The organism is Peribacillus sp. RS7 (genome assembly GCF_041956845.1).
Lineage (GTDB): Bacteria > Bacillota > Bacilli > Bacillales > DSM-1321 > Peribacillus.
In genome coordinates, this window is record NZ_CP168135.1 from 2,825,350 (window position 1) to 2,882,768 (window position 57,419).

Consider the following 57,419-nt stretch of genomic DNA (forward strand, 5'->3'; position numbering starts at 1 on the left):
ATACTCTCTAACAACTCTACCAACTAAATCTTCATGTTTCTTTTCGATTCCACTATCTAGTATTGCTACTTTAACCATCTGTTTATCTTCTACATTTTCAACTTCTAATTTTAAGCTTTCTCTTCCCCACGAATTTAATTGTCCATCCTTTTTACTTAACCATTCAAGGTCAGCTTTGCTATGATTTTCGTAGGATTTTTGATTGTCACCATAAAATAAATAAATTGAAATACCGATAATTATAACGATGACAAAAATTCCAAAAAAATATTTTTTATAAAACCACCCCATAAATGTAAAAATGATACAAAAAGTAAGTATATAGTAACTAAATATAATTGTAATTATAGTAAATTTTTATTTTGATATATTTTTAGATTATGGGAGAATAGTAATTCAAATTAATTACCCTTACTCATTTTGTGTATGCTTAAAAAAAAAACCAAATGAATAAATACAATATTAGTGAGCTACATTAATTGGCATTCCTGTTACTAAAGTCTTTCTCTAAAGGAGAGGGCTTTATTTTTATTTGCAAAATCAAATGATAAGGGAGCATTGTATTGATAATACAATGCTGCTAACCTTTAAATCCCTCGCTTTAATTTTCTTTCTCCGGTATAAGCGCTCTGCAGTAACAAAAGGTAGCTCATTAATCACTATCTATAAAACAGCAAGACCTAAATCAAGGTGGAAGTAGGCAAAAAAATGAAATCTAGGATTAGATATTGATGAAGGTGGTAGGATAGTAGGGATAGAGTTGTCTAAAATAGCTGGAAGTAGGAAAATTTATAGTGAAAATGGAGAGGAATTTTCATTCCGCTTAACGGAAAATGATATAAAAAGTAAGTTTAGTTTTAAAGGAATTGAATTTTGTTTCTCGGACTATGGTTATTTAGAATTTGTGGGATTTGATGTAGTTGATATAAAGAAGTACTATGAGGAATCTTTGAATTTCATTACAGAGTAATTCTAAAAGACAATAAATATTGAGGCTTAATAAAATTAATTCCACATGAAACTCTGATAAAATAGGTTCTTCTTTTATTTGAAAGGGGCTATTTTCATTTTTAAGGTAAATCAAATTATAGGCAAACTATCTTAACTAACACCGTAATATCAATTATTTTGAAATTGATATTACGTAATTGCAACAGCCCTATCTGGTCTTCTTATCTGAACTACTGACATATGAAAATTAAACGCTTATCTTCTTTATTTTCAACATTACTTCAAGTATTCTTAATTTGAATAGTAACTACTGTAAATGAGGGATAAGCCGTGAAGGAAATATATAGTGATGTCATACAATTTCGGGGTACACATTATGAGTTTGGATACATGCAAGGGGAGGAATTAAAAGATTCACTAACGGTAAAAAATCGTGAAGATCAGTGGAAGATCCGGCAGCCTCGGTTTACGGTTGAAGAGGAAGAGGTCAAGAAGGCGATTACACAATTCGCCCCTGGAGTTTGGGAGGAATTACTGGGGTTGCAAGATGCGCTTAAATGGCCAATTGAACGCGTGTTGCAGGAGTTCGGGGGATACCGTTTGGATTATGTTCGGTCGGGGTGCTCCATCATGACAGGCGATGATTATCTGATTCGCAATTATGATTACCATCCAAAGACATATGAAGGGCGCTATGTCTTATTCCAGCCAAGCGATCGAGGGTATTCAAGCATCGGCCCGAGTCAGCGAGGGACTGGCCGGATGGATGGAATGAACGAAAAAGGTTTGGTGATAGGCTATAACTTCATGAATCGCAAGAACCCTGGTGATGGGTTCATTTGTTGCATGATTGGCAGGCTGATTGTTGAATCTTGTGCGAACGTTCAGGAAGCGGTCGCGATGTTGAAGGAAATCCCGCATCGTCATTCTTTCACTTACGTCGTCTATGATAAAAGCGGAAGTACCTATATTGTGGAAACCTCTCCGAGAAATGTAGAGGTGCGCACGTCAAATGCCTGTACCAATCATTTTGAAATCATGAAACATGAAAATCGTAACCATCTTATCGATTCGAAACGCCGATTGGAAATTATACAAGATCATGAAGGGAACCTTTCATCTGCCTACGATGCTTATAGGTTGTTTAATGATACCAATCAAGGCGTCTTCTCGGATTTATATAGCAGCTGGGCGGGAACGATTCATACATCCGCTTATTTACCTAAGGAGATGAAAGCCTGGATCGCTTTGGGTGGGAACCAGGAGCCGACTTCAATAGATTTTGCGAAATGGCTCGAAGGGGAAGATGTTGAGTTAGAACGAATCAAAGGTGTAATTGATACGGATATTCCCTTCGTGCACATGGATGAGGGAGCGAATTGGTTTCGGAATTGAACGTCTTTAAGTAAAGTTGAACCCCTTACGTTGTTAACAGGCCCAATCCTTGGATTGGGCTTTTGCAAGTTTAATTTTAGGAAACGGTTCCTGGTACTATTTATTAGTGGATCTTCCAGTAATATAATATGATAGAGTAACATATTTTGGATTGGGGACAAGAAGCTGGAAGTCTGTTTGTGTGTCGTTCTTGTACAATGAATAAGGGGATGAGCGAATGTTTTCGACAGCTATTGGTTGGTTTCGGTTTATTACAATAATTGAGGGGATTTCATATGTTCTATTGCTTGCCATTGGTATGCCCATTAAGTACATATTGGATATTGGGGAAGCAACACTCATTTTGGGCAGCATCCATGGTTTCTTATTTGTCGTGTTTGGGCTTTTACTGCTCTATGTGAGCATTATATCAAAATGGTCCTTTTTAAAAATGGCGTTGATCTTCATCGTTTCATTCATCCCGTTTGGGAATTTTGTAATCGATCGCAGGCTATTGAAGCAAAGTTAAATGATAAGGGGCATACTCTAATATCGTAATTATTAAGTCCTTTGATGGTGTTTGAAAAATTCATAATGAAAAAACGTCTTCTTTTCAAAAGAAGGCGTTTTTTTTATGGATTTAAGCTTGCTGTAAGGTTGGCATAACCATGCTGTAAGGATGGGCATGTAAAGTATAAGTATCAACAAAATTAAGAGGTGAAACAAATGGAACCATTATTAAAAGTGGATAATATAAAAAAAACTTATGGTAAATCAAGTGCTGCCTACACAGCGTTGGAAAATATATCTTTTGATATTCATGCAGGAGAGTTTGTAGGGATCATGGGACCTTCTGGGGCAGGGAAATCGACGTTGCTTAATATGTTAGCAACTATTGACTCGCCAACTGAAGGGGAAATTTATATGAATGATACGAGCATTCACGATATGAAGGGAGCTGACTTAACAGATTTCAGACGTGATAATCTCGGTTTCATCTTCCAGGATTACAATTTGCTCGACTCTTTGACTGTGAAGGAAAATATATTATTACCACTGGCGATTGCGAAAATTCCAGCGAAAGAAATTACTATCTTAGTGAATCGCATTGCAACAGTATTTGGGATTGAGGATTTATTAGCTAAATATCCATACCAAATTTCCGGTGGCCAGAAGCAAAGAACAGCTGCAGCCAGAGCACTGGTGACAGAGCCGGCACTGATCCTGGCAGATGAGCCAACAGGTGCACTTGACTCAAAATCTGCGACAGGTCTGCTCGAAAGTTTAAGTGAACTGAATGAAAATAATAATTCTACCATTATGATGGTGACGCATGATGCTTATGCCGCAAGCTTCTGCAGGCGCATTATTTTCATCAAGGATGGTACGCTTTCAACAGAAATTTACCGTCGTGGCAAAACACGTAAAGCTTTCTTCCAAGAGATTTTGGATGTCCTTGCAACAATTGGAGGTGAGGTAGATGACGTTATTTAGTCTAGCGAGAAAAAATATTGCACGAAACCTCTCCCAATATTTTTTATATATCGCATCGATGGTTTTTAGCATTATCATCTACTTCACATTTGTAACATTAAAATATAGCGACACAGTTGCAGAACAAACGGCTTCATCACAAAAATTAGGTTCATTAATGAGTGGTGCGGCAGTCATCCTGATTTTCTTCGTTGCCATTTTCATTGCCTATTCAAATTCATTCTTTATGAAAAAACGTAAAAAAGAAGTGGCATTATATGCATTGCTTGGCGTACGTAATCGTCAAATTGGTTTTATGCTCTTCTTTGAAAACCTATTGCTTGGTTTGGTTTCATTAGTTGTCGGGATTTTCCTTGGATTCCTTTGTTCAAAAGGATTCATGACGATTTTGATTTATTTAATGGGCTATGATGTCATAGCACCATTTACTTTTTCGGGATCTGCAGCATTGAACACCTCAATCGTATTTCTTATTATTTTCTTGGTGACATCATTCCAGGGTTATCGTTTAATTTATCAATTTAAACTAATTGATCTCTTCCATGCATCGAAAAAAGGGGAAGCAGCCCCGAAGCCATCAATGATTGTAGCCATTCTGGGAATTTTCCTGATTGTCATGGGTTATTGGTTGGCGATGCAAGATCTTTTTACTTCTAAAGTATGGGAAAAGGTCGGGTTTTTAATGACAGCACTCATTATATTGACAACAGTTATTGTCGGTACGTTTCTCTTGTTTCATAGCGTGACAGGCTTTGTGTTAGCCGTGATTAAGAAAAATGAAAAATGGCTATGGAAAGGCCTTCATTTAATGACGATCTCGCAACTGCTGTATCGCATTCGGGGTAATGCACGTACATTGACCGTAATTGCGGTGTTAAGTGCTACAACGGTAACGGCCGGCGGTGCGGTTTATGGTCTTTATTACAATGCAAATGACCAAGTTATGACCGTTGATCCGAATACCTTCATGTATCAGCTATCGGATGCAAAAAGCGATCAACAAGTGAGCGCTGTATTGTCAGATACAAAGTATGATGAAAATATTGAAGCGCTATCTGTCACATTTAATACGAAAGAATTAAACATGCCATCAGCATTCGATAGCTCTGATAAAAGTATTTACACGGTTATCGACGAAAAAACATATAACAAATTAGCGGAAGTTCAAGGCAAGGAAGCACTACTTGTGAATAATGACAATGCAGTCATTTTGGATATTGGATATGACAAAAGGTTCTCACCTATATATAAGGACAAGACCATCACGACAGAAAACAACACGGCAATCACATTCCAAAGTTTTAAGACACAAACAGTTTTAAATGCCGGAACAGCAGGCATTGCAGTGGTAGTATCGAATGATCAATTTAAATCATTGCAAAAAGAAGGGGAATCCCTAAAATATCGTGTTATCGGTGTTGAACAAGCTTCCAAGGATTTATCAGAAAAAATTGCAACACAATTACCTGAAGAAGCGCTATTTTCCAGTGCCCCTCAAGATTTCCAAACAAGTATCGAGGGTGTGGGCTCATTGCTCTTTATCGGAAGTTTTCTTGGTCTGGTTTTTTTAGCTGCAACAGGCAGTATCATTTACTTTAAAGTTCTAACTGAAGCAGAGGAAGATAAATCGCAATACAATATGCTTCATAAAATGGGCGTTAATGCAAAAGAAATGCGGAAATCCATTGCATCACAAGTATTCGTAATCTTTTTCGTACCACTGACAGTGGGGTTATTACACAGTGCAGTTGCTTTAAAAGCCTTCTCGGGCTTATTGATGATGGACCTGGCAAAACCTGTGTTGATCTGGATGATTGCTTATACGGTTATCTACGGTCTGTATTATTTCTTAACAGTAGCTTCCTACAATCGTATTATCACACAAAATAATAAAACAGAAGGATGATCGAGATGAAGAAATTTCTTATGGTAGTTGGCATTTTGTTTATACTGGGAGCGGCAGGAGTCTTCGCGCTTACTAAAATAGACTTTAACCGTATGAATGCCGATAATTATTATTTGCAAATTATAGAGGATGGGGTAAAACATGAAACCAAACTTGATGATGGTTCAGTGATGACCTACTATTCTTATAAACTGGACGCAAAGAATGCAGATGGTGAAACAATACCACTTGAATTCACGGCACAAAAAAATCTTCGGAAAGATGCTTACTTGAAGATGTACGTGAAAAATGGGGATGAAGTTTCGTCATATGATGAAGTGAAATTTGAGGAAATTCCAAAAAAGGCACAAACAAAATAAATAGGGAAGTAGGGCTGTCTCCAATAAGTAAGAGGAGTACAGCCCTTTTCCTGTTAAGTAAAATGTGCATTATAAAAGGATAGTAATGGTGGTTCCCTTATTTTCAACGCTAGTCAAATCAAGTTTTCCATTATGAGCCAGAATGATGTCTCTTGCAATGGCCATACCTAGTCCAGTCCCATGTGTACTGGCAGTATTCGTACCTCGATAATAGCGTTCAAAAACCTGTTCTAAATCTTCGGAGGGAATACCGCGGCCATTATCGGTAATTGTAATTTTGGTATGAAGTTCCGATTCTAGACGAATATCATCAATTTGTATTTGCACAATGACATTTTCCTCATTGTGCACGAGTGCGTTGTAGATAAAGTTAAAAATCGCCCGCTTCAGTAATTTTTTATCCACTTTATGTTTTGCCATGTCCACATTTGCCTCAAATTCAACCTGTCGATCACCAAGTTGTGAATCATTTAAAAGCTCGATTGTCATTTCCCGTATAAACCCCACGATTTCTACATCTTCAAATTGCAAGGGGAGTCTTTGATTCCGCAAACGCATCGTTAAATTTAGGTCATCTAACAAATCTTTCATATAAGTGGACTGTCTATTAATAATGGATGAAAACTCATACAATTCCTGTGGTGTTAAATCTGTGGCGTTGTCTTTCATCAATTCTGTATACCCATGGATGGAAGCAAGTGGTGTCTTCATGTCATGTGAAACATTGCTAATCCATTCCTCACGCATTTTGTCGAGAAGATCACGTTCTTTCTCATACTGATCTAGCTTTACAGACAGTTCATTCATATTGTGAAATACATCTTCATAAACGCCTTTTGGTATGCTCATCTTTTTAAAACGTCTTTCACGAAGCTGCTGAATTCCTTCTATTAAAGTGTTAAGTGGTGTCGTTAATCTTTTACCAAATAATAGTCCAATGACTAGGGCAATAATGATATCCACGGTTAAAAACAGTAAAAGTATGATGTTGATGTAATTTAAAATGTGAACATAATTATAGGACAGTACATATCGGCCTATTCCTCGATCTTTAACCCCTACAAAATAGCTGAAATCATGAGCTTCGCCGGCAAAAACAGTCGTCTCTGCATCAATTTCTTTATACTTATACATTTGGACGATTTCAACAGGGGAATATACGGTTGGCAATTTTTGAGGTGTGTAATAGGCTGCGACTTGTTCACCCTTATCATTCAAAAATTGTATCCAGGCGTTTGTGTTCCGCAGTTTTTCCAGTCCTTCTTCATTTACCATTGGTTTGCCATCTATTAGCTCTACATATTGTGAAAAAGATCGGCTAAAGTTTTCCGCAGATTCCTCTTCCGTGTCGAAATGAACAAAGAGTAAGCTTAAGAGTAAAATTGTATTTACAATCCCTACGATTACAACTATTGTCACAACGGATCCTAAAAAGCGCCGTGTCAATTTCCACTTCATCTTGTTTCACCCCTTGGTTTGTAATTTATAACCAAGCCCTTTAACGGTTATTAAAAACAAAGGCTTTGAAGGATCCACCTCGATTTTTTCGCGTAAACGGCGAATATGTACCATCACTGTATTATCAGAGCCAAAGAAATCATCACCCCACACATGTTCAAACAAAGTCTCCTTGCTCAAGATCTGATTCGGGTGATGCATAAAACAGCTCATCAGCCCGATTTCTTTAGCTGTGAGCTCGATTGTGTTGCCATCCTTTATCACTTCATTTTCATTGGCACTAAGCTCAAAAGGACCAACTTGTAATTTTTTCGGAGCCGCTTTGTCCTCTGAAAAGCCAGCACGTCTCAGCTGTGCCTTTACTCGATAGGCAACTTCTTTCGGACTGAAAGGTTTGGTAATATAATCATCCCCGCCTATTGCCAATCCTAAAAGCTTATCAATTTCCTCATCCTTTGCGGACAAAAATAAAATCGGAACATTGGACACTTCACGAATTTGCTTGCATAAATCATATCCTTCACCATCTGGAAGCATAATATCTAGCAAGACTAGTGCAGGATTGAATTCCTGAAACTTTGCCCATCCATCGGCAATCGTCCCTGCCGTAATAATATTTGGAATACCTTCCTTATGTAAAACTGTCTCCATGAGACGTGCTAAATCTTCTTCATCGTCAATAATTAAAATACACTGACCATTTGACATTCTTCTACCTCCCAAACATCAATCATACCCTACAGTATAGAGTACCCTTCAGCAAAAAATAAGGGAAAGTGAAAGATATTTCTTATAAGTTATGAATTTTGGCATCCATTCCATAAGTTTCACGAAACACGTAAATGAAAATGTACTGTAAGGATCAGGGACCCCGATGCCTAATCTCTATTTAGTTTAGGAGGTTTCTTTTCATTTGGGGAGAAAGAAGATGGCGCTTCATACTGATTTGGTAAAGGTTGTATGATAAACTGTTTAAAGTATTGCTAGGCAGTTCATGCTAAGTATTATGATTCAGGACGTCGTTCCTGTACTTTAAAACAAAAACTTTCTAAAAAATGTACTCAACGAATGTGGAAGAATAAAAGGAGAAAAAAATAATGGAAACAAAAAAGGTGTTACCCGTTCTTTTTTTAGTGATGTTTTTAGTCATGGTCGGATTTGGGATCATCATTCCCGTCATTCCGTTCCTCGCTGAAAAGGTTGGCGGCAGTCCTACTGAGCTTGGTCTTTTAATGGCTGTTTATTCGTTAATGCAATTATTTTTTGCCCCGATGTGGGGACGTATATCTGATCGGATAGGACGTAAGCCTGTCATGATAATCGGGATTGCTGGATTGGCCCTTTCATTTTTCATCATGGCCTCGGCAGATTCTTTATGGCTATTATTTGTAGCCAGGATCGTTGGCGGGATTTTGTCATCGGCAAACATGCCAACAGCAATGGCGTATGTGGCTGATATCACGACGCCGGAAGATCGGGGAAAAGGGATGGGAATCATCGGTGCTGCTACAGGGCTAGGGTTCATCTTTGGTCCGGCGATTGGTGGGATATTCTCCAAATCAAGTTTGAATTTACCTTTTTACATTGCTGGAATTTCCTCTTTGATCACACTAATCTTAGTGATTGCGATACTGAAGGAATCACATACGGTTGAAAAGAGGGCCCAACAGTCTAAAAATAAAGAGTCCATGTGGACAGCCTTTAAAGGGCCACTTACCTCCATGTTCATCCTACAATTGATCGTCACGCTTTCAATGGCGGGACTCGAAACGACTTTTGCCTATTTTGCAGCAAAAAAAGCTGATATCACTCTTGTTCAATTAGGCTATATCTTTATGATCATGGGGTTTGGCAGTGCGATTGTTCAAGGTGGATTAGTGGGTAGGATGACTAAGAAATACGGGGAAGGCGCGGTTATCCGAGTAGGAATCATCGTATCGGCAGTTGGTTTCATTCTCATCCTGTTTTCTACCGGTTTCTGGACATCTGCGGTCTTCCTAACGATTTTCGGAGTGGGTAATGGGTTCATCCGACCTGCAATTTCGGCCTTGCTGACCAAAAGTTCCATGTCGGGGCATGGAAGTGTCACTGGACTGCTTTCTTCCTTCGACTCGTTCGGCAGGATTGCAGGCCCTCCGATAGGCGGTTGGTTATTTTCGATTTCAATAGATTTGCCATTTATATCTGGAGCGATCCTTTCCGTTTTTGCTTTGATTCTTTTTCAGCTTTACCATGCACGGACAAGGACTAAACAGGTCCAAGCCTCTCATTAATCTAATGAAGAAAAACCCCCCATTTTCCAAAAAAAATGGGGGGCAGGGACGGTGCTTGAAAAAGCATCGTTTTTTTTATTGAATCATATTGAGGAACTTGCGTGTACGTGCTTCTTTAGGGTTTGTGAAAATTTGTTCGGGTGTTCCCCGTTCCATTATTTTTCCTTCATCCATGAAAATGACTTCGTCGGCGACCTCACGGGCGAAACGCATTTCATGGGTTACTACGATCATTGTCATGCCTTCTTCTTTCGCCAGGTCTTTCATCACCTGTAACACGTCTCCAACTAGTTCAGGATCTAGAGCGGAAGTGGGTTCATCGAATAGCATGACCTTAGGTTCCATGGCCAGCGCCCTTGCAATGCCGACTCGTTGCTGCTGTCCGCCGGACAATTGAAAAGGATAAAAATCGATTTTTTCACCTAAGCCCACTTTTGTAAGCAGGGCAGCAGCCGTTTCTTTCGCTTCATGTTTGGCTATATTTTTTACGATGATGGGGCCTTCCATTACATTTTCCACAGCTGTCTTGTGGGGGAAGAGATTATAGCTTTGGAAAACCATCCCTGTCAAGCCGCGAAAAGATGTAATCGATTTTTTTCTAACGGTTTTTTTGAAGTCCATTACGGTTTGATCGATTTCAATCGTCCCGTCCGTTGGCACCTCAAGGAGATTCAAACACCGAAGAAAGGTTGTTTTACCTGAACCCGAAGGACCGATCAATACAATGACTTTACCTTGCTCCACTTCCAAATCGATGCCCTTTAAAACTTCAAGGTCACCAAACGATTTATGAAGATTCTTAATGTTGATCATTTTAAAATCCCCTTTAACTACTGCGGTTCTTATTTTGCTACATAACGATTGAGTCTGTCTTCTAAACTTCCTTGAATGAAGGATAAAATGGTACACAAAATCCAATATAAAGCAGCCGCTTCCATGTAAAGTAGTAGAAATTCATAGTTTTTTGCAGCGATCTCCTGAGCTTTACGGAATAATTCCGTTACAAGAATGAGTGATGCAAGCGATGTATCTTTTAAAAGGCTAATGAACGTGTTTGATAATGGGGGAACGGATACACGCGCTGCTTGCGGCAAGACGATCCGCTTTAAAGCTTGGGTATATGACATCCCGATCGAATAGCCCGCTTCCCATTGTCCTTTAGGTATGGATAAAATGGCCGCTCTTATAATTTCAGAAGCGTATGCTCCAACACTTAATGAGAATCCGATAATAGCCGATATAAAAGGACTGATGGTTACACCTAAATTTGGAAGTCCATAGAAAATGATAAATAATTGCACAAGTAATGGTGTCCCGCGGATGATTGACACATATACTCGCGCAATTATTTGAAAGATCCTAATGGAAGATAATCTAGCTAATGCTGTGAGTACAGCGAGAATAAGGCCGAGAACAAATGAAATTAGCGTTAGTGGAATTGTATATTGAATAGCTCCCTCTATCATCGGATAGAGGGAGGTTTGAGCGATGGAAACAAGCTGGTCCATACGCTCGGGGTCGGTGAAAATATTACTTAGGAGAAACATCTTCACCAAACCATTTATCCGAGATTTTTGCGTACGTGCCGTCGTCTTTCATTGCTTTTAATGCTTTGTTTACTTCTTCCACTAATTTGCCGCTGTCTTTTCTGAACATTAAACCACTGGCGACTCCGCTTTCTTCCTCATCAGCGACTTTTATAGGTGCATCAGGGTGTTGCTTTTTATAATCAAGGTACGACAATTTGTCATTGATCGTCGCATCTACACGTTTAGAACCAATAAGCTGTACAGATTGAGAAAATCCTTCAATACCGGTAACTTCAGCACCATGTGATTTGGCTAGATCATTGTAGTTACTCGTTAAAGATTGTGCAGAGGTCTTACCTTTCAAATCATCAAAGGATTTAATATCCGAATTGTCTTTGTGTACAAGCAATACGGCTCCGGATTGAATATATGGGTCAGAGAAATCATATTTTTTTTGACGGTCTTCATCGATGCCCACTTGGTTTGCGATCATATCAAAACGTTTAGCATCCAATCCTGCAAACATGCCGTCCCATTGTGTTTCCTTGAATTCAGCTTTCACTCCAAGGCGTTTTGCCACTTCTTTAGCAATTTCAACATCAAACCCCGTTAGTTTATCTGAATCATCGTGGAATGTGAAAGGAGGGTATGTACCTTCTGTTCCAACTGTTAATACGCCATCGTTTTTAACTTTATCATATAGATTTTCTTGTGAAGAAGATTTATTGTCGGTATCGTTTGCCTCATTTTTTGTATTGGTACCACAAGCGGTAAGTACAACCGTGAAAGCTAACAATATCGATAAAAGTGCAACCATTTTTTTCATTTGGGTAAACCTCCTAGTAATCTGATAGGGATTGATACTCTGTGATACTATACAAGAAAAGGAAAAAAGTCAATGAAAATAACTTATATGATTAGTGTTAATGAAACTTGGTGAATTATACGGATTTTCACGCATTGAAATGAAATAATACTAAAAGAAAGATAATCGTTATCCGAGGAAGGATTTTAAAGAAAGGGAAGGGATCATTAAGAATCTAAGGGGACAAAAGCCCGTCATCCTCGTCGATTATTAACTAAGTGGATGAGAGGCTTTTTTTGGACCGTCCAGAACTATTGCAGAATATTAATTAACTTAGTGTTTATCATGATTTTTATCTTCTACGCTGACGAAAATAGGGTTCGAATAGAACCAAAGGTCTTTATAGTTACGTTTGTTTATTTCTGAAAAACGCGTTTCGTTATCCTCGATTTCAGTCTTTGTATCAATCAGCGGTTCACCGTCAATCGTTTCTCCAGAGACATTTACCCCTAGATTCGTCCCTCGCAAACGGAAATATTGATCCTTATTCGCTTTGACTTTGTAAGTGATGGCATGAAAACCGTCGCCATCGGTTTTCCAGTCTTTACTTGTAAAGCGTTTAACCACTTTTGTCGTATCATTGGTAGCTTTATTATAAGCAGGTGTTCCAGGCACTGCTTTTCCAGTTACTTCCCCGGAAATTAAATCCACGTGATCCACCTTAACGGGGTCCCCGTTGTTGTTCTTTTTGGGGCTCTTAAATCGGATGGTAATCTTGACCTTCTGTCCTTCCTTCACTTTAAGTTCCCCGCCCATATCTGCCTTGTTGTTTCCGTTTTCAGCTTGGAAATCAAGGGCATCGATCAAGTCACCAAAAACGGAGAAGGATTTTCCAGATCGCATTCCATTAAGGACGGATTGCATCGATGAACCATTTACCCATGTGTAATTTTTCGAATATTCTCCTGGCCAGTAACCGCTGGAGTATAGCCGGTTTTCACTGATTTCAAAATGGGAGTCCGAATTGGAAAAGGTCCAGAACTTACGACCTTCCCCAAGAAGCGCATCCCATGCCCCTCCTACCTTAGCAAGCATGTAATCGGAACCGCCATAGGTCCGATTTTCGGGTGTTGTCAGATTTAAACCGCCTCTATCTGGCTCCATCTGGTTACCTGGCATACCTTCAAATCCGAACATGACATTCGGGGCGATATTGTTGAAGTCGCGAAAATCAGATATGTTGTACACCTTTTTTCTTGATGGGTGGTTCAATATGGCATAACTTGTATTCTTATAATTTTTCTCAAGCCATACCAATGCCGTTCGAGCATCCCCGGGTGTCTTATTGGCTCTTTGATCCTGTGCTTTCCAGACGGCTACATCCACAGGATCAAACATCTTTTCATCCTGGTTGGTGAACAGATATTCAAATTGATTGCCAGCTGTCAGACTTTTAGGTGATCCCGGCTGATCTCCCAAAATGCCTATGCCGACGTGCTCGTATGTGGGCATGTCCCATTCAAAGCCTGAAAAGATGACTTTATTTTTAAATTTTCCCTCTTTTTGAAGTTGTTCCATTTTCGGGGCTTGATATTGAATGATTCCCTGAGATAGCGGTATCGGCCCGCCCGGAATCAAATTTCCCTCATCATCCCTTGAAGACATCCTCAAGTGGTCGGAAATTCCCATCCAATCCATGCCGTACTTTTCAAATGCGTTATTTAGCAAGCTTTCAAGGCTCTGTGATCCCTCGGCATCATCTGACTGAGTGGTATGGGCATGATATTCGCCCTTTATCCATCTGCCTCCAGGTTGATTGTCTTCTGAATCTTTTGCAGCAACCGCGGGAAGACCTTGAAAAAGGATGGCTATGCTTACAACCGATACTGTAAATGCCCTGAACTTATTAATCATCTTTCCGACATCTCCTAATATTGAAATAATATTGAACAAGCTAATTTTATTGTAAAAATATTAAGAACTCGTTTGGGGGGAGTATGGTTTTTGTAAATGGAATGATCGGTTCTGATTCCATTCTGTATTTTGGGAGGTTGAAAGTGATAGAAGGTTAGGGGCTGGAAACAAAAAAGGCTGTAGAGAAAATATTCCTTCTCTACAACCTGCAACGACTATTTTTCCGTAAATATTATTTAGCTTCGAGTAAATTGATATGATCTACAGTTTGATCTTCACCGACAATGAATTGTAGTTCATAATTTCCTGTCTTGTAAATATAGTTGATTTCATTCGTTCTGGAAATATGGCGTATTTCGTCAGCGCTGCCGAGTTGTTTCCCTATAACTTTAGGTGTGATGTTTCCTAGATTATGGTCCCGTTCTACATTTGTCCCAAAATATCGGATTTGTGAGATGGTCTTGTCATCGTTATAGGCAAATGCAAATCCTGGGTGTCCCATCTCTGCATGGTAATAGTCAAATGTTTCATCAGTGTTACCTGGTTCTGGGGGGGAACCAAATTTCTCATATACTTCTTTTTGGGTGTTTTCACTAATTTTCAAACCCTTGGCAGTATAAGGCATCTCTCCTGAAAAAGCTTTGTTGTAGATTTCATGTAAGGTGGTAAGCGCGTGTTCCTTAGCTATGCCAGAAGTGGAATCCATAGTGGAAGCAGCCTCAATCGGTTCTGTTGAAAATGAAGCACCCGCCCCTAAAAGAGTACTGGTTAGAATAACCGCGCTAACCATTCTGACCGCTGGTTTTTTAGATAACATTTCTTATCCCTCCTATACCATTTATTTTCCACAATTTCCTAATCGTGAAACATTCTCTTGGTGATCTATTGGATTGTTTGATTATGGTGTAGCATCAGGGAATTTATAAGTTGCATCTGCTTCCGGTTTTCCAACTTTCTCAATCACTTGTTCAACAAGTGGCTCTAAGATTTGACTCTCATGTTTATTTCCAGGTGTTACTATCTTTTCCGATATAAAACTTTTGCGGTCTGCGGCACCAGTTGATTTAAAGTAATCATTTCAATTTGATCTCGCTGATTAGAATCATGTTTAGCAAGCATCCTCATCACCTCAAGTTCAAATAATTCTATTTTAAAACAATAAAGACTTTAGGCAAAAGGGTTCTATCTAAAAGTTAAAACTAAGTAAATTGGAGCGGAAGGTGCGAGACTCCTGCGGGAAAAGCGCGTCCAGGGGGAGACCCCGCAGGCGCAAAGGCGCCGAGGAGGCTCCCGGACCGCCCGCGGAAAGCGAGTGCCTGGAGCGGAAATCAACGTCCAAATTGTACAAGCAATAAAAAAACTGTAGGCAAACTCGATTTTCATTGAGTTTGCCTACAGTCTGGGTGCTTCACCATGTGAAACACCCTTTGAAGATGATGCTGTTAATCCCAAACACTAATTCTAGGAACTCCAGCAGTTCTTAAATAGTCCAATAATTGACCAGTATGTACAGACTCATGATAAGCGATTCTTAGCAACATGTCTCCTAAATCCCTGATATATCCTACATTAGAGCGATCAATTTTAATATTGGATAAGTCGTCTTCGCTAAAGGATACTATTGTTTCCAAAAAATCACGCCTGTAAGGTTCGGCAAAGTTTAATTCCGCTTCTACAGAGATAAGTGGCTGTTTTTCAAATGGTGATTCGTAAACTGGTAAGCTACCTTGATTTTTAATAGATAAATGATAGTAATGCTCACTATCAAGGACATGTCTAACCATTTCTAAACAGCTCATTGCCTTGTCGTCTGGTTTCCAATGGAGTGTGTCTTTAGGTATTGAAGTCCATAGTTTAATGTTTCTTCTTCTAACCTCTTCCATATTTAAGATGATTAGTTCTATCGATTTCATAATTATCTCCCCTTTAAGCAGGTATACAATCACTATACACGAATGAGCGCTGAAGATATGGGGTGATTTTTAAAATATAGAAAAAATTTACATTATGTTGAGGTATAAAATCATTGCGTATTTCTTCTAATATGTACAGCACCGCTCCTGTTTTATTCAATGAAGATAATCGTATGATATGGTTAACCAGCTTTTACTGGTTGACCTTTTTAATGGGAACTCAAATATCAAGACAAGGTAAGACATACGGGCGGATGGTTTCATTCAATTGAATTGTACGTGACTACATGTAGAAAAGGGCATTTCAATGAAGCATCCTAGAGAGGGTCAGATCATGATAGGGTATTAAAATTAAATGGTCGAAGAGACTACAGGGAAAATGCCTATGAATCCATGTAGAATTTACAGGCGATTTCTTTCCGTAGTTTTTCATTGCAGGGAGTAACACAAGATTCATATATTCGGGGTAATCCTCTATTCCTTATTAGTACCAGACAAGAATTCCAGTTAATAAATGGTAAAACAGAATGTATTTTAATCGATTTTTCTCCTTATTTACGCTATAAGGGGCAGGAGGCCCTTTTTAAATCAGGGATTGAATTAGAATGTCATCATGATAAATTAAAATCGGTTTAAATCCAAGGCCTTTAAACTTTTGCAATGCTTCAGGGTTATTTTTGTTCACAAAACCGGACACTACAAGGATTCCTTTTTTTCTCACATATGCTACTAATTCTGGTAAAAGGGATTGCAGAATTCCCTTTCCTCTATATTTCTTGTCAAGGATTACATAATTAATATGAGCAACTTTATATAAATAAAGATTATAACAAAGAAACCCCACTACTTTACCTTTATCATTACAAATCACAAGTACCTTGTGTGACTTTTGCAAAATTTCATTCGCTTTATCGGACGAAACCCGAAAATTTTTTACCGTAATATCAGTTAATTTCTTTATATCTTTTTTAGGTTTCCAGTCTCGAAAAAAATACATCATAACTTCTCCTTATCTCTATTAGATATAACAGTTATTCACTAGAAATATATAGCTGGTACATGTAAATACATAACCAAAAATCAGAAAACAGTATTTTAACAGGGAATCCCTTTAGAATAGTCCAAAGGGATTCCCTGTTAATTTCAAAAAAGCATCCTTCTAATCCCTTTCAAATTCCTTGATAGAAGTAGGTTCCTTGATAGAAGTGGGTTCCTTGATTGAAGTACCTCTATTATTGTTTAAAAAATTTTCTAAGACTCTTCTCAAGGCAGTCCTACGGCTGCTATTGCCAGTTCCAGAATTACCAGTTCCGGAATTACCAGTTCTTCTTAGTTTTTTGTTTGACACTGAAATCATCCCTTTGTTTTATAATTTTCCACATTACTAATTTATGTGTAATTTTCCCTTTTGCTTGGACAAGTTCATCATTTATTGCTCAGCGGTATGTTATGTATTCGTGCTACCATTCAATGTAATAATATGGTATAATCTTTGTGAATTAATTCACAAAAAAAGGGTGTCACTGGTTATTATTCGTACTATTAACTCATAAGAGAAAGTGGGTTGGTTATATGCTGAAGAAAGTGGTTTTAGCGGGCGGGACTGGTTTTGTCGGTCAATACTTTGAAAGGCATTTCAAGAATTTGGGGTATGAGGTAAGGATCATCTCCAGGCAAACCCCTCATATTGGCTGGGAAGATAAAGAAGGAATAAGGGAAACGATCGATAATTCGGATATGTTAATCAACTTAGCAGGAAAAACGGTCAATTGCCGCTATAATGTCAAGAATAAGCAAGAAATATTGGATTCACGAACTGATACGACCGAAGTGCTCGGACAGGCGATCGAACAATGTGAAAATCCACCTTCACTATGGATAAACTCAAGTACGGCAACGATATACAGGCATGCCGAAGATAAACCAATGACGGAAGAGGATGGTGTGATCGGTTCAGGCTTTTCCGTTGATGTAGCTAAAGCATGGGAGCGCTCATTTTTCGATTTCCAATTACCCAAGACGAGACAAATTGCTTTACGGATCGCCATTGTATTGGGCGATGGGGGAGTGATGACCCCTTATAGGAATTTGGTTAAATTAGGCCTGGGAGGCCATCAAGGAGCAGGAAATCAGAAATTCAGTTGGATACATATAGAAGATTTATTTAATATTGTCCTCTTTTTGAGAAAGAATGAGGAATTGAGCGGGGTATTCAATTGTTCTTCACCGCATCCAGTTACAAATCGCGAATTAATGGCCCATTTGAGAAAAATCATGAATAAAAAGATAGGAATGCCATGCCCAACACCCATGCTTGAAATGGGGGCTTTCTTTATGGGGACCGAAACGGAACTGATATTAAAAAGCCGCTGGGTCATACCTGAGAGGTTGGAAAAGGAAGGGTATGCATTTAAATTCCATCATCTTGAAGAAGCACTTGAACAGATACTAAGGAGCACTAATTAAGGGTATAAAATACCCGAGATTGATTGCTATAATGATAGATAAAAGATCAATAATGGAGGGGAATCATAAATGAATATGACTCCATCTGAAAAAGTCGGAAGATTCACAACAGGGATATTTTCAGAGTTGGCGACCCGCAAGCAGGAAGCAATGAAAAGAGGGATGGATGTTATCGATTTGAGTGTAGGAAGTCCGGATTTACCACCGCCTGATTTTGTAGTGGAAACGCTTGTGAAATATGCGAAGGATCCAAATTCCTACGGGTATACGTTAAAAGGTACGCCTGAGTTCCATGAAGCAGTCCGTTATTTTTATCAGCAGCGGTATGGAGTGGAGCTGGATGCAGAAAAGGAAGTCCTTCAACTGATGGGATCCCAGGATGGACTTGCACACTTGGCAACGGCGATGATAAACCCGGGAGATTATGTGCTGGTGCCAGATCCGGGATATCCAATTTATGAAGCGAGTGTAGAGCTTGCCGGCGGAATCATTCATCCGATGCCGCTTACTGCCGATAACGGATTCCTCCCCCAGCTCAACGGAATTCCGGATGAAATAGTGCAAAAAACGAAAATGATGATCATCAGTTATCCAGGAAATCCTGTCACCTCCCTTGCTGATGAAGTTTTCTTTTCAGAAGTCATATCGTTTGCGGAAAAGAATGAAATCCTGGTGGTTCACGATTTTGCTTATTCTGAGTTGATTTTTGATAATCATCCACAAATTAGTTTTATGTCCATTCCGGGTGCCAAGGAAGTAGGAATTGAATTTAATTCACTTTCCAAAACATTTAATATGGCCGGATGCCGCATTGGGTATGCGGTCGGCAATCGCGATGCGCTGAACATTCTGGGAACTTTGAAATCACACATCGATTATGGGGTCTTTTATCCTATCCAAAAAGCTGCCGAAATGGCGCTTACTTCCAACCTTTCGCTGCTATCCGATCAGGTTAAGGAATACGAGTCCCGTCGAGATGCCTTGATATCAGGCCTTGCCGATGGGGGATGGCATGTCCCGAAAACCTCAGCCACGATGTTTATTTGGGCCCAAATTCCAGCTGGGTGGAAATCACGCGATTTTTCCTATGCATTGATCGAAAAAGCAGGGGTTACAGTCGTCCCCGGAGATGCTTTCGGGAAGCAGGGTGAAGGGTATGTCCGGATGGCTTTGGTCCAACCGGTTGAGAGATTGACGGAAGCTGCTGAACGGATTCGATGGTTTTTGAAGGGGAATTGAGTGTGGAAATTCTAGCATTTGAAAGGAATAGTGAAGGTTTGAGTATCATATAACTCTAAGGAATTATTCTCATTCAAATATGAAAAGCATCTATCATGCCTATCGTTTTATTTACATTCATTCAATATGTTCAGGATATAAGAACGCTCGATCACGGATCGAACGTTCTTTCTTTTTGCTTTCTCCCGCTTAATTATTTTTTCGTGGCTTAATTAAAATGAAATAAGCTGATGCAGCGGAGATTGCAGCAAGTATCATTAAAGGCATTTGCGAACGTTGAACAAAAATGACCTCATTGGATAATGTACCGCCGATCTGCCCTGTTCTTGAAAAATCCGGGTCATAAGCAGCAGTTAGAATCAGTCCGGTTAATACTTGTAATATCATGAATATCAATAAGAAACAAATCGTGAAAAATAGATACTTTTTCATCCTCACTTTACACCTCCTCAATCATTTATGGATTCCCTGTTTGGGAGTTCCTGATATGTACATTTTCCGTAATTAAAATGGGAGGATATCCGCAGGCTTGCCGATTACCTCATATTTATAAACCGGGGGCAAATGATAGGTGAATTCGAAAAGGATAAATTGGCTCAGCAGTATAAACGGTTTTGGATGGCAGAGGATTTGCCGCCAGTATCCATTCCGGGGGAGATTGAGAGAAAAGGTTTGCGGACGGTGACTTCCAATTCGCCTATAGAGGCAGAAGCTTATTTTCTGAAGGAAGGAATTAACTGGCACGCTGAGGAGTATTTAGACCTTGAGGAAGTTGTTACTTACTTGTTAAAGTAAGGAGCTCTCTAGCTTTTTCTAAAACTACTTTTATGTTTAAGAGAAGGTCCATCCCGGATTGACCTTTTTACTATTATGGAAACTATTCGATATATTATTTAATGGGATTTCTGAACGTAAAAAGGACAAGCCGCATAATATATAGCAAGTCCGTAACTATCTTCAATGAAGTGGGCTTAATATGATAGAGAGGGGGGAAAAGCAATGATCAACTGGAGAGTCCGTCTTAAGAACCCGACGTTTATATTCACGGTACTCCTTCCTGGGCTTTTAATATTGGCGCAGATGGTTGCCGCATTCATAAACAATTTCATTACCCCTATAGGCTTTACCATTTCTGATGATGCATTGAACGGGGCTTTGGGCATCATTAACTTCATAGCGCTTACATTCTTTGGGGTCGGCGGTGTGGTCGATCATACCACGAAAGGTATAAGTGACAGTGAGAATGCTAGACAATACAAGGAGCCTAAATAATGGGCCTCGATTCTTTCATCTACTGAAGAGTAAATCCACCAGAGAACACCGGACTAGTTACACACCGGCGATCTCTGGTTATTTGTTTTTTTGCAAAGATTATGATGAACGAATTAAAAAATGATTTTTGGTCTGAAAACCGAAAGGCAACATACATTTAAAATTGTGGTTCATTTTCAGTTTGGGGAGGAAAAAGGATGAGTTATAGTTTACCAGTTTCAAAATGGCTTGCAGCCATAGTATTAATTGGAGTATTGATGGCGGCATTCATATTCAGTCCGGCTAATGCTTCAGCCTCTATCAATTATGGTGATGAAGTTGCCGCTTTGGCAAAGAAGCAGGTGGGGAGCAAATATAAATATGGGGGGACGACACCAAAAGGATTTGATGCTAGCGGTCTTACCCAGTATGTATATAAAAATGCCGCGACAGAAATGAAGATTCCAAGAACGAGTGCCGAACAGTTTAAAATCGGAAAGGCTTTGAAACAAAAAGACTTAAAAGCGGGTGATTTGGTCTTCTATGCCACAGGTAAGAAAGGGCAGGTCTCTTTTGTAGGAATCTATTATGGAAATGGTACATTTGTCGGGACCACAACCAAAGGGGTCAAGGTGGTCAAAATGAGTGATAAGTATTGGAAAGAAAAATATATAGGGGCAAAACGAGTCATTAAGTAACAAGCTGATTTTCATATGAAAAAAGACTAGCAAAAAGGGCATCGAAAATCCGATGCTCTTTTTGCTAGTCATATCCGGGGGTCATTCATTCAATGATGATATCCGTTAAAACAACATTGCCATTACGGACCTTTACCACGGCCACTGAAGGATTGGCCAATGCGTCCTTCTCCATTTCTTTTGCCTTTTCTTCGGATGCGAAATAATTGTCCAGACCGTATCTGATCTGTATGGTTTCCGCATTTTGAAGCTCATATGGGATTTCCAATTCCCCTTTTAGGTAAACGCCTTTGGCTGGTTTTTCTTTCGTTACGTAATCAACATCGTATAGTCCATCAGAGTTTTGTTTTAAACGTACATATACCTTTTTATAATCACCCATCTTCCTTGTATTGAACTCGGTTTTAATCGAGTCAGCGACTTGGGATGGTTTAACGGATTCAATTTCGTATTTCAAAGCCACATAGCTTCCCCTAAACAAGTCAGTCGGATCAACCGGGGCTGTTTTGATTTTGATTACATCTCCTGTCATTGTTGTCCAGACCGGAGGAATCGCCAAGACTAACAGAATCAAGACTGGAATGGAAAATATGAAGAGTGGACGGAATGATGGATTATTCATTGAGTTCCCCTCCCTTTTTTCGTTGATTTTCAAAGAAGAAGCCAAAACCGATAAGCATGATTCCACCGATGATGAATGTAAGCGATTTTGGCAGGAAGTCAAAGGAGTAGATGTAATATCTGAAAATCAGTGCACATATTATCACGATGCTGGTCAAACTGCCTTTTAGAATGAGATAAAGCAGAAAAACGAAATAAGCTAAAGGGAACCAGATTGAAAAATCAAAGGTTAGGAAGAGTGCCGTAATACCATGTAAGATATGCCCTTGTATGTGGGTGATGTTTTGTAATTTGGCTCTTACCGGAATATAGGCAAGCACGATTCCCAGTACAAACAGAATGGAAAGCACAATCGTATTCGAATTTTCAACATCCAGATTCGGCACGAATTCCATAAGAAATAAGGCAATTGTATTGATGGCTAAAGCGTTAATGAAAAAGGTCAGATATTTAGGGTAATCGAATTTCTTTAACAAAATGTATAAAGCCGGTAGAAATATAAGAATGGCAAGCGGATAAGACGTTTCATCAGCGAATGTACTTCCGTTAATATAAATGAAAAGCAGGAAAGATGTAAAAAGGAGGATGAAGACATCCTTCAAATAGTATCCAATGAATACCGTTCCAATCGCCCATAATAAAAAGGAACTGTTGAAATTGATGGTAATATTAAACATCTGCTCGATTAGAAAAATTCCTGCACCAAAAATCAGAATACCTGCATAATGCAGACTTCGTGACGTTTTGGGAAAGCGTACCTGCACCTTCACGCCAGCAAAATTCACTCCGATGAGGCATGCAATGATAAGCAGGAATTTAACCGCTTTACTTAAATAGATCCAGTTACTGGCTACGAAGGTCAATATGCCTAAACCTAAAAGAAGTGCCCCAATGGATAATAGAATAGTGATGAAGCTCAAATTACCTTTTATATCATAGGAACCTAACATCCTCACTTTCTCTTGCTGGGAGATGACTCCTTCCTTTTCAAGGTAATTAAATTCATGTTCAAGAAACTCGAATTGCTTTTTCGTTATTTCTTTGTTGGCCAAAGTAACTCCTCCTTCCATATTTTACTATTATACATCGTATTCTCTTGCAGCTTTGAATATAATGTTAATTTTCTTCTACCCTAATTGGAATGCATGTAAGACCAAAAAAATATTTTCAGTACCTTGCAATAAACAATACTGTGTGGTAAATTATTTACATAAGATGTATTGTTCGGTGTTCAGTACTGTTTATTGAACTATACTAAAAGACTCTTGGAAGGAGCGATGGTGCTTTGAATGTACAATTTAAAAAGGGTGTCCTAGAACTGTGTGTTCTGGTCTTATTGGATAAGCAGGATCGTTATGGTTATGAACTTGTACAGAAGATTTCGGATCAAATTGAAATATCGGAAGGGTCGGTATATCCACTTTTGCGACGATTGACGAAGGAAGAGTATTTTACGACTTATTTGCAAGAATCAACAGAAGGGCCTCCGCGCAAGTATTATAAGTTAACCGACAAAGGCCGTAGATACCTTCAAGAGCTGCTGATGGAATGGAATGAATTTTCCAATGGGGTCAACCAATTAATCAAGGAAGGTGTGAACTAATGAATAAAGAACAGTTTTTAAAACAATTGAATGCCTCTTTAACCAGACTTTCCTTAGAGGAACGGGAAGATATCCTCCAAGATTACGAAGAGTATTTCGCAATTGGAATGGAAAAAGGGAAGTCAGAGCAGGAAATCTCCACCTCCCTTGGGAATCCTAAACAGATTTCCAAGGAGCTGATGGCATCCTATCATCTTGGCCAGGTAGAACAAACGACTTCTGCCGGTAATGTAATGCGGGCAGTTTGGGCAGTCATTGGTTTGGGATTCTTTAATTTAGTGATCGTTTTGGGACCTTTTATAGCATTGGTTGGAGTTGTCATTGCAGGCTGGACTTCGGCGATAGCATTCATTCTTGCTCCGTTTGGCGCTCTTTTCAACCTTGCGATAGGTAACTTTCAGTTTTTCGACCTGTTCTTCGCATTGGGACTAAGCGGGATTGGCATTTTCATTGCCATGGGAATGTTTGTTGCTACGAGTGCTTTAACCAAAGGGTTCATTCGCTATTTAAAATTTAACGCTTCCCTTGTGAAAGGCGGTTTGAAAAATGATTAATGCTAAAAAATTATCGATTATTGCACTTGTATTGTTATTGGTCGGAGTGATAGGAAGTCTGTTTACGTTTTCCCAAGTTATGGATCAGAAGGCGACTACAGAGGAAAAAACGATTTCAGAGATCGTGACGGATGTTCAAATCGACACTGACAATGCAGTTGTAGAGATTCTTCCAACGAAGGATAAGGAGACCCGGATTGAGTTGGTTTCAAAAGGGGTGAATGTTTCCAAGTTGGATTTCACTGCATATGTGGAAGGAAAGAAGCTTTCGGTAAAATTAGAAGACCGAAGTACCTTTAGCTTTGGTTTTCATATACAATCCTTACATTTAAAAGTATTTGTACCTGATAAATCTTATAAATCCTTTGTCGTCGAGTCTGATAATGGAAAAATGCAAATATCAGGATTGAAAAGTGAAAATTTAATGGTTGAATCTCAAAATGGCCGGGTTGAACTGAATGATATAGTAACCGAAAAAGTCGAAGTGAAATCTGCTAATGGGAAACTAGATCTTAATAATGTAGAGGGAAAACTGGTTGGGTCATCGAATAATGGTAAAATCACATTGGTCACGAAAGACTTGGATAGGATGATCGACCTCGAATGTAATAACGGTAAAATCATGATCAAAACGGAGAATGAACCAACAAATACAACTTTCGATGTTCATGTCGACAATGGGAAAGTAGATATCCTTGGTAAGCATGAGGGAAATACTGTCATTGGCAAAGGTGAAAACTTAGTGAAATTGGAAGCGAATAATGGGAAAATCGAGATAACGAAATAGTTGTGAAGCATGAAAAAGCCGACCCAATTGGGATCGGCTTTTTCAATTATGCGGCCATTTTTTTTTCATAAACAGAAGCTAATATTTGTTGGAACAAAGTACTGATCGGCTAGAGAGGAATTGACGAGTTTCCAATAATAGAGAAGATGCTAGTGGTTTTTCATTTTATAATAGCGTGGGTAATTTGCTAGAAGTGGTCCCCCTTCTAAGGAAATAATAAAAACATTTTAATGTTTTTCCTTTTAGATGTTTTTGGAATTATAATATAGAAAATAATTATGTTAAAAGTAATGAATGAACCGTGTAAGTCCGCCATCAAATGTAAGGAAAAATTTTATGGAAAATGACTTCAAAAGTATGGGGGCTGTAGAATGAAATTCAATAAATTGTCATTAGATATATTTAAACGTACGATTTTCACTCGCAAGAAAAGGGAAAAGGACTATCTGAAGAAAGGATTCGAAGAGCAAAAAAATTGTTTTTAATATAGTGGAGAGTTCTAAGGATATCATCTACTGCTACGAATCAAATCCAAGTTCCAAGTTCAGGTATTTAAGTCCATCCATCAATACACTTTTAGGTCAAGGTGTCTTGGAAGAAGCATACAATGACCCTTCCTCGCCTTTTGAAAGGATTCATCCTGATGACTTTGAAATCCTAAATGAAAAGATATACGTTGGAATTGATTATACTAAGCCGGTCATTCAGCGCTGGAGAGATATTGAGGGGAATTATTTGTGGTTCGAGGAATATGCTACACCAATATATGAAAAAGAGAGATTGGTAGCCGTTCAAGGAATCATTCGGAATATCGATGAAAGAGTGAGATTCATACAGGATATTGAGTATCAAATGTCCCATGACCCATTAACGAATATACATAACCGACAGTTTTTCGATAATATATCTGCCAAATCCAATCTGGATTTTGATACTCCGGTTGCCATGATTTTGTGTGATTTAGATGAGCTGAAATTTATGAATGATACGTATGGCCATAAGAAAGGGGACGAATTGATTAAAGAAGCGGCCAATCTATTGAAACGGATTTTCTCGGACATCGCTGTTGTATCAAGAGTGGGAGGGGATGAGTTTGCCATACTGCTGATTGATAGAAGCAATCGAGAAGTGGAATCTCTTTGTGAATTATTAAAGGAAGAAATCCTTCTGCAAAACTCACTAAAAAAAGGGACTCACATCAGTATGTCAATCGGGCATGCTTACCGTTCGCATTCCAAAGGGAATATGGATAGCTTATTCAAAGAAGCGGATCAAAAAATGTATCAAGATAAACGGCGAAGAAAAGAACAGAAACTCGTTCGGGCGGGTAGATGAAAGATATGGGATACACTAAGATAGGGCGATACTACCATTCCTCACTAGCTGAGTGGTTGTTTCCTAGGTTGTTTAATGGATTTTGAATTTAAGGAAATTCAATTAGATTGGCGGGATTCGTTTCAATTAAAAGGATTCGGAGTCGTTTCGCTGTATGAATGATGAATAGAAGCAAAGGTATTATGTATTACGGCAAGGCGAACCTAAATTGTAGTTTGCATACGGTAAGTGGACGGAAATGGTTATGTCAGGTTTTCATTTGAATGTTAAAGGGGGAGTCCAGTGTCATACTGGGCTTTTATTTATATATATATATTTAGGTGCACGAAATAAATCATTCGCTTATTTTAACCAATTTTAGTAAACTGGCAATGACTATTTTAATTAGAAGGTGAAGGGATATGAGGGAAACCTTAGTGGATGAACGGGTAAGAGGGACTGATAAAATCTGGACACGTGATTTCATCATGATCTGTTTGGCAAATATGTGCATCTTCATGGGGTTTCAAATGACGATGCCGACCCTCCCGCTGTTTGTTGAGCAGCTTGGTGGTGACGACCGCCTGGTGGGGGCTGTTCTTGGAATCTTCACTTTTTCGGCCTTGCTTGTTCGGCCAATTGCCGGCAGATTATTGGAGACGAAGGGAAGACGCATCGTTTTTCTTATTGGGTTAGCCATTTTCGCATTGTCAGTGGGTTCCTTCGGTTTCATGGGGAGCATCGGCTTGTTATTCATGATGCGGATTGTACAGGGCGTCGGCTGGGGATTTTCTTCAACGGCTTCAGGAACGATTGCTTCCGATATCATCCCTGTGAAACGACGTGGTGAGGGGATGGGTTATTACGGATTATCGGGTAACTTAGCACTGGCATTCGGGCCATCATTGGGCCTTTTTCTAGTTACGGTCCTTCCGTTTCAAGAGTTGTTTCTGATTTGTTCATTATTAGGCTTGTTTGCCATCTTTACTGCATCACTTATTCGATATCAAAAAGTGGAAAGTGATCCATCGACGGCAGTGGCAGCCAAAAGGTTTGATATATATGAAAAAAGTGCCCTTCAGCCATCTTTGCTCATTTTCTTCATTTCCGTTACATTTGGTGGAATTGCAACCTTCCTGCCCCTTTATACAGCGGAAAAAGGTGTAGATGGGATCCAGTGGTACTTTTTGGTATATGCAATGGCCCTCATGGTCACGAGATTATTCGCGGGTCGATTATATGACCGAAGGGGACATCGTGCAGTATTTGTGCCCTCAACAGTACTCATCATGACTGGGATGCTACTGCTCGCGTGGATGCCTAATGAAGCGGTCCTTTACACCGCTGCAGTGCTTTATGGATTTGGATTCGGTTCTGTTCAGCCGGCGCTGCAGGCATGGTCGATTGAAAAGACGGCACCTAATCGGAAGGCGATGGCGAATGCAACATACTTTTCATTTTTCGATCTTGGAGTGGGCATAGGTGCCATCGTGTTCGGGCAGATAGGCTTCCTCTTCGGCTATAGAAGCATCTATATCACGGCAGCCGCCTCGATTTTCATTTCAATGATCGTTTATCTATGCATTATCAGGAGCGAGGATAAAGTAAAATCAATGGAAAGACGCTGAATGGCTTCAATGGAAGTCATTCTTTTTTTTGAGTCAGGAGGAACACCACTGGCTTCGTTGTTTCATATACGTATCATCCTGAATATTTAAAAAATGGAAAAACTTTGTTATTATCGAAAAGAGAATATACATAAGATGATAGAAGGTCTATTTGAAGGAAGGGGAATCTTGGGATGAATGATTCTTCAAATGAAGAAATGACATTAGAAAGAAGGAAGCGTATTTTCCAAGAAGAGCTGGATGTTTTATGGGAAAGGCGGCTCATCCCTAAATCAGAATATATCCGGATTAGCAGGGCATACAATCGGCATTTCCAATTAGCCCTCCATAAACAAAAGCGCTTAGAGTATGAAAAAAAGAAGTCCATCCAAGCACATGAAACGATTATCGATGAAAGTGCCGAGATGAAGGTTCAAGATAGCCTGATTGAGGAGTCTTCATTGGAATTACTGAAATCTGATGGATTGAACGAATCGATAATGAAAGGTGAGAATTCCGGGTGTGATCCTATTGAATCCGTTTTGGAGGATAGTCTTGAACCTGTCAAGGAGATCACTGATAGGAAACCGGTTATTCAACAGCAGGCAATCAAGCTGGAGAAACCAGTAAAACCGGCAAAGCTGAAGAAAACACCTGAGCAAATCAGGGAACGGAATATCTCTGTCATCCTGCTTACTGGGGTCATATTACTTCTGTTCGGCGGATTGATTTTAGCAACCTCTTCATGGGGGAATTTGAATGCGGTCCTGAAAGTTTTCTTCATAGGAATGGTTTCCGTCATTTTTGCGGGGATGGCCTTCATCGCTTCGAAGCTGAAAATTAAACAGACGGCTTTTGCATTCTTGACGCTAGCGGGTTTATTCATTCCGATTACGATTTTATCAGCTTCATATTATCGGATTTTTGGAGAGTACCTTTCACTTAATGGTGGGGGGCGGGGGCTTCTGGGGTTTCTTGGAGGATTACTCTGCTTAGCCATTTATTTTAAGATTGCTGACTACTTTAAGTCGAAAATATTCATTTTCATTTCCATATTCACGTTCGGTATTACCTGTTATTTCGGTTTAGCCTTTGTGACGCCGACAATCGAGTGGATGTTTTTGGCCATTGGCATTCTTAATTTAATTCTATTATGGAATATTGAGCAATTGAAAAATCAAAAAGCATTAACGTTATTCAAACCATTCATTTTTCAATTCATCCAGTTTAAGATCATCGTTGAAGCCTTTGTAATCTTGACGTTATTTTCTAGTAACTTGGTGTATTCACTAACGTTGATGTTCTTTTCTGTTTTGTTTTTAATTTTTGCCGTAAAATTTCAAAAAAAATATTATGAAATGGCTTTTAGTGCCGTTTTTACGTATGGATATATCCATTTTGTTTCTAATTCATTATTAAGTGAATACATGGTCATTGCTTTTGCACTTGTACCAATCATTTTTACCGCTCTTTCAAAATATCTGGCCAAATTCAAAATGACTAAGCTTTCGAAGAATTTCATGTTTACAAGTTTGATTGAGAGCGGGATCGTTTTCTTATATATAAACGCGATGGCGTACCAGGAAGTCTATGCGCAAATATTCATCGCGCTCATGATAGTATCCGCACAGCTTGTCTATGTTTCCGTTCAATCGAGAAAATCAAGCTTCACGTACCCGGCTGTTGTTGTTTTCAACTTAGCGTTCGTATATCTTTTCTTTGCTTTACCAGTCTCTTTTTCTACCGGTTTAAATCTGATTTTTGTTCTTCAGGTCATTCAATATCTTGGATTATATTTATATAACCGTCACCCAAGGTACAGCCTGTTTAAGCGGAGTATCTTACTTATCTCCCCAATGATCATGTTAGTGATACTGACCAGTAAATTCAGCGAAATGGATTGGCTTGCAGTTAGCGCAGCCCTCGCCATGATCTCTGGACTTTTCTTCATCACATATATTAAAGACGATAGTAAGCATATGAAGGAAAACGCCATTTACGGATTTCCAATCACTTTCGTTTTGGCTTTGGTTGCTTTCTATCCATATTTATTGGAAGGTTTAGAGTGGGTCCGTTCATATATCCCGGTCAGCCTCTATTTAATGGGGGTTTCGCTGATTTCAATAGGTGCAGCTTATACATTTAAAAAGGAATATCATAAATTCTTTCCTGTTTTTGCATATAGTGGACAGATTCTTTCCTTCCTTTCCTTGATATGGATCCCATTCGATTCACTGAATCCTTTGGAGGCAAGCGGAGTGATTGCTGTAGCTACTGCAATAAATGGTTGGTCCGTCCATATCCATCGGAAGCACATATTCTGGGTGCCTGTCGTAATTACAAGTGCCAGCTTATATGCTTCACTCTACGATGTTTTTGATTTTGGTTCAATGGTGTTGAAGATTGCGTTCGTGTTGATCGGCCCCATTATCTTTTTCCTATTAGGAAAATGGCTTGGGAAATACTCAAAAAATGGGAAACTGTACTTCTTTTACGCAAGTCACCTTGCCAATTTACTGGCGATTCCTGTTGGATATATGCTCATTGCCCAAACGGAAAGTTCGCCGTTCCTATATGTTGCGCAACTGTTGATTTATATTTTGAGTGCTTTTAGGGCGCATGTGAAATGGGGAGTATACGTTTTTACGTACCTAGGGTTTTCAGTCCTTTTCCTACAGGTCCATTTATTTGTGGTAAACATGGAGCAAATGGTATTCATTACATCAATATGCATGATGATAACAGCAGGACTCATAACCATTCTGTGGGCGTTATCCAATAAGAATTGGAAAGGAATCATGGAGTATTACCTTATTCCATTCATTCATTTAGGGATAAGCATATCCATCTTGGAAACGGCAATCCGGGACTTTCCGCTTAACCGCGAGTTGGTCTGGGTAGGGGTGATGACTGGACAGTTCTTGTTTGCCTGGTATCTGCTCATGCAAAGGAATTGGCGGAACTATGTTGTGATTCCTCTGACCCTGGCGTTCATTTTCTACAATATGTATGCAAATACATTACCTCTGGTTTTTGCGATAATCGTATTGTTTGTATGCATGGCTGTGATGGTGTTTGCCAGCAGTCGCCATTTCAAAGGATTGGTCAACCAAGTGGGAACGAAAAGAGTCATTGATTATTATCGGATTTATGGCTTGTTATATCTCTGTACTCTTAATCTGGAAGTGTTTATGGGCGATACAGGTTCTGCGATTTTGGGGATTTTTGTTTCCCTGCTGTTGCCTAGCTACTTCATCCTGATGAGAAGATTCACGATCTATAAGAAAGAAAGAAGCATTTACTCAGGAATAGCGGCCATCATCGGACTTTTCCCTTTCATTAATATCATAGACTATGCCCATACACTCCCAATCGTCACGAGTTTGGCTGTTCTTTTCGGCTGTATGGCAGGAATGTTGTTGCTAAGCAGGCTGTATTCCAGCGGGTTACTCAAGAAAAACGGATTAGGCATCATCAGCTTTGATCCTTTCAGAATCTATGGTTTATTCTTTGTGATCGATATGAATGCGGAGGTTTTTCATGATACTGATCAACAGTTACTCCAAGTCTTTGTATCGCTCTTGTTAACCGCTTATTTCATTTTCCTGAGAAGCTTAACAACGGAAAAGCAAGAAAGGAAAATCTATACCAATATTGCTGCTCTAGTCAGTCTATATCCTTTCCTAATCATCGTCGACTATGCCGAAAGCCTATCGGTTGTAATGGGATTGATGGTCCTTTTCAGCTGTATGTTAGGAATGCTGCTTTTAAGCCGACGTTATTTCAATGGCTTAATCAAAAAGGAAGATACAGGTATTACTATCGATGGATACAGGATATATGGCCTGTTATTTTTACTGGCCATGAATAGGGGAATTCCAGTAACTGAAACATCAAGCCAGTTACTCGAAGTTTTTGTCTCACTCTTGATCACGGTTTACTTCATCTTGATTGGAAGTTTCACAAAGGATGTAAAAGAAAAGGGCATCTACGTTTGGCTGACGGGAATTATCAGTTTGTATCCGTATTGGACCATCATCATGTATACGGACACATTACGGCATTTGGTTGGTATGACAGTCCTTTTTGGGTGTGCGGCCATAATGGTACTGCTTAGCAGGAAATTCTTTAAAGGCCTGCTGACTAAAGGCGGGGCAGGACTTCAATTGGACTTTTACAGAGTCTATGGCTTGCTTTTTCTTCTTGCCATGAACATGGATGTTTTGACGGGGGGACCAGCACATTTCCTTCTGCAAATCATCGTGGCACTGTTGATTCCAATCTATTTCATTTTGATGAGAAGCACGACGACAGGAATGATGGAAAGAAAAACCCAATTAGCTGCAGCGATATTATTCAGTCTCTATCCGTATTGGGTCATCACGGGTCAATTCACGATACCAGCTGTACTTGAGGAGGAGGTAAATATACTGCCGCTGTTCATTGTCAGCACCATTCTGCTGAGGAAAATCTTTGTTAAAGGCAAAATCACACAATATATCGAGATGGGTATTGTATTCCTCTTGTTTTTAGTCTTGATCATTGATGCAATGGCGGGCAACACTTTATACGATGCGCTCATTATCGGAACGGTGTCATTGGCAGCAATGCTCGTTGGCTTCATGATGAAATACAAATCCTATTTCATCGCTGGAACTGGCACCATTTTATTCAATGTCTATATGAATACCAATTCGATGTGGAGCGAGATGCCATGGTGGCTGTATTTAATCATTGGCGGAGGGCTGCTTATCGGAATTGCCTCTTTCTTTGAATGGAAAAAACAAAAAGACAACCGGACATCGAAGGAGGTTCTCGAGAAAAATAAACAAAGGATCAAGAATTGGTTCAATCGGTGGAATTAATGAAGAAGGAAATAGACGCCTTAAAAAATTTCCGATGAAGGCGATGCTTACCTATAATTTGAAGGAGATAGCCACTTGGACATGGCAATGTCTAATAATGGCCTAAAAGAGTGGCTTGCACAGCCCCAATCTCTTAACCTTGGACGAAAATTCAAAGGGAATCTCAAAAGGGGTTCGGAATTTATAAATTCCGAACCCCTTTTGTCTACAAACTGAGAGCACTTAAAAGCTCTCTTTCTCTTTTTCTTTTTTTTTTATTTCCTCTTGCCAATCATGAATTTCTATTTCCCACTCATCTAGATTAGTTTGCAAAACATTAATTAAAAATGGTGAAAGGACATTTCTATATTTTTTTAATTCTTGAATTAATTTCACTCGATCTTCAGTTAAACCTTGTACTAATTTTTTCTTGTTTTCCAAATTTGCATATACAAAAACTGGTCTGAATTTCCGTATCTCTTTATCATCCATATCAGTTGTAACTCCTTGGAGCAATAGTGGAAAACATTAAAATCGTTGCTAAAATTGCTAAAAAATGTTTTTTCATTTTTTCTTCTCCTTTTAATTAATAATCTAAAAGCTATAAATTAAATTCTATGAAAATTAATAGAGGACATTGTTCCAATTTTGGTTAATATCTTTTCAATTTTGAATGATCCTCTGAAAAAACCAAACTCATAGTAGAATCTATCTAACTTTTCATGGAGCTGGTTTTGAAGACTTTCAAAACATCTGAGATAAAGTTTGTGAAGAATTAGTAGAAATCCATTATGAGAACATCATCAAAATCATAAAAAACCACTCTGAAAGCATACAGAGTGGTTTTTTCGCGTTTATTCAAATGTTTTTCCAAGCGAAAAGCTCATGACGAACAAGAACTGCATGAAGAACAGCTAGAAGAGGAATCAGAACTGCTGTCATGGGAACTGTTATGATCGCCACCATGGCCGGATCCAGAGGAAACTGTGTTCGATTCATTCCCGAAAATATCTTTAAATTCGCTGTCAAAATCATCGGTACTTGCATAAGTGAAATAGGCAGGAGCTGCGTAGTCCGTCTGGTCGTACGTTTTCCGCCAATTCAATTCTGTCATGGGGCGATTTTCTTTAAATTGGGAAGTGAAAGATTCAAAGGTCCGTTCCGCTTGTATACTTGTCGGTTTCCTCATATATTTCTCTTTTAACTGCTCCAGCTCCAACGTTTCAAAATCGCGGAGAAGTGTTTGCCCTTTATCATGTTTGAAAAATTTGCCCCATTTTTGAATGGAATGGGAATCCACCGTAAATAGCTGTACATAGTAAAAGTCAAAAAGAGTACGCTCTTCGGGTTTGAAAACAGGTTCTGAATGCGGATGGTGTTGAATGGTCCTACCGATGAAAGCCTGGCAAAACTCATCATATTCCTGTCTATATTTCAGCATGATGTGCCATAACTCATCGATGACTGAATTAAACATTTCAACTTTTCCAAACACTGCAGCCATAATCAAATAGCGTTTCAATTCACGCCAAGCCTGATTGACCTTTATCTGTGAGTCACGTGGATGCTTCAGTCGGAATTCAGCATTGATCTTTCCCATATAATTGAAATCCAGTGCTTTATTAAGCTTTTCTATCAATGCTTCTGAAACGATTTCCGTTGCATGCAGGTCTAGAGTTTCCGCATGGTATTTACGGAATTCATTTTGATAGCGTTCTAATTTAGCCGGTTCACTTAGCCGTTTCAAGAAATTGACCAGGATAACAGCAAAAATTGCCGCAAGAATGACATAAAAGAAGGTCATTTTTGTCCACTCCTCTTAATCTATGTATATTGTACTTTAACATTATCTTACATGTTATTGGAAGGGATTGTAAGTTATTGTTTGGAATTCCGTCCAAAATGTTCTATTTACTGTAATCGATTAAGCTGGGTAGGTAACATGCCAAAAACCCCTGAATCCGGTTTCGTCCTTTCCTTGGAATTGAAGGGATTTTCAATCAAAGATCAAGCACTTCAAATAATGCCCCCAATCTAGTATAGTTAGTATGGAAAAGGGGTGAAGGCATGTACTTGACAATTAAAGAGACTGCGGAATATTTATCGATGCCGGAATCTTATATAGAAAGTTTGATCGTTCAAAATAAAATTCGCACCGTTCATGACGGTGAGCAGCATTTGATTTTTAAAGAGCAGTTTAATATGCATCTTGAACAGATGGAAAAATATAAGAAGCAATTGGCGGATTATTATAACGAACCCATTCCCGAAGATATCGATGTGAAGGATGAAGATTAGCATCTGCCCATTTGGCAGATGTTTTTTCATGCATGAATGACAGTGGAATTATGGAATCGGATGTTCTAAAAAGCTCTCAACTAACGTCTGCATCATGGGGATTACTGATCATTCAAAAAATTTTGTTGTCAATGGAAGGTAATTGTAGTAGAATCCCTCAATTCCGTGTAAAATAATAAGTAGAAGGAATTATCAAGGCAGAATGGTAGTTAGGAGATAGGTAAGTGGTAAAAGAGTATTTGCAAAGCGAAGGTTTTTCAAGGTTAATTACATTAATTGTGTTAGTCCTCTTTTTAATAAGCATCGGAAGTATGGTTAATATCGTGTTATTCACATTTGTTTTCACTTTCCTGATGGGAAGGCTGGAGCAATTTATCATGATTCGGCTGGATAAAGTGATGCATATCAATTCTAAGGTTGTTATAAGTTTTTTATATGCAGTCGTCATTTCTAGTTTAGCCATCGTTCTTTATAAATATCTACCGGTCATTACGCTACAATTCACGGAATTAGTCACACAGATCGTTTTCTTCTTTCAACATCCACCAGATAGCAGGGTCATTCAATATGCCATTAACTTAATGAACGAGCTGGAATCGCCGCTCGATCTTCAAAAACAGATGAATACACTCTATCTTTATATATCCGATTTCGGTAAACTGGCATTTCAAATTTTCATTTCCATGTTGCTTAGTCTATTTTTCTTATTGGAAAAAGATAAAATCATTCGCTTTACATCAAAATTCAAGCGTGCCAAATTTAAATCTTTCTTCATAAACCTAGGACACTTTGGCGTCAAATTCATCAATTCATTTGGAAAGGTGATTGAGGTCCAATTCTTGATAGCCATTACGAATGCTGTCCTATCGGTAACTTTCTTATGGATACTTGGCTTCCCTCAGTTGCTCGGTCTAGGAATCATGATTTTCTTCCTGGGTTTGATTCCGGTTGCAGGGGTCATCATCTCCCTCATTCCACTTAGCATGATAGCCTATAGTATCGGCGGCATGCCAAAAGTGATTGCTGTGCTCATCATGATTGTTGTGATCCACGCAATTGAAAGCTATATTTTAAATCCGAAATTCATGTCGGCAAAAACAAATCTTCCAACATTTTTCACCTTCATCATCCTCTTGTTTTCCGAGCATTTCCTAGGGATATGGGGATTGATCATCGGGATACCGATCTTCATCTTCCTTTTGGATATGTTAGATATTGAAGAGGGCAATAAGGAAGTTCCATAATAATCATTTAAGCAGCGGCCACGCTAATTTGGCCGCTGCTTATTTTTATTCTATTAAACCTTTTGAAAGTTTCACTTACTGTTTTCAATATAATATCCATTAATTCGAGAAAAGGGAAAAAGTCTGCCCGTTTCCCCATTAGAGAATATTTGCACTTTTGATTTACCGAGTTAATTGATTAAACTTTTATTTTACTAAAGTTATTTGTCGATTTTTTATTGAATAAAAAAACAAATAAACGTATAATATTCTTAAAAGAATATACTGAATGTTCTCTAAAGTTAGATTTATCTGTTTTTTTAAAAAAGAGAGTTTACGAGAGAGAAGAGGGGATTATTTTGAAAAAGGTTTCTTTTTTAGTGTTTGCCATGGTAGCTTCTTTGTTACTAGTCATGACAGGATGCGGAAAGGATAAAGAAGTCTCGACAACTAGTAAAGAAGAAGAGTCCAATGGAAAAACACTCAGAATCGTGACTGACGCCAATTATGCTCCATTTGAATTTCTTGAAGGCGATAAGATTGTAGGGTTCGATGTTGATTTCATCAACGCCGTTGCTGAAGAAGCAGGTTATGAAGTTAAACTTGAAAGTGTTGGGTGGGACCCGATTTTTGTTGAAATCGAATCTAAGAGAGCGGATGTCGCAATTTCTGCGATTACAGTGAATGACGAAAGAAAACAATCTTATGATTTCTCGGTTCCATACTTTTTATCAACTAACAAGATTCTCGTTCCTGAGAAAAGTGATATAAAATCAGGAAGTGAATTGAAAGGGAAGGTCATTGCCGTTCAGACTGGTACAACTGGACAGGAAGCGGTAGAGAAACTCCTTGGAAAAAATCATAAGGACATCAAAAAGTTCGAAAACAATAACCTGGCCATTCAGGAATTACTGAAAGGTGGAGCTTCGGCTGTCGTAGCTGATAATACGGTTGTTGAGGAATATGTGAAAAATAACCCCGATCAAAAACTGAAAGTCGTTGAAGATAGCAAAAGTTTCAATGAGGAATTTTATGGTCTTATGTTCCCGAAAGGCAGTGAATTGAAATCGGAGTTCGATAAAGCTGTGAATGCCATTTATGAAAATGGAAAATATGCAGAAATTTATAAAGACTGGTTTGGTACTGATCCAGATATCGAAACATTGAAAGCACAACAATAAAAACAAGTGGATAGTAAAAGATTGCGTAACTTTACGTGTGAAGTTACGCAGTTTTTTTGGTCTTTAGGAGGGAAACGGAATGAGTTTTCGCTGGGATATTATTTTTGAATATGCTCCTTTCTTATTAAAAGGAACACTGCTTACTATAGGGCTGTCGGTTTCCTCCATCCTCATCGGAACCTTCTTGGGGTTATTGATCGGTTTAGGGAAAATCATGAGAAACAAAGTGCTGGCCTTTCCATTTTACTGTTATGTCACGGTTTTTCGCGGAACACCGCTTTTAGTTCAAATCTTTTTAATCCATTTTGGAATTGTGCCCTTTTTTACCGGTGAAACGAATGCAGTAACCGCCGGGGTCATTGCTTTATCTTTAAATGCAGCCGCATATATTGCAGAAATTTTCCGTGCGGGCATTCAATCCATCGATAAAGGGCAAATGGAAGGATCACGTTCATTGGGGATGACCCATACCCAAACAATGATTCATGTTGTATTGCCTCAAGCTTTCAAACGAATGATCCCTCCTTTAGGAAATGAATTCATTGTATTATTGAAGGATTCGTCCCTGCTTTGTGTCATTGCAGCCCCGGAATTAATGTATTGGGGAAAGGCGATGGGGAGTCAGTACTTTAAAGTGTGGGAGCCATATTTGGCGTGTGCCTTCATCTATTTATTCCTTACGCTCATTTTAAGTTTCGTATTAAGTAGACTCGAAAGAAGGTTGAAAACAGAATGATCAAGGTCGAGAATCTAAAGAAGTCATTTGGGGAAAATGAAGTATTGAAAAATATCAATGCAATCGTTTCCCCTCAGGAAGTAGTCGTTGTAATCGGGCCTTCTGGATCGGGTAAATCGACTTTCCTCAGGTGTATCAATCAACTTGAAACGATAACAGGAGGGCATATTTTCATCGAAGGACTTGATACGACAGACAAGAAGGTCAATATCAATAAAGTCCGAACGGAAGTTGGCATGGTATTTCAGCATTTTAACTTATTTCCACATAAGACTGTTCTTGATAATATTATGCTTGCGCCTCTAAAGGTCCGCAAGATTTCCAAAGAACAGGCTTCCCAAAGAGGGATGGAACTGCTTAAGAAAGTGGGGCTTGCCGAGAAAGCGAACGCATACCCGGATTCATTATCGGGGGGGCAAAAGCAACGCGTCGCAATAGCCAGGGCTTTGGCGATGGAACCAAAAATCATGTTATTCGACGAGCCGACTTCCGCTCTAGATCCGGAAATGGTCGGTGAAGTTCTTGAGGTCATGAAGCAACTTGCTAAGGAAGGTATGACCATGGTAGTGGTGACCCATGAGATGGGATTTGCAAAAGAAGTTGGTGATCGCGTCATTTTCATGGACGAAGGCTATATTATTGAAGAAAACACCCCCAGTGAGATTTTTGATAATCCCCAGCAGGAAAGAACCAAAGCCTTTTTGAGCAAAGTGCTTTAATAACGTGTTAAAGAAAAAAACCTTCCGTTAATGGAGGTTTTTTTTGGGAGCATATCAGGGGTGGTTCATTTGATGGATGAAGCACCTAAAAGCGATTCAGGGCTTTTACCGAGCACAAGCATACTGATTTTGGCATATCCAATATTTTTATTTTGGGAGAAGGTTTGAAGTAATACCTGGATATTCGGATCATCCTTTAACTTTTGAACTTCCTCTATATATAATCTGATAACGGAGGGCATAACGAATTCAGGGGTGTATTCGTTTGGGTTTTCATCCATGATTAAAGTGCCCATAAATTGATATTTAAATTGAAAAGTCCGTGTTAAGGCAACGACATGGAGCAGTTTATTAAATAGTTTGGGGTATGAATATTTAATTTTCTCCAGAGCTGCTTTTGTTTCGTGTAACTCATCGACACTGGATAAAGTGATCATGAATATCTCCTTTCAGAAAAAATGGAAACCATCAGCAGTTACCGTGCTTTTTATTCATACCAAGTCTAACCCCGCCGTTACGTATTGTAAAATGGTTAGATGTTATCAAATGAATAACCAAAATCTATGATAGTGCTTACATCCCATCAGGCAGATTAAAATTCACTCGTTACGAGATAACGCTTCCCTCGTATATTTCAGCCATTCTTTTGCAGCGTATGAAAGGTAATGGTCCTTACTCCAAATGAATCCCAAATTCCAACTAATGGAGGGGTTTTTAACCTTGATTGACTTCACGCGTTCATCATGACGGCATAAACTTTCAGGTAATAGAGCAACGCCAAGTTTACAGTAAACCATTTCCTCAATGAAATCCCAGCGTGAGCTTTCAATAACGGTATGTGGAGAAAAACCGGCTTCATTACAGGATGAAATGATGAGATCTCGAAGGACGTAATCCTTATTGAATAAGATGAAAGACTCGTTTTCCAAATCGGCCAAATCGATTTCTTCCAGACAAGAATCTGGATGGGAGGGATGAACAATCAAGTTAATGTCTTCTTCTAAAAAAGCAAAATGATGAAAAAGTGCGGTGTTGGTTGGCAGGACAATAACGCCTATATCAATTAAGTCATTTTGGACGGATTCTTCAATCTTTTTTGAACCATCCTCTACTAATTGAAAGGTAATATTGGGATATTCCTCATGAAAACGGCTAAGAATTCGGGGGAAGAAAGAAGCGTCGATGATCGGCGGCAGGCCGATGCGTATATGTCCCTTTTTCAAACCTAATAAATTGTCCATTTCCGTTTCTAAATTGTGAAAGGCCTTATCTATCAATTTTGCCTGCTCCAAGACAACCCTGCCTGCATCGGTCAAGATCAGTTGCTTACGCGACCGATCAAAAAGCTCAACACCTAGCTCGGTTTCCAGGTTTTTAATCATCTTGCTGATGGTCGGCTGGGTAATGAATAAATGGTCGGCAGCCCGAGTGAAGCTATTGAAATTGGTTACCTCTATAAAGTATTGCAAATGCTTAATATCCATTGCGTCACCTGTTATCCTCGTTTAAAATTAGTTTCATTTTACCCGTAAACGGAAGTGTTTGTAAAACACGATAAGTTTTGATGGGGTTTCATGCACGCATAAAGAAGCTGGATTCCAAAGGGAAACCCAGCTATGAAAGGGCCGGCATGAATATTTGCAGTAAATTTTATTTGACCAACAAGACGGGCACTGGGGAATGTTGAACGATATAGTGGCTCACGCTGCCTAGGAATTCCTTGAAACCACTCAATCCGCGGCTGCCCATGATGATAAGGTCACAATTACGGGATTTTGCATGTTCCAATAAAGTCGTGATGGCTGAACCCTCTACGACAAATGTTTGGGATTCATTCGGGATTTCTGATATTAGCGCTTCCGCTTTTTTTATCACTTCATTTCCATAATTGAGCATGGATTCTTCAATTTCCTGAAAGGCATTGCCATATATATTTGGTTTGATTGGCAACGTTACAGCGTGAAGCACCTGGATTTCGATGGTGGGATCCAACTTGGCTAATTCAATCGCTTTTTCTAAAGATTTAAGTGCCAATTCAGATTCATCGTAAGCAACTAATATTTTTGAGCATAGCATTGATCGATCATTCCCTTCTTTTAAAGAATATACCCATAGTATATCAATTTAAATCTTTCATGCAGTTTCATATATTATAAATTTTGTGAATATTTATTGAAGTTTACGTTAACGTCAATGTTAAAATAAAGGTAAATAATCCCTTTGCAAAGTGTGGTTTTTACATGTACACCATTTCTGAGTTAGCAAAAGAATTCGAATTGACGACAAGGACCCTCCGATATTATGAGGAACTGGGTATGCTTAGTCCAAAGCGTACCGAAACGGGAAAAAGAGTTTATGGAAAGAAAGAATACGCACAGCTTAAAATCATAATGCGCGGTAAGAAGTATGGTTTTTCGTTAGTGGAAATAAAGGATATAGTCCTGTTATTCGATAAGGATAGGACAGGCATTAAGCAATTGGAAAAAACGATTGAAATGGCAGGACAGAAATTAAACGAAATTAATGAACGCATACAAGAGCTGGATGGATTGAAACAGGATTTTGAACAGGTAATCAAAGGCTTTACCGAAACCCTTCATGACTTGAAGGTGAACGATAAAACAGGCAAGCGGTGAAATTAATATTGAAAATAGGTATTGATGATAGTGAAAGATGAATATATATTCTAGAAACAAATGAGGTGAGGATTTGGATATTCAAGAAACCATTGCAGTTGTGACAGGCGGGGCTTCAGGTCTGGGAGCGGCGACAGTAAGAAACATCATTAAAAAAGGTGGAAAGGCAGTCATATTTGACCTCTCGGAAGAAAATGGCGCTAAGATGGCTCATGAATTGGGAGATTCAGTCCTGTTCATTAAAACGGATGTAACAAGTGAAGATAGCGTATTGGGAGCGTTGGAAGAAGGAATTGAAAAATTCGGGAGCATCAATACGGTCATCAACTGTGCTGGTATTGCAATTGCAGAGAAGGTCATAGGCAGAAAAGGTACACATGAATTGAAAGCGTTCTCAAATGTGGTGACAATCAATTTGGTCGGTACATTTAATGTCATCCGACTTGCTGCTGAAAAAATGGTCAAAAATGAGCCGAACCAAGAGGGGGAGCGTGGTGTCATTATCAATACGGCTTCGGTAGCTGCCTTTGAAGGACAAATCGGACAAGCCGCATATAGTGCTTCTAAGGGGGGCATTGTTGGGATGACCCTGCCGATTGCAAGGGAGCTTGCCACAAAAGGGATACGTGTCGTATCTATCGCACCGGGTCTATTCCATACTCCGATGTTCGATTCATTGCCTGATGAAGCGAGGATGTCATTAGGTAAAACCGTTCCATTCCCATCAAGGCTCGGATATCCCGAAGAGTACGCTAAGCTAACGGAGAGCATCATAACGAATCCAATGCTGAATGGGGAAACCATCAGGCTGGATGGGGCCATTCGAATGTCACCCAGGTAAGTGTGAATTCCTTTTGGAAAAGATGATCCAATCCATTATAGATCGATCTTGAAAAGAGCCTTAGACAAAGCCGTGCAGAGGAGATAAAAACAGATGAAACATCCATATCTAAGTGAAGATCATGACATTTTCCGTAAGTCATTCCGAAAGTTTTTAGAGAAAGAAGCAGTTCCCCACTATGAAAGATGGGAAGAAGAGAGGATCATTCCCCGGTCATTTTGGGTGAAAATGGGGGAACAGGGTTTTCTTTGTCCGGATCTTGGAGAAGATTATGGGGGTTCCGGGGTAGATTGGGGCTTTGCAGTCATAATTAATGAGGAGTTGGAAAGAGTAGGTTCTGGTTTCATTGGTTTCGGACTCCATAGTGACATTACTGTTCCGTATATTGCCGCATACGGAAGTGAGGCGCAGAAAGAGCGCTGGCTTCCTAAATGCACGACAGGGGAAATCATTACAGCAATCGCCATGACAGAGCCTGGAACAGGTTCGGATTTAGCCAATATAAAAACCACTGCTATTTTGGATGGAGAACATTACATATTAAATGGCCAAAAGACATTCATCACAAATGGCATTCATTCGGATTTGGTCATCGTTGCGTGTAAAACGGATCCAAATGCCGTTCCAAAGCATAAAGGCGTTAGCTTAGTCGTGGTAGAAAGGGATACTCCTGGATTTTTCAGGGGGCGAAAACTGAAGAAACTTGGTTTGCACAGTCAGGATACAGCAGAGCTGATCTTCGAGGATTGTCGTGTTCCAAAGGAAAACCTGCTTGGTGAAGAAGGAAAGGGTTTTGCTTATTTAATGGAGAAATTGCAGCAGGAACGCCTTGTAGTGGCAATTTGTGCTCAAACGGCATCAGAGGATATGCTGGCCGATACCATTGAGTACGTGAAAAGCAGGGAAGCGTTCGGAAAATCCGTGAGTCAGTTTCAAAATACTCAATTCAAAATCGCGGAAATGGCAACGGAAATCAAAATGGGGCGTGTTTTCCTAGATCAATTGATCGCCAATCATATGGCGGGAGAACAGGTGGTCACAGAGGTTTCGATGGCAAAATGGCGTTTGACGGAGACTGCGAGAAAAATATCGATTGAGTGCATGCAACTTCATGGCGGCTATGGATATATGGAAGAATACAAGATTGCCAGAAGGTATCGGGATGTCCCGGTAGCAAGCATCTATGCCGGGACAAATGAAATCATGAAGAAAATCATCGCTAAGAATCTGGGCCTTTAATATAAACAGGATGAGAAGGGGAGAGAGTATATGCGGGAAGTGGTAATCGTTGAAGGGATTCGAACGCCAGTAGGGAAAAGGAACGGTGCCTTGAAAGACGTTCGCCCAGATGATCTAGCAGGGGAAGTATTGAAAAAGCTGATTGAGAAGGCGGGCATCGATCCGGCTATTGTCGATGATGTCATACTAGGTTGTGTTTCACAGGTTGGTGAACAAGCAGGTGACATAGCAAGAATTGCTGCACTGATTGCAGGATTTCCGATCGAAGTGCCGGGAACGACGATTGATCGTCAATGCGGGTCAAGTCAGCAGGCTGTCCATTTCGCTTCCCAAGCCATTTTGTCGGGAGATATGGATGTTGTAGTGGCCGGAGGAGTAGAAAACATGTCCCGAGTCCCCATGGGGTCTAATAATCAAGGTGCTGTAACCAGCCAAAAGTATTTAGACAGGTATGAGGTGATTAACCAAGGTTTATCAGCTGAGAGAATCGCCGATAAGTGGGGAATAACACGTGAAGAATGTGATCTGTTTTCCGTTGAGAGTCATGCCAAAGCAATACGTGCTCAAAAAGAAGGGCATTTTGACCGTGAAATGATTTCAGTGACGGGTACTGATAAAGAAGGAAATCATATGGAAGTTACGGAAGATCAAGGTCCAAGGGCTGGAACTACCATGGAAATACTGGCTGGGTTGAAAACGGTTTTCCAAGAAGACGGTTTAATCCATGCCGGGAACTCAAGCCAGATAAGTGACGGTGCGGCCGCTTTATTATTGATGGAACGCAGTAAAGCGGAAGAACTTGGATTGAAACCACGTTTTAAAGTGCATACACGGGTTGTAGTCGGATCAGATCCCACCCTGATGCTTACTGGGCCGATTCCCGCCACTCAAAAAGCTTTGGAAAAAGCCGGCCTTTCCATCGATGATATCGATGTCTTCGAAGTGAATGAGGCTTTCGCTCCTGTACCTATTGCCTGGCTAAAAGAAACGGGGGCAGATCCCAAGAAGCTGAATCCAAATGGCGGGGCGATTGCCTTAGGTCATCCTCTTGGCGGCAGCGGGGCCCGATTGATGGTGTCAATGATCCATGAGTTGGAAAGGACAGGCGGCCGTTATGGGCTGCAAACAATGTGTGAGGGCCACGGAATGGCGAATGCCACCATCATTGAAAGATTGGACTGAAACGGGACTATACGGTTATGAACATTCGTAATTCGCACGAAAGTAAAAGCTGAAAAAGTGATGAAGCCGACCATCGGCAGGGCTGGCCTGAACTCTCCCCGTTGATGGTGGGTTTACTTGAGGAGGAAAATGATATGTCAGTGACGATTAAAAATATCTTTGATCAGACGGTTCAGAAATTCCCCATTAAAGAAGCTATCTACGACGTGAGAAGAAATATCCGCTATACGTACATTCAATGGAATGAGCAGGTGAATAGGTTGGCGGCGGCCCTTCAAGCGGAAGGAGTGCGAAAAGGCGACAGGGTCTCTACATACCTTTACAACAATGAAGAGCTTGCCACCGCACTCTTTGCCTGTGCAAAAATCGGCGCAATCTTTAATCCAATCAACTTCCGCTTAATGCCAGAGGAGTTGGCCTACATCTTAAATGACGCTGCTCCAAAGGTCGTTTTATTCGAGCACGAATTGGAATCGAGCGTTGCCGCGGTTGAGAAGCGATTTCCGGAAACTGCTTTCTGGTATATTGATGATAATGTTCCGAGATATGCCAAAGGTTACCGTCAAAAAATGGCAAGTATCTCATCAAATCCGGATGAAGTGGACGTTCACGAGGATGATGTTTATGCCATCATGTATACGAGCGGGACAACCGGACGACCAAAAGGGGTCATTCACCTTCATAAAGATATGGTCAAACAAGCAGAGATTTTAATAGAGGCCATGAAGTACGAACGCTCTGACATCGGGTTGATTACTGCACCGATGTTTCATTGTGCTGAATTGCACTGTTCCTTTTTACCTCGCGTACAGGCTGGTGCCACAAATGTCATATTACATCAGTTTAATCCCAAAAAGGTTATGGAACTGATTGAATCCGAGGGGATCACTAAGTTATTTGCTGCACCAACGATGTGGAACATGCTACTTCAGGAAAACTTGGATGAATATAAATTCCAGAGTTTGAAGCTGGGGCTTTATGGAGCAGCCCCTATGGCACCATCACTTGTACGTGCCTGTCAGGAGAAACTTGGCATCCAGTTCATCCAAGCTTATGGAATGACTGAAATGGGTCCCGCCATCACTCTCTTATTGGAGGATGATCAAATTAGGAAAGCGGGTTCTGCCGGCAAAGCATGTTCCGATCATGAAATCATCATTGCCCGTCCGAATGACGAAGGGCCATCAGATCCCGATGATATTCTGGAACCTGGGGAAACAGGGGAAATTCTTGTGAAAGGTCCATGTATCATGAAGGGTTACTTCCAAAAAGGTGGAGAGACCGAAAAAGCGCTTTACAAAGGCTGGTACCATTCCGGTGACATCGGTTTCCTGGATGAAGATGGATATCTGTGGGTCAAGGACCGAGTGGACGACATGATTATCTCAGGAGGGGAAAATATATATCCACGTGAAGTGGAAGACACACTTTATGAGCATCAAGGAGTTCTCGACTGTGCAGTACTGGGTCAGCCTGATGATCAATGGGGGGAAATGGTAACGGCTTTCATCGTTGCCAAAGACCTTACGTTACAGGAAAGCGATTTAGAAACCTGGTGTAAGAACAGTGATACACTGGCGAACTATAAACGTCCAAGAAGATATATCTTCTGTAATGAGCTGCCTCGAAATGCAAGTGGGAAGATACAAAAATTCTTGCTTCGGAAACAGTTGGAAGAAAGTGCGGATGACAAAAGTATGGGGAACCTCCTTTAATGCCGGGGTTAGCGGCCGAAAAAAATACTGACAAATTAGTTAGCAATCATATGGTGGAAAGGTTGGAAAAGTCGCTTGGCATGCGATGATAATTGGAAGGAAGAAGTTTAACAATCTAGATGAATTATTATATAAATAATATTCCTGTGGAACAATTCAAGGAAACTGAATAGTTATCCACAATGAAAATGCAGAGTGATCAGTGGAACATTCCCTTTATCCACATAATCCACAGGGTTATCCAGAAATAACATTATTTTCATGTTAGTAAGGTAGTCATTGTACCTATTGTTTGTCAGTATTTTCAGAATATATCCACAATATATACAGAGTTGTGGATAAACTATGTGAATAAAGTAAATATAAGGGGCTGATTACAGCCCCTTGGTTTGGTTCGTCCTATTTATTAGCGGCGATTATGAGCACGGCGGTCAGCTGCATTTGCCCGGGCTTGTGCCTCGATATCTTCCTGGTCAGCCAGTTCGGAAGAATATTCAACGTCAAGTCCGTCACTTTTCAGGTTTTTAGGAACCTGCGGAAGTTTCTGTTTGTTCTTGTCTCGATTATGGTGTATGTTATTGCGTCCCATGCTAACGCCCCCTAAAAATTAAAATAAATAAGCTAGAGATGATTATTCAACTTATCATCTCTAGCTTATTTTGTGTTGAATGGATGTTCAAAATGTACGGGAAAATACTCCAGACTTAACGACGGGATTTCCTCTCGTTAAAACCACCTGCTCGATCTGCATTTTTAAATTCCCGAGCATAAATAACCGCTTGCGTACTAGTTAAGTTACTTTTTACTTTTTCGTGTTTTTTGGACAATTAGATCATCTCCATTTCACTTAATATCCCTATTTTTTCCTAAAATGATCCTTTCATACGTGAGAATCCTCTTTTAAGATATTTTGTAAAGCGTTTTTGAGGGTTGGGAAAGAAAAGATGAACCCTTCCTCTTTAAGTTTAATGGGTAGGACATTTTGTCCTTCAAGCACAAGTACACTCATTTCCCCAAGCGTGGTCTTGAGGAAGAAGGGAGGTACGGGTAACCAATGGGGCCGGTGCATGACAGTTCCTATTGTTTTCCCGAATGTATCCATCTGAACGGGATTAGGTGCCGTAAAGTTGACTGGACCTTCAATCCGCTGATCGTTCATGCAAAAGATGATTGCACGGACCACGTCATGAATATGGATCCAGGAAAGCCACTGATTCCCTTTGCCCATCTTTCCTCCGCCGAAAAGTTTATAAGGCATGACCATCATTGGCAGTGCTCCTTCCTTTTCCCCCAGAATCACGCCGAATCTTGTTAAGACGAATCTTTCACTGTAAGTGCGGGATTTAGCCGCTTCTTTTTCCCATAGCTTAACAGTACGGGCCAAAAAATCATCACCGATGGATTCGGAGGTTTCGGTAAAGGTTTCATGTTCCGAAATACCATAATATCCGATTGCACTTGCATTGATTATGACAGATACTTTTTCGGGCAGTTTGGAAATGATACGGTTCATCTCTTTGGAAGCTTCGACCCTGCTTTCGACAATCCGGCGTTTTCGTTCAGGAGTCCAACGCCCGCTGTTTAAAGATTCACCAGCAAGGTTAATGAAAACATCGAGCCCTTCCAAATGCATTTCCGGCTTTGCGTCCTTGGTCAGCCAGCCGATATATGTCGGATTTTCCTGTTTTTTGAATTTTTCAGGATGACGGGTCAAGATATATATATCATGATTCTCTTTTAATAATTCATCGATAAGGGCTGTGCCGACAAAACCGCTTCCACCAGCAATGGCTATTTTCATGAAAACCACTTCCTTTCCCTTTCTTTCCTTCACTTTAACATGACCATGTCCTTTTTTCATTTTTAGACATGCTATATATAGAAATGGTACACGTAAAGGGGTAAAGTAGGGGTGGGGGTGGATATTATGCCAAACATAACAAAAATAACAACCCAAAAAAAACGTAAAGATCGTTATAACATTTTCGTTGATGAAAAATATGCTTTCAGTGTGGACGAAGAAGTGCTATTGAAGTTTCAATTGAAAAAAGGTACGGCACTTGATGACCTGCTGCTAGGTGAAATACAATTCCATGATGAAATTCAAAAAGCATTTACCGATGCACTTAATTATTTATCATACCGGATGCGTTCGGAATCGGAAATTCGCCTTTATTTAAAAAAGAAGGAAACGGAAGAGCCGATTATAAAGGAAGCGATACATAAGCTATACAGCTTTAACTATTTAGACGACCTAGAATTTGCCAAGGCTTACGTACGGACCCATGTTAACGGAGGCAATAAAGGTCCCACTACCCTTAAGCTCGAGCTTAAGGAAAAAGGGGTACAAGAAAAGTTGGTTGTCGAGGCATTGAAGGAATACCCCTATGATATTCAAATTGAACATGCAAGGAAACTTGCTGGAAAATCGGTCAAAAAGGAAAAAAACATTTCAGAACGGGCATTGAGGCTGAAAGTTGAACAAACCTTGTTACGGAAAGGTTTCTCGAGAGATGTCATCCTTGAAGCGCTTGAAGATGTGACGGTTGAAAAGGATGAAGATGAACAATGGGATTCTCTTTGCCACCATGCTGAAAAAATGGAACGCCGATATAAAAACCATGAAGGCTTCGAATATGAACAAAAAATGAAGCAGGCGTTATACCGAAAAGGTTTTCCAATAGAATTGATTGAGCGTTATCTTTCCAATCCTGATATGGATTAAGTGCATCGATAGCCAAATCATAAAATTTTGTTTAATATAGAAGTAAATTAATTTCATTTAAGGAGCCATATATATGAGCGACGTAAGGTACAGCAAGTTGTCGGCCTATGAACTACAACAGGAAATTGCAGCGTTGACTGAAAAAGCGAGAAAAGCAGAGCAATTGGGAATGGTTAATGAATTTTCAGTATTGGAACGTAAAGTGACGATGGCCAAGGCCTATTTGTTAAATCCGGATGATTTCAAAAAAGGTGAAATATACCAAATTGACGGCGATCCCGGTGTCTATTTCAAAATTGATTATATGAACGGCGTATTCGCCTGGGGTTACCGTTTAGGTGGAAGCGGAAAGGAAGAGGCACTGCCAATTTCAATGTTGAAATAAAAAGGAACCGGGGAAGACCCGATTCCTTTTGAGGTACCTTTTAATTCGATCGCTCGTTTGATGCTTTCATTCGTTCTTGAGGGTGTGTATTAATACTGCCATCTGCACGCTTTGATGCATATCTTGCTTTTGCACGAGGCTCGCCTTGGAATTTATTATTGTTTTGGTTGGGGAATCCTTTTTGTTTATTTCGCAAGTTTTTCTCCTCCAAGCATCAGATTAAAGAAAAGAAGCGTTTCCGCTTACCACTAGTATGGGTAAGGGACAGTATAGTTCATTCTGTAAAAATATTGGCAATGAGGTGGTTCAAATGAATGATTACCATGAAAGATTAACCAAGATACTGCTTGAGAAAAATGACCACATCACGTATGAGCAAGCTTTGACTTGGGTGGAATTATTATGGGAAGATTTCGAAGCGACCTATGCAAAGGCTGGACATGAATATGCCGGGGAAGAAATGACATCGCGCGTTGTAAGGACCTGGATTGATAACTACGGTGAGCAGTTCCACGAATTCATTGCAAAAAATCCTAAATATAAACAGTTATTAAATCAGCAGAATCGATTTCATTAAAAAGCTGATTCCAGAGGGGTTCCCTGGGATCAGCCTTTTTTCAATATGCAGCGACTACAAAATAATATTCAATTTCTTCTGCAGCTTCGCTTCGCTAAAGATCCAGCCGGTATAAGAATTCAATATATTCAATTCGCTGTCTAAATGGACTACTGCCACAAACGGGTAATACCCATTGCTGCGATATCTTAAATCGATGAAACGGACTTCATAATAATCTTTTATCTGTTCGATTTCAAATCGGTAAACCGGAGAAAAGGACAGAAAGGCTGCCAAGTTGATATCCTTCTTTGCGGCTTCGAGAATTTCACTTTCTGGCAATGGCACTCGATCAAATGTATCAAGAATCGTCACATACCCATTATCGGCTCGTGCCACATAATAATTCTTTTCGGTAATTACCGCGATTTTCCAGCGGTGAAAACGCATGGTCGGTGATAAAATAATTTTTCTTGCTCCGGGAATTTGCTGCTTAACAGCTCTTTTTATAAACGCCTGTTCCCTGAATCTGGAGATATAATAGACAACGAGTATTCCGTAAATCGAGAGAAATAAATAGCCTGGAGGAAATCCAAAGCCCCATAATATCAGACCTGCAACATGTATTCCAAAAATGAACGGGTCGAATGTATTGATGACCCCTAAAGCTACCCATTTTGACGAAATCGGCCTAAGAGCCTGGGTCCCATAAGCATTGAATATATCCACGAATACATGAAGGAATACGGCTAAAAACGTCCAAAGCCAAAGATGAAGGTAATTTGCTTCAGGTATGATGGCGAAAAGTGCTCCGCTGATAATCAAGGGCCAAAGTAAAACAGCTGGAATGGAATGCGTGATTCCACGGTGGTTTCGTATATATACAGCGTTATTCCTTAATTTTAAAACGGTGTCAATGTCTGGAGCTTGTGATCCCAATATCGTACCTGCTATTACTGCACTTGCAGTGACTGGGCTCTGCGCAATGACAGGATCTAACGTGGCAAGACCTCCAAGAGCAATTCCCATGACAAAGTGAGTACCTGTATCCAAAAAACTAACCTCCCTGCCACAATTTGAAAAAAATGGTCTTCTCTCATCATACCGTATTTATATATTAACCATCAAATGAATATAATTCAGACTTATTTCCGTGACCAATTACAAATAACTGGATATGAACATGATATTAAAAAAGAATGACCTACTATAGGTATTCCCATTTTTGATAAGAGTGTAACATCTTTGGAGGAACTGATGTGAAAGAAATAACGATCCCGACAATAGAAAAAATAAAAATCGATGATTTTCAAAAAGATTTGGTTTCCTGGTTTCTCAAAGAACAAAGAGAATTGCCATGGAGGGAAAATAAGGACCCGTACCGTGTTTGGGTTTCAGAAATAATGTTGCAGCAAACGAGGGTGGACACGGTGATTCCCTATTTTAACCGGTTTGTGGAATGGTTCCCCACACTCGAGGATTTTGCCAATGCCGATGAAGAGAAAATCCTAAAAGCTTGGGAAGGGCTAGGGTATTACTCACGTGTAAGGAATCTGCATAGTGCCGTTCAGGAAGTGAAGGCTTCCTACAATGGGATTGTACCGGATGATCCCGAGGAAATTTCCAAATTGAAAGGCGTGGGTCCTTATACAGCTGGTGCGATTCTAAGTATCGCCTATGGCAAGCCGGAGCCAGCTGTCGATGGAAACGTCATGCGTGTATTATCAAGGATATTGATGATATATGAAGATATTGCCAAGCCAAAGACTAGAAAAACTTTCGAAGCTGCCGTCAGAAAGCTGATCGATCATGAACATACCTCTGCATTTAATCAAGCCTTGATGGAACTGGGGGCATTAATCTGCACACCAGGTAAGCCTGCCTGCCTATTATGTCCCGTTCAAAGTCATTGTATTGCATTTGAAGCAGGGGTTCAATCGGAACTGCCTGTAAAAGTCCAAAAGAAAAAAACGCGGGATGTACCAATTGTGGCTGCTGTTTTAACGAATGAAAAAGGTGAATTTTTAATTCACAAGCGAGCATCTGAAGGGTTGCTGGCAAATCTTTGGGAATATCCGAACTTCGAGAACCATTCATCCCTTCAGCATAAGAGGGAGTTCTTCGAGAATCGGTTTGAGGAAATGTATGGTGTCAAACCGGAAATCACGGAATCACTTGTGAGAATTGAACATGTTTTCTCACATCTTGTTTGGAAAGTGGACACGTATACGGGAATAGTCAAAGAAGCCATCAGTGAAGAGACATTAAGAGAAAACCAACTCAAGTGGGTGAATGAAGAAGAGATGGAGGAGTTCGCATTTCCGGTTTCCCACCAAAAAATGATGAAGGCCTATAAAGAAAAAAAGCGGATTGAATAAAGGCAGTATTGTAATTAAGGGTCACCTTGGGGATGGTTTCTATCTACATTTTAAAACAGAGTTGATTGGAACGGAAGGTGAGAGAGACTCGCGGGAAAAGCGTGTCAAAGGGAGACTCCGCAGGAGCAAAGACGCCGGAGGAAGCTCCCGGACCGCCCGCCGAAAGCGAGTGCCCTACATTCTCCAATCAGCGTTCAAATTATACAACTCTAAAAAACAGAAGGCAAACTCGATTTTCATCGAGTTTGCCTTCTGTCTAAAAAGGATATCCGCTAAGATATCCACTTATTTTTGTTGATTTTCAATGTCATATCCGTATAAAATCAATCGTAAATGGTTTTCGTTCCATGGGTATAATTGGCTTCCTGCCTATTAAGTCCGCCTCTATTTTCAATTTCTTTGACGATTTCGCTATGGATACTCTGTCCTTCTTGGTTTAAATAAGGTACCATTTGTTGAAGGGAGTGATGAAAATAGGCAAGTTCGCTATTTTCCCAATCCGATTTTTTCATCATCGACAACTCTGTCATATCACGTCCAACATACATAACAGTAACACTCCTTTTAAAAATGATTTTTATTACTCGGTGTTTACTCAGAAAGGATGAATAAACGTATGGAACAAAAAGTGGCACTCGTTACAGGTAGCAGTAAAGGTTTAGGTAGAAGCACGGCAATAAGGCTTGCAGAGGAAGGATACGACCTCGTTATTAATTATGCCCGGAGCAAGTCGAAAGCATTAGAAGTGGCAGCTGAAATTGAAGCTTTGGGGCGTAAAGCCCTTGTAGTTAAGGCAAATGTCGGTGACGTTGCGAAAGTGAAAAGCATGTTCGAGGAAATCGATGCTTATTATGGGCGTTTGGATATCTTCATTAATAATGCTGCTTCAGGAGTGCAGCGTCCTTTGATGGAGCTTGAAGAATCGCATTGGAACTGGACCATGGACATCAATACAAAAGCCCTCCTTTTCTGCGCACAGGAAGCGGCGAAATTGATGGAGAGGAACGGCGGAGGGAAAATCGTCAGCATCAGTTCACTAGGGTCCATTCGCTATTTGAAAAATTATACAGCTGTCGGTGTTTCCAAAGCTGCGCTTGAAGCCCTGACAAGATATTTAGCGGTCGAACTGGCTGCGAAAAACATTTGTGTCAATGCCGTATCCGGCGGTGTTATCGATACGGATGCCCTGAAGTCTTTCCCGAATCGGGATGAAATGCTTGCTGAGGCGGCAGAACAAACTCCTGCTGGACGGATGGTCGAGGTGGAAGATATGGTGAATACCATCCTGTTTTTAATTTCCGATGGAGCCAGTATGATTCGTGGACAAACCATTATAGTTGATGGTGGCATTTCATTGCTTGTTTAATGTAACTGGAAAAATTTAAATGTTATTAGTTGGATAACACTCCTTGATATTGGTTATCTTATTATCGTGGAGGTGATATCAATGGCTAATAACAATAATAAATCACAAGCAGGTACTAACGCTCAACAAGTAAGACAACAAAACGCGCAATCTCAGCAAGGTCAAGGCCAATACGGTACTGAGTTTGCTTCTGAAACAAACGTTCAAGAAGTGAGACAACAAAACGCACAATCTCAGCAAAAAAAGGGTCAAGGTCAAGCTCAAGGCCAATACGGTACTGAGTTCGCTTCTGAAACAAACGTCCAAGAAGTGAAACAGCAAAACCAAAAATCCCAAAGCAATAAAAACCAAGGCTAATTGCCGTTTTAAAAACGAAAGGCATCCTTCTTTTGAAGGATGCTTTTTTTTTGCCTTTCATTTGATTCGACAAATGTTTTGATGTGTTTACATTTTATGTCAAAGGAAAAGCTGGATAAAAACTAGAATATACATACTATAGAAAAAATACACATTAGGAAGGTGCATTCATGGAGGAATTTAATCGGCTAATAAACAACCAGTTGAAAACGATGGATAAGCTTTTACTTTTACAATCCGAAATCGAAAGATGCCAAGATATAGAGAAGCAACTCCTTGCCCTGCAAGAGGAGAATGAAGCAGTCACCATTCATGAAGAGATCCAACTTAAAAAGCAGGAATTGAAAAGTATCCATGATATGTTCGAGAAGCAAACGGAAGAAGTCATCCGTTATTTTCAGCAAGGACAAGCTGCAATACAATGAATAACCGGCTAATTTCTAAGTTAAAATGGGGTGGATGGTCAGACTTTTTCGACTTATTTACACATTTTCACTGGGAGATTAGCCACTTTTGTTTTAAATTTATGAATAAATCGCTATAATATAGGAATATAGGGTAAATGGAAAAAAGTATATATTTTAAATACACACAACAACTGCAAACGGAATAGGGCACAGTACGCTGTCAGGGTGTCTATAGAAAGTAGGGAGAGATAAATGGGGATTGTTCCTGCCGAAGGAGGAAAAATCCAAATTCATAGCTATAAACATAATGGACATATCCATCGTATCTGGGAAGAGACAACCGTTTTAAAAGGGACCCAAAATCTGGTGATAGCAGCCAATGACCGTACTATGGTAACGGAATCAGATGGAAGGACCTGGATTACGAGAGAGCCGGCGATTTGCTATTTTCATTCAAAGTATTGGTTTAATGTTATTGGTATGTTGAGAGAGGACGGAGTTTATTATTATTGCAATATCAGTTCTCCGTTCACATACGATTCGGGAGCATTGAAATACATTGATTATGACCTGGACATTAAGGTATTCCCAGATATGACGTTTAATTTGCTGGATGAGGATGAATATGAAAGGCATCGGAAAGAAATGAATTACCCGGATGCCATCGATTCAATATTGAAACAGAACGTAGACTATTTAATTTATATGATACGCCAGCGAAAAGGACCATTCTCCGCAGAGTTTATTGATAGTTGGTATGAACGCTTTTTAACCTATCGATGATAGAAAAGGCCTGCTGCTTAATTAGCAGGCTTTTTCATTGTGTAACGTACCTACCCACTGATCTTTCAAGCAGGAACGATTTTTGAATAACAGCAAATCTTTAACCCCTTGCCTCCTATAAATGTGTATGAAAGATAATGAATGAAATCCTTTTGATAGTTAATCTTCGAAAAGGAAAATATAATTGAAAAGTGCATATATGATTCCAAATTGAACGTTAGGGACTTTTTTTAGCATTTTGATTTAATGAATCATAAAAGGAGGGATTCCGTGGAGAGCATTAAGAGGTATTTGCAATTCGTTAAACCATATAAATGGCAGATAATCGGGACGGTATTGATTGGATTGCTGAAGTTCGCAATTCCGCTTTTGCTTCCATTGCTCAGTAAGTACATAGTGGATGACATCATCGGAAATGGTGACCTGTCCAAAGCTGTGAAGTCTGAACGCCTTTTATGGGCAATGGGCATCATGATGTTCATTTTTGTTGCGGTAAGACCGCCGATTGAGTATTATCGACAGTATTTCGCTCAATGGACCGGAACGAAAATCCTATATGATATTCGTAATGATTTATTCACTCATATACAGAAACTGAGCTTTAAATATTATTCCAATACAAGAGTGGGCGAGGTCATTTCAAGGATGATCACGGATGTGGAACAAACGAAGAACTTTGTCATCACGGGTTTGATGAATCTTTGGCTGGATATCGCAACGATCATCATAGTGATAGCCATCATGTTTACGATGGACGTGAAGTTAACCATTGTATCCATCATCATGCTTCCATTTTATGCGTTTTCGATTAAGCATTTCTTTGGCAAGTTGAGAACCTATACAAGGATTCGCTCCCAAGCGTTAGCGGATGTACAGAGTCACCTTCATGAAAGGGTTTCAGGGATGTCAGTCATCAAAAGCTTTGCGATAGAAGACAGGGAACAGGAACTGTTTGCGAAGCAGAACAAGAATTTCCTGGATAAGGCCCTAAAGCATACGAGTTGGAATGCTAAGTCATTTGCTGTCGTGAATACGATTACGGATATTGCCCCCCTGCTCGTGATAGGCTTTGCCGGTTATCAAGTCATTCACGAACAATTGTCGCTGGGTACCATGGTTGCTTTCGTCGGTTTCATAGACCGGCTATACAATCCCCTCAGACGATTAGTTAACTCTTCGACGACAATGACCCAGACATTGGCGTCCATGGACAGGGTTTTTGAGTTTGTGGATGAGAAGTATGATATCGATGACGAACCAGGGGCGAAAGAGCTTAAGCATGTAGATGGCCGAATTACCTTTCAGGATGTTTCGTTTGCTTATGACGAGAAAGAGGCACCCGTTTTAAAACATATAAATTTGGATGTTACACCAGGAGAAACCATTGCACTTGTCGGGATGAGCGGCGGAGGGAAATCCTCAATCGTCAGTTTAATTTCCCGTTTCTATGATGTGACGGAGGGAAGGGTATTATTGGATGGAACGGATATCCGTAAATATCAAGTCCGCAGCCTAAGAGATAAAATCGGGATGGTGCTACAGGATAATATCTTATTTAGTGAATCGGTTAAGGCTAACATCCTTATGGGACGGCCTGATGCAAGTGATGAAGAAGTATTTGAAGCGGCAAGGGCGGCGAATGCCCATGACTTCATTATGGGTCTAAAAGAGGGGTATGAAACGAAAGTCGGGGAGCGGGGAGTTAAATTATCCGGAGGCCAAAAGCAACGGG

61 protein-coding genes (2 of these 61 only partly in view) are annotated in these 57,419 nt (G+C 39.8%); 37 read left to right on the plus strand and 24 right to left on the minus strand.

All coding sequences use genetic code 11. The annotated features are described in order from the left end of the window. Nucleotides 1–291: the beginning of a S8 family serine peptidase gene (locus ACDZ29_RS14170; RefSeq protein ID WP_375087983.1), read on the minus strand. 678 nt of this gene lie to the left of the window's left edge; only the first 291 of its 969 coding nucleotides appear in the window; its start codon is at nt 289–291; its stop codon lies off the left edge, out of view. Nucleotides 292–760: 469 nt separating this feature from the next. Between ACDZ29_RS14170 and ACDZ29_RS14175 the strand changes: the two genes are divergently transcribed. The 6 genes from ACDZ29_RS14175 (at nt 761) to ACDZ29_RS14200 (ending at nt 6,084) form a co-directional block, all read left to right on the plus strand. Then, complete coding sequence (locus ACDZ29_RS14175) at nt 761–970, plus strand: hypothetical protein (protein WP_375087984.1); 210 nt, start codon at nt 761–763, stop codon at nt 968–970. A gap of 311 nt (nt 971–1,281) precedes the next feature. Continuing rightward, nucleotides 1,282–2,346 (plus strand): C45 family autoproteolytic acyltransferase/hydolase, encoded by a 1,065-nt coding sequence (locus ACDZ29_RS14180; RefSeq protein WP_375087985.1) that lies wholly within the window; start codon nt 1,282–1,284, stop codon nt 2,344–2,346. Nucleotides 2,347–2,563: 217 nt separating this feature from the next. After that, nucleotides 2,564–2,854: a DUF3817 domain-containing protein gene (locus tag ACDZ29_RS14185; protein ID WP_289317979.1), complete on the plus strand. Its 291-nt coding sequence runs from the start codon at nt 2,564–2,566 to the stop codon at nt 2,852–2,854. Between the two features lie 197 nt (nt 2,855–3,051). Next, nucleotides 3,052–3,819 (plus strand): ABC transporter ATP-binding protein, encoded by a 768-nt coding sequence (locus ACDZ29_RS14190; protein ID WP_375087986.1) that lies wholly within the window; start codon nt 3,052–3,054, stop codon nt 3,817–3,819. After that, entirely contained in the window at nt 3,806–5,725 is a 1,920-nt protein-coding gene (locus tag ACDZ29_RS14195; RefSeq protein WP_375087988.1) for an ABC transporter permease, read from the plus strand. Before ACDZ29_RS14190 ends, ACDZ29_RS14195 begins: the two co-directional genes overlap by 14 nt. A 5-nt stretch (nt 5,726–5,730) precedes the next feature. Next, nucleotides 5,731–6,084, plus strand: coding sequence for a YxeA family protein (locus ACDZ29_RS14200; protein WP_289323714.1), 354 nt, complete (start codon nt 5,731–5,733; stop codon nt 6,082–6,084). A 69-nt stretch (nt 6,085–6,153) separates the two neighbouring features. Here the strand turns inward: ACDZ29_RS14200 and ACDZ29_RS14205 are convergent, their stop codons facing one another. Together ACDZ29_RS14205 and ACDZ29_RS14210 are read right to left on the minus strand one after the other, a co-directional pair. After that, nucleotides 6,154–7,542 carry a sensor histidine kinase gene (locus tag ACDZ29_RS14205; protein ID WP_370013869.1) on the minus strand — a complete coding sequence of 463 codons (1,389 nt, stop codon included), beginning with the start codon at nt 7,540–7,542 and terminating at the stop codon, nt 6,154–6,156. A 6-nt stretch (nt 7,543–7,548) separates the two neighbouring features. Further along, complete coding sequence (locus ACDZ29_RS14210) at nt 7,549–8,250, minus strand: response regulator transcription factor (RefSeq protein ID WP_375087990.1); 702 nt, start codon at nt 8,248–8,250, stop codon at nt 7,549–7,551. A gap of 389 nt (nt 8,251–8,639) precedes the next feature. On the opposite strand from ACDZ29_RS14210, the gene ACDZ29_RS14215 reads away from it, so the two are divergent. Next, complete coding sequence (locus tag ACDZ29_RS14215; protein ID WP_375087991.1) at nt 8,640–9,815, plus strand: MFS transporter; 1,176 nt, start codon at nt 8,640–8,642, stop codon at nt 9,813–9,815. A 75-nt stretch (nt 9,816–9,890) separates the two neighbouring features. Here the strand turns inward: ACDZ29_RS14215 and ACDZ29_RS14220 are convergent, their stop codons facing one another. From ACDZ29_RS14220 to ACDZ29_RS14250, 7 genes are all read right to left on the minus strand, one after another. Then, nucleotides 9,891–10,628 carry an amino acid ABC transporter ATP-binding protein gene (locus ACDZ29_RS14220; protein WP_289323718.1) on the minus strand — a complete coding sequence of 246 codons (738 nt, stop codon included), beginning with the start codon at nt 10,626–10,628 and terminating at the stop codon, nt 9,891–9,893. Nucleotides 10,629–10,657: 29 nt separating this feature from the next. Next, nucleotides 10,658–11,362, minus strand: a complete 705-nt coding sequence (locus ACDZ29_RS14225; protein WP_289317971.1) for an amino acid ABC transporter permease — start codon at nt 11,360–11,362, stop codon at nt 10,658–10,660. Next, nucleotides 11,346–12,170, minus strand: a complete 825-nt coding sequence (locus ACDZ29_RS14230; RefSeq protein ID WP_370013871.1) for an amino acid ABC transporter substrate-binding protein — start codon at nt 12,168–12,170, stop codon at nt 11,346–11,348. Before ACDZ29_RS14230 ends, ACDZ29_RS14225 begins: the two co-directional genes overlap by 17 nt. 312 nt (nt 12,171–12,482) lie before the next feature. Continuing rightward, nucleotides 12,483–14,063, minus strand: coding sequence for an S-layer protein (locus tag ACDZ29_RS14235; protein ID WP_375087993.1), 1,581 nt, complete (start codon nt 14,061–14,063; stop codon nt 12,483–12,485). 232 nt (nt 14,064–14,295) lie between these two features. Continuing rightward, nucleotides 14,296–14,880 (minus strand): YjgB family protein, encoded by a 585-nt coding sequence (locus tag ACDZ29_RS14240; RefSeq protein WP_289323721.1) that lies wholly within the window; start codon nt 14,878–14,880, stop codon nt 14,296–14,298. 625 nt (nt 14,881–15,505) lie between these two features. Beyond that, on the minus strand, nt 15,506–15,976 hold the full coding sequence (locus tag ACDZ29_RS14245; RefSeq protein ID WP_289323722.1) for a DinB family protein: 471 nt from the start codon (nt 15,974–15,976) through the stop codon (nt 15,506–15,508). Between the two features lie 583 nt (nt 15,977–16,559). Beyond that, complete coding sequence (locus tag ACDZ29_RS14250) at nt 16,560–16,973, minus strand: GNAT family N-acetyltransferase (protein ID WP_289323723.1); 414 nt, start codon at nt 16,971–16,973, stop codon at nt 16,560–16,562. A 575-nt stretch (nt 16,974–17,548) separates the two neighbouring features. Here ACDZ29_RS14250 and ACDZ29_RS14255 point away from each other — a divergent pair. Together ACDZ29_RS14255 and ACDZ29_RS14260 are read left to right on the plus strand one after the other, a co-directional pair. Continuing rightward, a complete protein-coding gene (locus ACDZ29_RS14255; protein WP_375087994.1) occupies nt 17,549–18,442 on the plus strand; it encodes a TIGR01777 family oxidoreductase in 894 nt (297 codons plus the stop codon). A gap of 69 nt (nt 18,443–18,511) precedes the next feature. Next, the gene (locus tag ACDZ29_RS14260; protein ID WP_375087995.1) at nt 18,512–19,681 is read left to right on the plus strand and encodes an LL-diaminopimelate aminotransferase; all 1,170 of its coding nucleotides are present in this window, start codon (nt 18,512–18,514) and stop codon (nt 19,679–19,681) included. A gap of 189 nt (nt 19,682–19,870) precedes the next feature. On the opposite strand, the gene ACDZ29_RS14265 is transcribed toward ACDZ29_RS14260, so the two are convergent. Next, nucleotides 19,871–20,113 (minus strand): hypothetical protein, encoded by a 243-nt coding sequence (locus ACDZ29_RS14265; RefSeq protein ID WP_375087996.1) that lies wholly within the window; start codon nt 20,111–20,113, stop codon nt 19,871–19,873. 132 nt (nt 20,114–20,245) lie between these two features. On the opposite strand from ACDZ29_RS14265, the gene ACDZ29_RS14270 reads away from it, so the two are divergent. From ACDZ29_RS14270 to ACDZ29_RS14280, 3 genes are all read left to right on the plus strand, one after another. Beyond that, complete coding sequence (locus ACDZ29_RS14270) at nt 20,246–20,476, plus strand: hypothetical protein (RefSeq protein ID WP_375087997.1); 231 nt, start codon at nt 20,246–20,248, stop codon at nt 20,474–20,476. 204 nt (nt 20,477–20,680) lie between these two features. Continuing rightward, nucleotides 20,681–20,953, plus strand: coding sequence for a phage holin (locus tag ACDZ29_RS14275; protein ID WP_375087998.1), 273 nt, complete (start codon nt 20,681–20,683; stop codon nt 20,951–20,953). A gap of 197 nt (nt 20,954–21,150) precedes the next feature. Next, nucleotides 21,151–21,630 (plus strand): C40 family peptidase, encoded by a 480-nt coding sequence (locus ACDZ29_RS14280; RefSeq protein WP_375087999.1) that lies wholly within the window; start codon nt 21,151–21,153, stop codon nt 21,628–21,630. Nucleotides 21,631–21,715: 85 nt separating this feature from the next. Here ACDZ29_RS14280 and ACDZ29_RS14285 read toward each other — a convergent pair whose 3' ends face one another. After that, a complete protein-coding gene (locus ACDZ29_RS14285; RefSeq protein WP_375088001.1) occupies nt 21,716–22,252 on the minus strand; it encodes a GDYXXLXY domain-containing protein in 537 nt (178 codons plus the stop codon). Continuing rightward, nucleotides 22,245–23,303 (minus strand): DUF2157 domain-containing protein, encoded by a 1,059-nt coding sequence (locus ACDZ29_RS14290; RefSeq protein WP_375088002.1) that lies wholly within the window; start codon nt 23,301–23,303, stop codon nt 22,245–22,247. Before ACDZ29_RS14290 ends, ACDZ29_RS14285 begins: the two co-directional genes overlap by 8 nt. A 233-nt stretch (nt 23,304–23,536) precedes the next feature. Here ACDZ29_RS14290 and ACDZ29_RS14295 point away from each other — a divergent pair, with 233 nt between their 5' ends. The 6 genes from ACDZ29_RS14295 to ACDZ29_RS14320 all read left to right on the plus strand — a co-directional run bounded on the left by ACDZ29_RS14295 (nt 23,537) and on the right by ACDZ29_RS14320 (nt 32,981). Further along, on the plus strand, nt 23,537–23,854 hold the full coding sequence (locus ACDZ29_RS14295) for a PadR family transcriptional regulator (RefSeq protein WP_375088003.1): 318 nt from the start codon (nt 23,537–23,539) through the stop codon (nt 23,852–23,854). Further along, entirely contained in the window at nt 23,854–24,408 is a 555-nt protein-coding gene (locus tag ACDZ29_RS14300; protein ID WP_289323735.1) for a DUF1700 domain-containing protein, read from the plus strand. Before ACDZ29_RS14295 ends, ACDZ29_RS14300 begins: the two co-directional genes overlap by 1 nt. Further along, on the plus strand, nt 24,401–25,195 hold the full coding sequence (locus ACDZ29_RS14305) for a DUF4097 family beta strand repeat-containing protein (protein ID WP_375088004.1): 795 nt from the start codon (nt 24,401–24,403) through the stop codon (nt 25,193–25,195). The genes ACDZ29_RS14300 and ACDZ29_RS14305 overlap by 8 nt, the downstream gene beginning before the upstream one ends. A 489-nt stretch (nt 25,196–25,684) precedes the next feature. Beyond that, the gene (locus tag ACDZ29_RS14310; RefSeq protein ID WP_375088005.1) at nt 25,685–26,530 is read left to right on the plus strand and encodes a diguanylate cyclase domain-containing protein; all 846 of its coding nucleotides are present in this window, start codon (nt 25,685–25,687) and stop codon (nt 26,528–26,530) included. A gap of 401 nt (nt 26,531–26,931) precedes the next feature. Further along, nucleotides 26,932–28,137, plus strand: coding sequence for an MFS transporter (locus ACDZ29_RS14315; protein WP_375088006.1), 1,206 nt, complete (start codon nt 26,932–26,934; stop codon nt 28,135–28,137). Between the two features lie 173 nt (nt 28,138–28,310). After that, nucleotides 28,311–32,981, plus strand: a complete 4,671-nt coding sequence (locus ACDZ29_RS14320; protein ID WP_375088007.1) for a hypothetical protein — start codon at nt 28,311–28,313, stop codon at nt 32,979–32,981. A gap of 222 nt (nt 32,982–33,203) precedes the next feature. Here the strand turns inward: ACDZ29_RS14320 and ACDZ29_RS14325 are convergent, their stop codons facing one another. Both ACDZ29_RS14325 and ACDZ29_RS14330 read right to left on the minus strand, forming a co-directional pair. Next, the gene (locus ACDZ29_RS14325) at nt 33,204–33,452 is read right to left on the minus strand and encodes a hypothetical protein (protein ID WP_375088008.1); all 249 of its coding nucleotides are present in this window, start codon (nt 33,450–33,452) and stop codon (nt 33,204–33,206) included. A 391-nt stretch (nt 33,453–33,843) separates the two neighbouring features. Next, nucleotides 33,844–34,764 (minus strand): hypothetical protein, encoded by a 921-nt coding sequence (locus tag ACDZ29_RS14330; protein ID WP_375088009.1) that lies wholly within the window; start codon nt 34,762–34,764, stop codon nt 33,844–33,846. 263 nt (nt 34,765–35,027) lie between these two features. Here ACDZ29_RS14330 and ACDZ29_RS14335 point away from each other — a divergent pair, with 263 nt between their 5' ends. The 5 genes from ACDZ29_RS14335 (at nt 35,028) to ACDZ29_RS14355 (ending at nt 39,117) form a co-directional block, all read left to right on the plus strand. Beyond that, a complete protein-coding gene (locus ACDZ29_RS14335; protein WP_289323741.1) occupies nt 35,028–35,258 on the plus strand; it encodes an excisionase family DNA-binding protein in 231 nt (76 codons plus the stop codon). A gap of 224 nt (nt 35,259–35,482) precedes the next feature. Next, complete coding sequence (locus tag ACDZ29_RS14340; RefSeq protein ID WP_289323742.1) at nt 35,483–36,502, plus strand: AI-2E family transporter; 1,020 nt, start codon at nt 35,483–35,485, stop codon at nt 36,500–36,502. Between the two features lie 338 nt (nt 36,503–36,840). Continuing rightward, nucleotides 36,841–37,662: a basic amino acid ABC transporter substrate-binding protein gene (locus ACDZ29_RS14345; protein WP_289317940.1), complete on the plus strand. Its 822-nt coding sequence runs from the start codon at nt 36,841–36,843 to the stop codon at nt 37,660–37,662. A 79-nt stretch (nt 37,663–37,741) separates the two neighbouring features. Beyond that, nucleotides 37,742–38,398, plus strand: coding sequence for an amino acid ABC transporter permease (locus tag ACDZ29_RS14350; RefSeq protein WP_289317939.1), 657 nt, complete (start codon nt 37,742–37,744; stop codon nt 38,396–38,398). Next, the gene (locus ACDZ29_RS14355) at nt 38,395–39,117 is read left to right on the plus strand and encodes an amino acid ABC transporter ATP-binding protein (protein WP_289317938.1); all 723 of its coding nucleotides are present in this window, start codon (nt 38,395–38,397) and stop codon (nt 39,115–39,117) included. The genes ACDZ29_RS14350 and ACDZ29_RS14355 overlap by 4 nt, the downstream gene beginning before the upstream one ends. 65 nt (nt 39,118–39,182) lie before the next feature. Here ACDZ29_RS14355 and ACDZ29_RS14360 read toward each other — a convergent pair whose 3' ends face one another. The 3 genes from ACDZ29_RS14360 to ACDZ29_RS14370 form a co-directional block, all read right to left on the minus strand. Then, complete coding sequence (locus tag ACDZ29_RS14360) at nt 39,183–39,554, minus strand: hypothetical protein (RefSeq protein ID WP_375088010.1); 372 nt, start codon at nt 39,552–39,554, stop codon at nt 39,183–39,185. Between the two features lie 162 nt (nt 39,555–39,716). Continuing rightward, on the minus strand, nt 39,717–40,601 hold the full coding sequence (gene cidR / locus ACDZ29_RS14365; RefSeq protein ID WP_375088011.1) for a cidABC operon transcriptional activator CidR: 885 nt from the start codon (nt 40,599–40,601) through the stop codon (nt 39,717–39,719). 166 nt (nt 40,602–40,767) lie between these two features. Continuing rightward, nucleotides 40,768–41,193 (minus strand): universal stress protein, encoded by a 426-nt coding sequence (locus tag ACDZ29_RS14370; protein WP_375088012.1) that lies wholly within the window; start codon nt 41,191–41,193, stop codon nt 40,768–40,770. A gap of 164 nt (nt 41,194–41,357) precedes the next feature. Between ACDZ29_RS14370 and ACDZ29_RS14375 the strand changes: the two genes are divergently transcribed. The 5 genes from ACDZ29_RS14375 (at nt 41,358) to ACDZ29_RS14395 (ending at nt 46,730) form a co-directional block, all read left to right on the plus strand. Beyond that, on the plus strand, nt 41,358–41,753 hold the full coding sequence (locus ACDZ29_RS14375) for a MerR family DNA-binding transcriptional regulator (protein ID WP_370013889.1): 396 nt from the start codon (nt 41,358–41,360) through the stop codon (nt 41,751–41,753). Nucleotides 41,754–41,826: 73 nt separating this feature from the next. Beyond that, the gene (locus ACDZ29_RS14380) at nt 41,827–42,594 is read left to right on the plus strand and encodes a 3-hydroxyacyl-CoA dehydrogenase (RefSeq protein ID WP_289323747.1); all 768 of its coding nucleotides are present in this window, start codon (nt 41,827–41,829) and stop codon (nt 42,592–42,594) included. Nucleotides 42,595–42,687: 93 nt separating this feature from the next. After that, nucleotides 42,688–43,833, plus strand: coding sequence for an acyl-CoA dehydrogenase family protein (locus ACDZ29_RS14385; protein ID WP_375088013.1), 1,146 nt, complete (start codon nt 42,688–42,690; stop codon nt 43,831–43,833). Between the two features lie 30 nt (nt 43,834–43,863). Further along, nucleotides 43,864–45,015, plus strand: a complete 1,152-nt coding sequence (locus ACDZ29_RS14390; RefSeq protein ID WP_289323749.1) for a thiolase family protein — start codon at nt 43,864–43,866, stop codon at nt 45,013–45,015. A gap of 134 nt (nt 45,016–45,149) precedes the next feature. After that, nucleotides 45,150–46,730, plus strand: a complete 1,581-nt coding sequence (locus ACDZ29_RS14395) for a fatty acid--CoA ligase (protein ID WP_375088014.1) — start codon at nt 45,150–45,152, stop codon at nt 46,728–46,730. Nucleotides 46,731–47,136: 406 nt separating this feature from the next. Here the strand turns inward: ACDZ29_RS14395 and ACDZ29_RS14400 are convergent, their stop codons facing one another. The 3 genes from ACDZ29_RS14400 to ACDZ29_RS14410 all read right to left on the minus strand — a co-directional run bounded on the left by ACDZ29_RS14400 (nt 47,137) and on the right by ACDZ29_RS14410 (nt 48,531). Beyond that, nucleotides 47,137–47,319: a YfhD family protein gene (locus tag ACDZ29_RS14400; protein WP_034306455.1), complete on the minus strand. Its 183-nt coding sequence runs from the start codon at nt 47,317–47,319 to the stop codon at nt 47,137–47,139. Nucleotides 47,320–47,434: 115 nt separating this feature from the next. Then, a complete protein-coding gene (locus ACDZ29_RS14405) occupies nt 47,435–47,557 on the minus strand; it encodes a YfhE family protein (RefSeq protein ID WP_289323751.1) in 123 nt (40 codons plus the stop codon). A gap of 53 nt (nt 47,558–47,610) precedes the next feature. After that, complete coding sequence (locus ACDZ29_RS14410) at nt 47,611–48,531, minus strand: TIGR01777 family oxidoreductase (protein ID WP_375091139.1); 921 nt, start codon at nt 48,529–48,531, stop codon at nt 47,611–47,613. A gap of 126 nt (nt 48,532–48,657) precedes the next feature. Here ACDZ29_RS14410 and recX point away from each other — a divergent pair, with 126 nt between their 5' ends. Then, a complete protein-coding gene (gene recX / locus ACDZ29_RS14415; protein ID WP_375088015.1) occupies nt 48,658–49,455 on the plus strand; it encodes a recombination regulator RecX in 798 nt (265 codons plus the stop codon). Nucleotides 49,456–49,528: 73 nt separating this feature from the next. Further along, nucleotides 49,529–49,840: a YfhH family protein gene (locus ACDZ29_RS14420; RefSeq protein ID WP_063234815.1), complete on the plus strand. Its 312-nt coding sequence runs from the start codon at nt 49,529–49,531 to the stop codon at nt 49,838–49,840. A 40-nt stretch (nt 49,841–49,880) separates the two neighbouring features. On the opposite strand, the gene ACDZ29_RS14425 is transcribed toward ACDZ29_RS14420, so the two are convergent. Next, complete coding sequence (locus tag ACDZ29_RS14425; RefSeq protein WP_034305387.1) at nt 49,881–50,036, minus strand: small, acid-soluble spore protein K; 156 nt, start codon at nt 50,034–50,036, stop codon at nt 49,881–49,883. A 114-nt stretch (nt 50,037–50,150) separates the two neighbouring features. On the opposite strand from ACDZ29_RS14425, the gene ACDZ29_RS14430 reads away from it, so the two are divergent. After that, nucleotides 50,151–50,417, plus strand: a complete 267-nt coding sequence (locus ACDZ29_RS14430) for a YfhJ family protein (RefSeq protein ID WP_289317925.1) — start codon at nt 50,151–50,153, stop codon at nt 50,415–50,417. A 54-nt stretch (nt 50,418–50,471) separates the two neighbouring features. Here the strand turns inward: ACDZ29_RS14430 and ACDZ29_RS14435 are convergent, their stop codons facing one another. Next, complete coding sequence (locus ACDZ29_RS14435) at nt 50,472–51,449, minus strand: metal-dependent hydrolase (protein ID WP_370013894.1); 978 nt, start codon at nt 51,447–51,449, stop codon at nt 50,472–50,474. Nucleotides 51,450–51,655: 206 nt separating this feature from the next. Here ACDZ29_RS14435 and mutY point away from each other — a divergent pair, with 206 nt between their 5' ends. Beyond that, nucleotides 51,656–52,774, plus strand: a complete 1,119-nt coding sequence (gene mutY / locus ACDZ29_RS14440) for an A/G-specific adenine glycosylase (protein ID WP_370013895.1) — start codon at nt 51,656–51,658, stop codon at nt 52,772–52,774. Between the two features lie 323 nt (nt 52,775–53,097). Here the strand turns inward: mutY and ACDZ29_RS14445 are convergent, their stop codons facing one another. Next, nucleotides 53,098–53,322, minus strand: a complete 225-nt coding sequence (locus ACDZ29_RS14445; RefSeq protein WP_289323755.1) for a hypothetical protein — start codon at nt 53,320–53,322, stop codon at nt 53,098–53,100. A 68-nt stretch (nt 53,323–53,390) separates the two neighbouring features. Here ACDZ29_RS14445 and fabL point away from each other — a divergent pair, with 68 nt between their 5' ends. The 5 genes from fabL to ACDZ29_RS14470 all read left to right on the plus strand — a co-directional run. Further along, complete coding sequence (gene fabL / locus ACDZ29_RS14450; RefSeq protein ID WP_214747519.1) at nt 53,391–54,140, plus strand: enoyl-[acyl-carrier-protein] reductase FabL; 750 nt, start codon at nt 53,391–53,393, stop codon at nt 54,138–54,140. Between the two features lie 81 nt (nt 54,141–54,221). Continuing rightward, nucleotides 54,222–54,497, plus strand: coding sequence for a gamma-type small acid-soluble spore protein (locus ACDZ29_RS14455; RefSeq protein ID WP_375088016.1), 276 nt, complete (start codon nt 54,222–54,224; stop codon nt 54,495–54,497). Nucleotides 54,498–54,667: 170 nt separating this feature from the next. Further along, nucleotides 54,668–54,922, plus strand: a complete 255-nt coding sequence (locus ACDZ29_RS14460) for a YgaB family protein (protein ID WP_289317920.1) — start codon at nt 54,668–54,670, stop codon at nt 54,920–54,922. Nucleotides 54,923–55,156: 234 nt separating this feature from the next. Then, nucleotides 55,157–55,687, plus strand: a complete 531-nt coding sequence (locus tag ACDZ29_RS14465) for a DUF402 domain-containing protein (RefSeq protein ID WP_048685440.1) — start codon at nt 55,157–55,159, stop codon at nt 55,685–55,687. A 270-nt stretch (nt 55,688–55,957) separates the two neighbouring features. After that, nucleotides 55,958–57,419, plus strand: the 5' portion of a protein-coding gene (locus ACDZ29_RS14470) for an ABC transporter ATP-binding protein (protein WP_375088017.1). The gene runs 287 nt beyond the window's last position; 1,462 of the gene's 1,749 nt are visible here — the first part of the coding sequence; it begins with the start codon at nt 55,958–55,960; the stop codon falls past the right edge of the window.

Excerpts from the sequence above, each read along its gene's own strand:
- ACDZ29_RS14185 (WP_289317979.1), top strand. The coding sequence starts at position 2,564 with ATGTTTTCGACAGCTATTGGTTGGTTTCGGTTTATTACAATAATTGAG.
- ACDZ29_RS14190 (WP_375087986.1), top strand. The coding sequence starts at position 3,052 with ATGGAACCATTATTAAAAGTGGATAATATAAAAAAAACTTATGGTAAA.
- ACDZ29_RS14195 (WP_375087988.1), top strand. The coding sequence starts at position 3,806 with ATGACGTTATTTAGTCTAGCGAGAAAAAATATTGCACGAAACCTCTCC.
- ACDZ29_RS14200 (WP_289323714.1), top strand. The coding sequence starts at position 5,731 with ATGAAGAAATTTCTTATGGTAGTTGGCATTTTGTTTATACTGGGAGCG.
- ACDZ29_RS14205 (WP_370013869.1), bottom strand. The coding sequence starts at position 7,542 with ATGAAGTGGAAATTGACACGGCGCTTTTTAGGATCCGTTGTGACAATA.
- ACDZ29_RS14210 (WP_375087990.1), bottom strand. The coding sequence starts at position 8,250 with ATGTCAAATGGTCAGTGTATTTTAATTATTGACGATGAAGAAGATTTA.
- ACDZ29_RS14215 (WP_375087991.1), top strand. The coding sequence starts at position 8,640 with ATGGAAACAAAAAAGGTGTTACCCGTTCTTTTTTTAGTGATGTTTTTA.
- ACDZ29_RS14220 (WP_289323718.1), bottom strand. The coding sequence starts at position 10,628 with ATGATCAACATTAAGAATCTTCATAAATCGTTTGGTGACCTTGAAGTT.
- ACDZ29_RS14225 (WP_289317971.1), bottom strand. The coding sequence starts at position 11,362 with ATGTTTCTCCTAAGTAATATTTTCACCGACCCCGAGCGTATGGACCAG.
- ACDZ29_RS14230 (WP_370013871.1), bottom strand. The coding sequence starts at position 12,170 with ATGAAAAAAATGGTTGCACTTTTATCGATATTGTTAGCTTTCACGGTT.
- ACDZ29_RS14235 (WP_375087993.1), bottom strand. The coding sequence starts at position 14,063 with ATGATTAATAAGTTCAGGGCATTTACAGTATCGGTTGTAAGCATAGCC.
- ACDZ29_RS14240 (WP_289323721.1), bottom strand. The coding sequence starts at position 14,880 with ATGTTATCTAAAAAACCAGCGGTCAGAATGGTTAGCGCGGTTATTCTA.
- ACDZ29_RS14245 (WP_289323722.1), bottom strand. The coding sequence starts at position 15,976 with ATGAAATCGATAGAACTAATCATCTTAAATATGGAAGAGGTTAGAAGA.
- ACDZ29_RS14250 (WP_289323723.1), bottom strand. The coding sequence starts at position 16,973 with ATGTATTTTTTTCGAGACTGGAAACCTAAAAAAGATATAAAGAAATTA.
- ACDZ29_RS14255 (WP_375087994.1), top strand. The coding sequence starts at position 17,549 with ATGCTGAAGAAAGTGGTTTTAGCGGGCGGGACTGGTTTTGTCGGTCAA.
- ACDZ29_RS14260 (WP_375087995.1), top strand. The coding sequence starts at position 18,512 with ATGAATATGACTCCATCTGAAAAAGTCGGAAGATTCACAACAGGGATA.
- ACDZ29_RS14265 (WP_375087996.1), bottom strand. The coding sequence starts at position 20,113 with ATGAAAAAGTATCTATTTTTCACGATTTGTTTCTTATTGATATTCATG.
- ACDZ29_RS14270 (WP_375087997.1), top strand. The coding sequence starts at position 20,246 with ATGATAGGTGAATTCGAAAAGGATAAATTGGCTCAGCAGTATAAACGG.
- ACDZ29_RS14275 (WP_375087998.1), top strand. The coding sequence starts at position 20,681 with ATGATCAACTGGAGAGTCCGTCTTAAGAACCCGACGTTTATATTCACG.
- ACDZ29_RS14280 (WP_375087999.1), top strand. The coding sequence starts at position 21,151 with ATGAGTTATAGTTTACCAGTTTCAAAATGGCTTGCAGCCATAGTATTA.
- ACDZ29_RS14285 (WP_375088001.1), bottom strand. The coding sequence starts at position 22,252 with ATGAATAATCCATCATTCCGTCCACTCTTCATATTTTCCATTCCAGTC.
- ACDZ29_RS14300 (WP_289323735.1), top strand. The coding sequence starts at position 23,854 with ATGAATAAAGAACAGTTTTTAAAACAATTGAATGCCTCTTTAACCAGA.
- ACDZ29_RS14305 (WP_375088004.1), top strand. The coding sequence starts at position 24,401 with ATGATTAATGCTAAAAAATTATCGATTATTGCACTTGTATTGTTATTG.
- ACDZ29_RS14315 (WP_375088006.1), top strand. The coding sequence starts at position 26,932 with ATGAGGGAAACCTTAGTGGATGAACGGGTAAGAGGGACTGATAAAATC.
- ACDZ29_RS14320 (WP_375088007.1), top strand. The coding sequence starts at position 28,311 with ATGAATGATTCTTCAAATGAAGAAATGACATTAGAAAGAAGGAAGCGT.
- ACDZ29_RS14325 (WP_375088008.1), bottom strand. The coding sequence starts at position 33,452 with ATGGATGATAAAGAGATACGGAAATTCAGACCAGTTTTTGTATATGCA.
- ACDZ29_RS14330 (WP_375088009.1), bottom strand. The coding sequence starts at position 34,764 with ATGACCTTCTTTTATGTCATTCTTGCGGCAATTTTTGCTGTTATCCTG.
- ACDZ29_RS14335 (WP_289323741.1), top strand. The coding sequence starts at position 35,028 with ATGTACTTGACAATTAAAGAGACTGCGGAATATTTATCGATGCCGGAA.
- ACDZ29_RS14350 (WP_289317939.1), top strand. The coding sequence starts at position 37,742 with ATGAGTTTTCGCTGGGATATTATTTTTGAATATGCTCCTTTCTTATTA.
- ACDZ29_RS14355 (WP_289317938.1), top strand. The coding sequence starts at position 38,395 with ATGATCAAGGTCGAGAATCTAAAGAAGTCATTTGGGGAAAATGAAGTA.
- ACDZ29_RS14360 (WP_375088010.1), bottom strand. The coding sequence starts at position 39,554 with ATGATCACTTTATCCAGTGTCGATGAGTTACACGAAACAAAAGCAGCT.
- cidR (WP_375088011.1), bottom strand. The coding sequence starts at position 40,601 with ATGGATATTAAGCATTTGCAATACTTTATAGAGGTAACCAATTTCAAT.
- ACDZ29_RS14370 (WP_375088012.1), bottom strand. The coding sequence starts at position 41,193 with ATGCTATGCTCAAAAATATTAGTTGCTTACGATGAATCTGAATTGGCA.
- ACDZ29_RS14375 (WP_370013889.1), top strand. The coding sequence starts at position 41,358 with ATGTACACCATTTCTGAGTTAGCAAAAGAATTCGAATTGACGACAAGG.
- ACDZ29_RS14385 (WP_375088013.1), top strand. The coding sequence starts at position 42,688 with ATGAAACATCCATATCTAAGTGAAGATCATGACATTTTCCGTAAGTCA.
- ACDZ29_RS14390 (WP_289323749.1), top strand. The coding sequence starts at position 43,864 with ATGCGGGAAGTGGTAATCGTTGAAGGGATTCGAACGCCAGTAGGGAAA.
- ACDZ29_RS14395 (WP_375088014.1), top strand. The coding sequence starts at position 45,150 with ATGTCAGTGACGATTAAAAATATCTTTGATCAGACGGTTCAGAAATTC.
- ACDZ29_RS14400 (WP_034306455.1), bottom strand. The coding sequence starts at position 47,319 with ATGGGACGCAATAACATACACCATAATCGAGACAAGAACAAACAGAAA.
- ACDZ29_RS14410 (WP_375091139.1), bottom strand. The coding sequence starts at position 48,531 with ATGAAAATAGCCATTGCTGGTGGAAGCGGTTTTGTCGGCACAGCCCTT.
- recX (WP_375088015.1), top strand. The coding sequence starts at position 48,658 with ATGCCAAACATAACAAAAATAACAACCCAAAAAAAACGTAAAGATCGT.
- ACDZ29_RS14420 (WP_063234815.1), top strand. The coding sequence starts at position 49,529 with ATGAGCGACGTAAGGTACAGCAAGTTGTCGGCCTATGAACTACAACAG.
- ACDZ29_RS14430 (WP_289317925.1), top strand. The coding sequence starts at position 50,151 with ATGAATGATTACCATGAAAGATTAACCAAGATACTGCTTGAGAAAAAT.
- ACDZ29_RS14445 (WP_289323755.1), bottom strand. The coding sequence starts at position 53,322 with ATGTATGTTGGACGTGATATGACAGAGTTGTCGATGATGAAAAAATCG.
- fabL (WP_214747519.1), top strand. The coding sequence starts at position 53,391 with ATGGAACAAAAAGTGGCACTCGTTACAGGTAGCAGTAAAGGTTTAGGT.
- ACDZ29_RS14455 (WP_375088016.1), top strand. The coding sequence starts at position 54,222 with ATGGCTAATAACAATAATAAATCACAAGCAGGTACTAACGCTCAACAA.
- ACDZ29_RS14460 (WP_289317920.1), top strand. The coding sequence starts at position 54,668 with ATGGAGGAATTTAATCGGCTAATAAACAACCAGTTGAAAACGATGGAT.
- ACDZ29_RS14465 (WP_048685440.1), top strand. The coding sequence starts at position 55,157 with ATGGGGATTGTTCCTGCCGAAGGAGGAAAAATCCAAATTCATAGCTAT.